The following is a 54,262-nucleotide window of genomic DNA, read 5'->3' as shown; positions in this document are numbered from 1 at the left end:
CAGGCCGGCGCGGCGCGCGTTCGGGGCGGGCAGCGGTTGCGCGGTCAGCAACACGCGGCGGTTGGCCCACTTGAAGGCGTTCTCCAGCAGGTTGCCAAGCAGTTCCTGCAGGTCACCCGGTTCGCCGTGGAAGCGCGCGGCAGGGTCGATGTCGAACTCGCACAGCACGCCCTTGGAGGCGTAGACCTTTTCCAGGCCACGCACGATTTCCTCGGCGTTGGACTCGATCGGCAGCGGTGCGGAGAACAGCTTGTGGCCCGATGACGCAGCACGTGCCAGCTGGTACGAAACCAGGTTGTTCATGCGCTGCAGCTGCACGTCCAGTTCCTCGCGCAGCGCGCCATCGCCGGCACCGCTGTCCATCTGCGTGCGCAGCACCGCAATGGGGGTCTTCAGGCTATGCGCGAGGTCGGCCAGGGTGTTGCGCTGGCGCTCGAGGTTCTCGCGCTCGCTTTCAATGAAGGCGTTGATGCTGTCGGTCAGCGGCTCCAGCTCGCGCGGGTGGCGCTCGCTCATGCGCTCGGTCTCGCCGCGCTGCACCTTGGTCAGCTCGGTGATCACCCGCCGCAGCGGGCGCAGGCTCCACTGCAGGATGACGGTCTGCAGCAGCAGCAGGATCAGGCCGATGCCGCCCAGGTAGAACCAGACACGGCCACGGAACACCCGCAGCTGCGCGCCCAGTGCGCGCGAGTCTTCCATCACGTAGATGGTGTACGGGAATTCGGTGGCCGGGTCGGCGTCGGCGTCCCACACCAGGCCCAGGCCATAGCGGTACACCGAGCCTTGGCTGCCGTCGATCTGGATCATCGGCAGCGGGCCTTCGAACACTTCCTGGCGCGGCGCCAGCAGGCCGCCGCCGACGGTGGGCAGCATCGGGCCTTCGGCGGACATCGAATTGCCCTTGCCGTGCGGCATCACCACCTGCAGGTACAGGCCGCTGCCGGGAACGTCGAAGCGCGAGTCCGGCGGCTGCTCGCGGATGTACAGCGAGCGGTCGCGGGTGAAGTCGATGCCGGCCGCGTAGGCGGTGGCGTAGTTCTTCAGGCGCTCGCGCAGGTTCGCCTTGGCCGTATCGGCAAAGGCGGCGTCAAGCGCGTAACCGGCCAGCGCCAGGAACGCGACCAGGCCCACGGACGCGGCAAGCATCTGGCGCGCCTGCAGGGAGCGCGGCCGCCAGCGTCGGAAGAACCACAGACGGCCGGACATCATGGTCTCGCCAGGCGGAGCCGGCTCAGCCCTCGTTGCGCGGGATCGCGAAACGGTAGCCGCGACCGCGCACGGTCTCGATCGGCTTCAGTTCGCCATCCGGGTCCAGCTTCTTGCGCAGGCGGCCGATGAACACTTCCAGCACGTTCGAGTCGCGGTCGAAGTCCTGCTGGTAGATGTGTTCGGTGAGGTCGGCCTTGGAGACCAGTTCACCGGCATGCATCATCAGGTACTCCAGCACCTTGTACTCGTAGCTGGTGAGGTCGACATTGCTGCCGGCCACGCTGACTGTCTGCGCTGCCAGGTCCAGGGCGACCGGGCCGCATTCCAGGGTTGGCTTGCTCCAGCCGGCTGCGCGGCGCAGCAGCGCGTTGACGCGGGCCAGCAGCTCTTCGACGTGGAACGGCTTGACCAGGTAATCGTCGGCGCCCTGCTTCAGGCCCTCGACCTTGTCCTGCCAGCTCGAACGCGCGGTCAGGATCAGCACCGGAAACTTCTTGCCTTCGTCACGCAGGGCCTTGATCAGCTCCATGCCCGACATCTTGGGCAGGCCGAGGTCGATGATGCCGACATCGAACGGAACTTCGCGCCCCATGTAGAGGCCTTCCTCGCCGTCCTGCGCAGCATCGACGGCAAAGCCTTCGCGCTTGAGCCGGGCTGCCAGGGTCTCACGCAGCGGGGCTTCGTCTTCGACCAGAAGGATACGCATGAACTCTCCCTAGTGTCCTGGGTGTGGCCCGGAGGCCTGTGGGGTACGGGTTGATAGCGACAACTATCCCTGTTCAGGGGTTATCGCCGCGTAGTGATGACATATCCGACCGCGGCGTGCGCGGCTGTGAACGCGACGGGGCGGGGTCGTCCATGTAGCGGACACGGCCCCGGTCGTCCATGTACTTCACCCGGTTGATGTCACGACCATCGAACGGCACGCGCTCGGCGCCGAGGATGTGGCCGCCGGTGGTGCGCTGCACGCGGCGCACGGCATCGGACAGCGAACGCTCGTCGCCACGGTTGCCACGCTCGCCCCGCTCCATCATCTCCGCCCGCCCCTGGTCGCCGCGCGGCGGCTGCTGCGCCAGCGCCGAAGACAGCGGCACAGCCGACAGCACCACGCAGGTGGCGAAGGCAATGCGGCGATGGAAGGGAGCGGAAGACATCGATGCGATCCTAGCCGAGCTCGGCGATTCGTTCAAAAGTCGTAAATCCGGGAGCCGGGTTCGGGACCCGGCGCTTTACAATTCCTTTGCAAATTCTTGGTTTGGGGCAGTGAATCCGGTCTGAACTTTTCCGGCCCCGCCCCTGCGTTGTTCAGCTAAGTGAACATTCGGGACGAATCGGCGCCCCTTGTCAAGCCAGGAGTGTGACCGCGCTCACGCCGCGGCACGATCCGCGTCGCGTTCGGTGACGGCCAGCGCCTGCTCGACCAGGGTCCAATCGGCGCCAGGGCGGTGTGCGCCCTCGCTCAGCACCTGGCGGAACGCGCGGCCACCGGGTTGGCCGTGGAACAGGCCGAGCAGGTGGCGGGTGATGTGCTTCAGCGCCAGGCCTTCGCCCAACCGTGCTTCCACATAGGGGCGCAGCGCGCGCAGCAGATCGCCACGGGCCTGCAGCGGGGCGCCGGTGTGCAGCGCCTCCAGCTGATGCAGCAGGTAAGGGTCGTGGTAAGCCGCGCGGCCCAGCATCACGCCGTCGACGTGCGCGGCCTGCGCCTGCACCGCCTCGATGCTGGCCAGGCCGCCGTTGATCACCACCGGCAGTGCCGGGCGCTCCTGCTTGAGGCGGTAGGCCCAGTCGTACTTCAGCGGCGGAACCTCGCGGTTCTCCTTCGGCGACAGGCCCTTGAGCCAGGCATTGCGCGCATGCACCACCACCATGCTGGCACCGGCGGCGACCTGGCGGTCGACGAAGGCGGCGAACACGTCGTAGTCGTTGTCCTCGTCCACGCCCAGGCGGCACTTCACCGTCACCGGGATGTCGACCGCGTCGACCATGGCCGCCACGCACTCGGCCACCAGCACCGGCTCACGCATCAGGCAGGCGCCAAAACGCCCGGCCTGCACGCGGTCGGATGGGCAGCCGCAGTTGAGGTTGACCTCGTCGTAACCCCACTCGGCGGCGATGCGCGCAGCCTGCGCCAGCAAGGCCGGATCGCTGCCGCCCAGCTGCAGCGCCAGCGGCTGTTCGCTGGCATCGAAGCCGAGCAGGCGCTCGCGATCGCCGTGGATGACCGCGTTGGCGTGCACCATTTCCGTGTACAGGCGTGCGCCCGGCGCCAGCACGCGATGGAACACGCGGCAATGGCGATCGGTCCAGTCCATCATCGGGGCAACGGACAGGCGAATTTCTTCAGTTTTCAACATTTTCATGCACTTACCACCGTAGATGGGTACACAGAAGCACCCGATTTTTCCTATTTTTTCCCGCTGATTCCCATTCATCTGTACCATCCGCGTACCAACAGGAACGTGGTACACCGGGAGCTGGTACACCGATGGCAACGCTGCAACCGCGCAACGGCCGCTGGCGCGCCATTGTGCGTCGAAAAGGTCATCCCACGCAGAGCAAGACCTTCCCCACCAAGACTGCCGCCAAGACCTGGGGCGACCGCATCGAGCGCGAACTCGCCGACTACGAGGCCAGAGGCGGTACCCCCGGAGAGAACCTGACCATCGAGCAGCTGATCAGCTGGCGGATCGAGGATCTGGCCTCGGTGAAAGCTGCAGGCGCGACCCAGACCGGAAACCTGACCCGACTCCGTGAAGGGCTGGGCAGCGTAGTGGCCAGGCACCTGACGGCCAACGATGTGATCGACCACGCCCGCCGTCGCGTTCAGGGCAACCACATGAACGCCAAGGGGCACATTATCCCCCCTTGTTCGGCTGCAACCATGAACGTCGAGCTGGGGTTCCTGTCTGAGCTGCTGAAGCTGGCCGGGCCAATGAAGGGCGTGAAGCTGGCAAGCGACCCGGTGGCCGAAGCCCGCCCCGTTCTACGACTGTTGAAGTTGGTCGGGAAGTCCAAGCAGCGTGACCGCCGCCCGACGGCCGAGGAGCTGCAGCGCCTGCACGCCCACTTCGCAGCCGCAGAATGGCGGGCCACTATTCCCATGAGTGATATCGTCACCTTCGCGATCCTCACGGCGAAGCGTGAAAGCGAAATCACCCGATTGCAGTGGTCAGACCTGGACGCAGCAAACCGCACCGCGATGCTGAGGGACGCGAAGCACCCCCGCGCGAAGATCGGCAATCACCGGACATTCCCTCTCTTGGGTGAGTGCTGGGAATTAGTCCAGCGCCAGCCGCGGATCGCCGGTGAAGACCGGATATTCCCCTTCAACTCGAAGTCTGTCGGCACGGCCTTTACTCGCGCCTGCAGCAAACTCGGGATACTGGACCTGTGCTTCCACGATCTGCGTCACGAAGCCACATCGCGGTTGTTCGAGCAGGGCTATGACATTCCCGAGGTCGCTGCGGTTACATTGCATCGTTCCTGGAATGAGCTGAAGCGCTACACGCAACTGCGCCCGGAGTCGCTGCATCGCGTTGTCGTTCAAAAGGAGGGGGACGAACATGAGTAGGGAACCAAGCAGAGCTACCCTTCTGACAGGCGCGGCTTGCCTTCTTGCTGGAGGACTTGCGGGATACTCGTTGTCCACGGCGGCATATCCCGTCGATTGGTCATCTACGGGCGCCATGATGCAGGGTTGGGCTGCGTTGCTCGCCGCTAGTGCTGCTGCATGGGGCGTCAACAAGTGGCAGCAGGAAATTCGGTTCAAGCGTAACGCCGAGGTCGCCGAGAAAATCATGGTTGCGGTGGAGGGGCTCGCCCGCGCGTTGGAACAGGCTCGAAGTAAACCTTTCGACTTTGAGCTGGACGAACGCGTTGCCGGCGGCGTGGTACTCACCCCCGTATCGTATGAGCTTCGGCACAAAGTGTTTTCACTCGCGCCCTATTCCGCCGAATTGGAAGCGATGCGGGACCGCGTCTCCGCGATCTTCGGCAAGAAGCACAGCGACGCGCTGGCGGTTCTGCTATCTGTCACCAGTACCGTTCACTGGTCGTTTGTGGAGTGCATTGGCACTACAACAGGTGTCGAGAACGGGCGGCTCGATGCTGAGGCGCTTCAGTTGTTGGTGCCGGCAGCCGAAACGCTGGTCCCGGTGACCAAGCGCGGACACGACCTATCGGCAGCTATCAACCAGAACCTGGACGCTGTAAGAAAGCTTTTCAAATCCTCGATCTGAGGCCAACCGTCGACGCCGCCTGCACAAGTTCTAGATAAGCTTTCGCCATGTGCGGCCGCTTCGTCCAACGCCCGGTTCTCGACTTCGGTCTGCCATCGCTGGTCGACCTCGCGCCGGCGCTGGCCGAGATCCCCGCCAGCTACAACTTGGCGCCCACACAACGGGCGTCGGTCGTCCTCGATCGAGGAACAGGCCGGCAGGTGTCCCGGCTCGCGTGGGGCCTGCTGCCGTCCTGGGCGAAGGCCAAGAGCCTGCAGGGATCTACCTTCAATGCGCGGATCGAGACGGTGGCCACCAAGAACGCCTTCCGAGCCGCCTTCAAGAGGCGTAGGTGCCTGGTCCCGATGGCCGGCTACTACGAGTGGTCGATCAGCGACGTGGACGGGAAGAAAGACCCATGGTTCATCCACGCCGACGGTCCCCTATGGGCTGCAGGACTGTGGGAGGACGCAAGCCCTTTGCTGGCCGACGACAACCTGGGCACCTTCACCATCATCACCGGCGACAGTAGCGGCGTGTCGGCCGATATCCACGACCGGATGCCTGTCTGGATCGACCCTGGCCAGCTCGATGCGTGGCTCACGGCCGAGCCGGACGACGCGATGGCCATGCTCCTCGCGTCCAAGGTGCCCGCAATGGAGGCGTATCGCGTCAGCCGAGCGGTGAACACCCCACGCAACAACACCGAGCAGCTCCTGCAGCCGGTCGCCTAAACCGACGCCGGCGTCCCCACTACTCCCAGCCAAATGGGGGTGGGATGTGTGCTCCGGCCAACCTGTTCGCCCTCACCGCCTCCCGGTATGCGGTGATCTTGGCCACGTCCTCTCGCAGGCGGGCCTCATGCCTGGCCACCCACATCTCGGCACCGGAGCGACCCTGCTCATAGCTGGTACACCAGCGGAACGGCCCGCCGGGGCCATGCCGGTGCCGGTCGAGACTGGCGATCCAGATCCCGTCGTTCACCCGTTGCATCAGTACGGCCACCCACACGCTGCTGCAGGCGATGACCGTGGGGGCATCGTCGGGGAGGCTGGCAGAGCGCGTTGTCCAGTAGAAGTCGGGGGGCAGCGGCATGGCGGGGAGGATACGGCTGACCGTCGCAAAGGCTGCGACAAGGGAGCGGGCTGCAGGCGTGCGCATGTGCGGCGGTGGGGATGCTGATGGCTCCTTTACGCGCGATAAGGTGCAATTTTTCAGGTGACCACGGGAAAGAGGTAATAAAGGTAACCACCCTAAAAGAGATCACCGATTCACCTTTAAAAACAATGATTTATATTGAATTTATCAAGGTAACAATAGGGTAACCTCTGAGTAATCCCATTACCTTCTTCAGAGGTAACATCGGCGGAAGAAAATTTCCTTATGAATCAATGACATTACTTTGTAGGGATCAAGAAATTACCTCATATCACCTCGAAAGGTAACCGCCACTTTTCCTTTTATATCAGTCACTTATAGGCGCTTTGGATACGCGTGTTACCTGGTTACCTCGTTCCCGTGGTCACCTGAAAAATTGACTCCGCCCGAAGGTGGACATAGGAGGCCACAGGGCGCCACGCAGCCCCCCCCTACCGCGCAGGGAACCGCAGGGCGGACCAGTGCCAGCGAAGCCCGGAGAACGCCATACAGGGCCGGGGCTGGGCCGCGCTGCAGGCAGTGCAGAAAAAGCACCCTATGAAGCGCGCAGGCGTGGCGGGGAGACGAGTGCGCTCGCGAGGGCCATAGCCACGGTTACGTACGCAATCTGACGAAATGGTACGGAGCGACCGACGCTGTACAATCTCGCCCCGCAATGACCATGTAGGTCGACCAAATCGCAAGGAATGCTAGATGGCAACCCAATCAGACATCGCGGAAGTAATCTCTCGGATCAATGATCGTTGGGCGATTCCGAAAGCCAGAAACGGGCATTTCGGCAATGTCTTGAAGTCGCTGACTATCAACAACGTCCGCGGTGTGACCGAGAAGATCGAGTTCACCTGGCCGGTCACGGCAATAGCCGGGACCAACGGCAGCGGAAAAACAACGTTGCTGCAACTCTGTTCCGCCGCCTACGTGAAGGAAACAGGCGGGCGTGTCTACAAGATCGGAGACTGGGTGCGCAACGCGCTCGGTGACGAGACGCCGGCGTTCGACGAAAAGTCCTCAGTGAGCTTCACGTTCTGGGATGATTCTCCGCAAGTCGAGATCCCTTATCAGAAGGCCCGCACTCGCTGGGGCTATCCGCGTACCAATCCGAAACGCAATGTGGCGTTTATTGGTATCGGCCTTTTCGCTCCCCGCATCGAACGCCGCGACCGCCTCCATGTTTATCGTGCGCAGGTCAAGGTAAAGGCGACCTCCTCCCTCCCAAAGGAGGTCGTGCAGGCAATCTCATCGATCCTCAATGCGGGATACACGGCTGGCTCAATTCACACTGTCGGACCGGCTTCCGATCAGTGGAGCGAGAACCTTCCTCAGCTGGTAAGGAATGGCAAGCGGTACGGCGAACACCACATGGGCGCCGGAGAGCAGAAGATTGTCGCGCTGATTCGACAATTGGAGGCCATTCCTGCCCGGTCGCTAATTCTTCTGGAAGAGCCGGAAATCACACTACATCCCGACGCCCAGCGAGGGTTGGCCTGGTACCTGATGAGCCTGTCGCATCGCAAGGGGCATCAGATCATCGTCTCTACTCATTCAGGCGAGCTTTTCGAGACGTTACCTCTTGATGGCCGACTGCTGATGATTAAAGCGAACGATGCTGTCACAGCTGTACCACGCGCTCCGTACATTGCGGCAGCACGCCAGTTGAATGGCGTGGTGAAGTCGAATCAAGATCTCATCTTGGTCGAGGATGCAGTTGCACAGGCGTTCTTGAGAGAACTGCTGCGCCAGAAGAACAAACAGCTGCTGGACAACTGCGCGATTGTCCCGGTAGGAAACACCGACGACGTCTACCGCCTCGTTCAGAGTTTCCGGCAGATGAAGGTGCGCGCAATTGGAGTGAGAGACCCAGACATCGGCGCTTCGCCATCCTCTGGACTGTTCTCACTGCCGGGAGACCTGGCGCCGGAATCTCTGCTTCTAACTGACGACAACATTGCTGCTACCGAAGATTACTTGAACGGCATCACGACTTGTTTCTCGAAGGCGCGGGTAGCAGGAATTGGGCATACGGGTAGTAGCTGGGCGAAGAAGGTATTCCCCTCCCTCGCCCATCAGATGGACCTATCCCGCGATGCTCTCGCAGATCGACTTACGATAAGTTGGCTCAGATCAAATAGTGCTGCCGCAAGCGCACTTGCCGGCGATATCGATGCGGCATTCCTTGCAGCGTAGGCGCTCTCAGCGACAGCGCACCTTTCCGCAGCTCAAGCCGAGGGACGCATGGGATGCCAGCAGCTTCTGCCGGCCAGTCATCATGCTGCCGCTCCCAGCTCGAACGGGTTGAAGCGGATCACCTCATCGCCCAGCCATTCATTGATCGCGGTCAGCCGCGTCTGCAGTGGTGACAGTTCCATCGCAGTCCACACGGTTGCCGCCTCGCGGATCGAGCCAAAGCCACCGCTGTTCTGCGGCACGATGCCCAACAGCTGCGGCGGCGTGCGCAGGGAGGCCAGCATGTCGTCACGGGTCACGCTCTTGATGCCGGTAAATTCATCCTTCGCCGCAACTTCGCTGACCGGAATCAGCTTCAGACCATCCTTGCTGCCGCCCGGCGAGTGCAGGAACAGGTTGCGGAAATTGCCCGGGCCGCGTGACTCGCGCAGCGCGTTCCGGATACCGTCCACATCGTCCTTCTCGGTCAGGGAGTCGGTCAGGTACAGGATGAACCCGGCATGCGAGCCGTTGTTGTAATACTTCCGGCGAAACAGCGTCGCCGATTCGTTCAGCAGGGCCGACTGAACAGCCGGCATCCATTCCGGCAGCCCATAAATTTCCTGGTCAACATCTGCCTCGCGGAGCTGGAACACATCGCCGCGAGCAAACTCATGCTCGATCTTGCCGGCGCGGATCTGGAAGAACTCGCCCGGTTCCACGCCTCGGCGCACGTACTTGGCCAGCGGCACCGCCAAGGAGTGATTGACGCCGGACATAGCGCGGCGGCGCTCGACATAGGCCATGCCGAAGGTGATGTAGTCCAATGCCAGCTGGGCGAACGCCTCACGGCTCAGCAGCTTGTGGGGCTTGAACGTGCTCACCAGCATGTTGCGCTTGAACGTCAGTCCGCTGTGCAGATAGGGGTTAGCGCGGGTGGTGCGGGACAGCCCATGCAGATCCACCGGCGGTTCGAAGTAGCGCCCGTTGCGCCAGCATTCGAGGTAGTCGAGGATGCCCCGAGAGTCGAGCACGGGCGTGGGGTCGCCGAAGGTGAACGCCTCAACGCCGGCAGGGGCGGTCACGGTAGTGCCCTGGTCGGGGTCAGTCATCAGCAAATCTCCATGGTGCTGCGCGCAGCGGTGCCGCCTTCCAGCGGTTCATTCTGCAGCGCGTGCATGAGTGCCCACGCCAGATCGGCGTGGCCTGTGGTGCGCGAACGCCCGGCCGTGTAGGTGACCTGGCGCCCGCTCGGGGTGATGGTTTTCTGGATCGCAAGCAGCGACTGCGTGAGGTCGGTCCAGCCCGCGTCGTATTCCAGACGCTCGTTCTTGATGACATCGAACGCCTTCAACACCAGCCGGGTCTTCACCTCGGGGGAGTAGTTGAAGATCGTCACGCCGGGGAAGAACTGGCGCACCAGCTGGGCCACGCCGGTGCCCATGCCGGTTGCGTCGATGCCGATATAGGTCACCCAATACCGCAGGGTGATCTGCTGAATGAAAGCGGCCTGTGCCGCGAAATCCATGCCCTTGAACTGGTGCCTTTCCAGCACGCGGAACTTGCCACCGGGCACCAGCGGCGGGGCCACCACCACGATGCCAGCGCTATCGCCTGTCTCGGCCGGGTCATACCCGATCCACACCGCGCGGTCGCCGTATGGGCGCATGGCAAGCGGTTTGAAGTCGTCCGCCCAATCCACCCAGCTATCGACCTGGCACGGCTGTAGCATCGTGAGCGGGAAGATGCTGGCGCTGTCGTCCACGAACTCGCACATCAGCAGATTGGCGAATTCCTCGGCGCTGTAGTCGCGGCGCAGCTCCTCGATATCGAACAGGTCGCAGCCCCGGCCAGCCGCATCGAGCACAGTCACGATCTGGCGCCACATGGCGTCTTCACAGCGACGCCCGCCCATCAGCCGCGCGTGGCTCACATCCATCTGGATGTGCTGGGACACCGAACGTCCCTTGTTGAAACGCTCGCCCGTCCAGAAGTCGAACGCCTCATGCGCCATGGTGGATGGCGTGCTGAAGTACGTCTTGCGCCACTTCTTGTGCATCGCCATGCCGCTGGCGACCTTGTTCAGCTGGTTAAAGCCATGGGTCCAGAAGAATTCGTCGAAGTAGAAATTGCCGTGGTAGCCCTGAGCGGTGCGGGCATTGGTGCCGAGGAAGAACAGCTCGGCACCGTTGGCCAGGGTGATCGGATCGCCAGTCAAATCACGGTCCAGCACCTCACGCACAAAGCCGCGCATGTAGCCCAGGAAGATATGGGCCTGACTCTTTGAAGCGCTGAGGAAAATCTGATTTCGACCGGTGGTCAGCGCATCAATCAGCGCCTCACGCGCAAAGTAGTAGGTAGCGCCAATCTGGCGGGATTTCAGGATCACCCGCGTGCGTTCGTTGCCCGCCCGGTACCAATCGCGCTGGTAGTCGAAACACCCATCCACAAACGCCGTTTGCAGGCGCTCGATCTCTTCCTCGCTGAACTCGTTCTTGCGCGCCTTCTTCTTCGGAGCCGCGTTGCGGTTGGCCACCGCCGGATTCAGATCGGCCTCATTCCCGCCCCCCTGGTAGCGCTGGATGCGGGCCTGACGCTCAAGCTGGCGATGCAGCAGGTCGATCTCTTTGAAGTCGCCGCCGGTCTTACCTTCCTTGTGAATCAGGATCGCCAAGCGTGCTTCCAGTGCGCCGCCAATGCGCTCCACGGCGTCGGCGCGGTCCCATTCGTCGCGCGCCTTCCAGCTATGGATCGTCTTCTCTTTCTCGCCAATCAGGCTGGCGATATCGCACACGCGCCAGCCCATCCAGTAAAGGAACTTGGCTTGGCGTCGTGGATCGACGTGGAGTTTTTCGGCTACGCTGGTCACGTGAACAGGTTGCCCGCCGCCACGCGCGCGCGACACGGAAAACCCACGTAATACAGGCGCTTACACGCTCCGCGCGTTGCTGCAATTTCGCCCTCATTCGACGATGGGTCATCGCATCGAGAACCGATGCGCACTGACACCAGCAGAGGGTGAAATGGCCGGTAAGACCGACAAAAAGAAGCTGCGTTCCAAGTTCTTCCGCGTCGCCGTCGAGGGCGCAACCACCGACGGCCGTGTGATCGAGCGTCAGCACATCACCGATATGGCGGCGTCCTACGATCCGCAACTGTACGGCGCCCGCATCTGGGTGGAGCACATGCGCAGCCTGATGCCGGATGGCCCGTTCAAGGCGTTCGGCGACGTCCTGGCGGTGAAGGCCGAGGAGGTCGAAGTGGGCGGCGTGAAGAAGCTGGCCCTGTTTGCCCAGATCGAACCGACCGACGCGCTGGTTGCGATGGTCAACAACGACAAGCAGAAGCTCTACACCAGCATCGAGATTGCGCCGAAGTTCGCCGACACCGGCAAGGCGTACCTGCAGGGCCTGGCGGTGACCGACACCCCGGCGAGCCTGGGCACGGAAATGCTGGCCTTCGCAGCACAGCATCCGGACAAGAACCCTCTCACCCATCGCAAGCAGGCGCCGGAGAACCTGTTTACCGAACTGGAAGAGACGGAAATCACCTTCGATGAGGTCGAGCAGCCGGCGCCGCGCGCCAGCAAGATGCAACTGCTGCTTTCGGGCATCGGCCTGCTGCCGAAGCCGGCACCGGAACCCGCACCGAAGGATGATCCTGCGGCCGATGCCTCCAAGTTCGCCGAACAGCTTCTGGCCACCTTCACCGCACAGGAAGACCGCATCGAGCAGCTGGCCGAGGAGAACCGCAGCCTGGCCACCAAGGTCCAGAACCTCACCGCGCAGGTGGCCAGTGTGCGCAAGACGCTCGATGACACCCCGCAGACGTTCAGCCAGCGGCCGCCGATCTCCGGCAGCGGCGGCAACGTCGGCGACGCCACCGACTGCTGATCCCCACCGGCCCCCTACTCACGGAGCAACGCAATGCGTACCGAAACCCGTACACAGTTCAACCAGTTCACCCGCCGCGTGGCGGAACTGAACAACATCGAATCTGCCGCCCTGTCGTTCTCGGTCGAGCCGAGCGTGCAGCAGACCATCGAGCAGCGCATTCAGGAGAGCAGCGCATTCCTGTCCGCCATCAACATGCCCGGCGTGATCGACCTCAAGGGCGAGAAGATCGGCGTTGGTGTGAGCGGCACCATTGCCGGCCGCACCGACACCAGTGGCGACGGCAAGCGCGAACCTGCGGATGTGACGGCACTCGACAAGACTGGCTACGAGTGCGTCCAGACCAACTACGACACCGCCATCCCCTACGCCCGCCTCGACGCATGGGCGCGTCAGAAGAACTTCCAGACGCTGCTGCGCGACGCGATCATCCAGCGCCAGGCACTCGACCGCATCATGGTGGGATTCAACGGTACCAGCGCTGCCGCTACCACCAGCCGCGCCACCAATCCGCTGTTGCAGGATGTGAACAAGGGCTGGCTGCAGAAGTACCGTGAGCACGCCGCCAAGCGCGTGATGAACAAGGGCAGGGCTGGCGGCAATGTCCTGATCGGCGGCGACAAGGCAACGCGTGATTACGCCAACCTCGACGCGCTGGTCATGGACCTGGTGTCCAACCTGATCGACCCGTGGCATCAGCAAGATCCGGCGTTGGTCGTCGTGCTCGGCCGCAACCTGGTGCATGACAAGTATTTCCCGATCATCAATCAGGACAACAAGCCCACCGAGCAGCTGGCCGCGGATCTGGTGCTGGGCACCAAGCGCATCGGTGGCCTGCAGCCGGTCGTTGTTCCCTTCATGCCGGCCGATGCTTTGCTGGTCACCTCCCTGGACAACCTCTCCCTCTATTGGCAGATCGACGGCCGTCGCCGCTACATCAAGGAAGAGCCGGAGAAGAACCGCATTGCGAACTTCGAGTCGTCCAACGACTGCTACGTGGTCGAAGACTATGGCCGTGGCGCCGTGGTCGAGAACATCAAGGTCGTTGAGCAGGATGAAGCTCCGCAGGTCGGGGGCTGAGGCCATGGCCGACAGTCCCGCGAAGCGGCACCTGCAGCGCGTTGAGGCCGAAGAAGCGGCCATGCGCGCGGCAGGCGGCAATCTGATGGAAGGCACACCGATCTATCAGCAGACGCTGCTGCAGCTGGCCACCGACCGCGCTCGACTGAAACAGATTCAGTCGGGCAAGGCTAAGGGCCAACTCAAGGCAGCGCTGTTGCCGACCTATGACGCCTACATCGAGGGCGTCCTCGCTGCCGATGCCGGTGGCCAGGATGACGTGGTGTCCACGCTGATGCTTTGGAACATCGACGCAGGCTTGTACGACCCAGCGCTGGACATCGCCGCCTACGTGCTGGCGCATGGCCTGACGATGCCCGACCGATTCGAGCGCACCGCCGGCTGTGTCGTCGCCGAGGAAATTGGCATCGCCGCGCTCAACGCGTTGAAGACGGGTGCCGCATTCGACCTGGGCGTGCTGAATCGGGCTGTCGAGGTGACCAAAGGCCACGACATGCCCGATCAGGTCCGCGCCCGCCTGCTGCTGGCCCGCGCTCGCTGCTTGCTGCCCCCCGGCAGCGAAGAGACACCGCCGAACGCAGAGGACGTTGGTCAGGCGGTCGAGGATCTGCGCGAAGCCATCCGTCTGCATGACGGCTGCGGCGGCAAGGAAGACCTCAAGCGCGCCGATCGCCTGATGAAGAAGTTCGAGACCAGCCAGTCCAACGGCTGACCTCACACCGAGCGTACCCCGCAACCCAGCCGGCTCGGGGCCGATCACCAAGACCTCTCTCCCTTGGTGTGACGCCCCGACCACCGGCGACCTACGAGGCCACCATGAGCAGCTTTGTTGCCAACGCATCACCCGCCGCCAAGCAACCCAACCTCACCGCCGGCACGTTCTGGCCGGAGATCGACGTGGTTGCGCTGCGTGAGGCGATCCGGGTCCCCGGCGACATACCGGCACCGCGTATGCGCAGCACCGTGGTGTCGGCCGTCATGGACGTAACGCGGGAACTGGAGGCGTGGCAGGCAGGCAAGGAAGCCGCCGGCTACGCCACCTTGGCCGACGTGCCAGCGCAGATGATCGACGGCAGCACCCGGCTGGTGCATCTGTTCCTGCGTGCGGTCGGTTGCGCCACCGCTGTCGAACTGCACGAACGCTACCGCTCCTACGACGCCACCGCACAGGGCAACCAGCGTGCGGAGGAACTCACCCCGACCATTGATGAGATCCGCCGCGATCTGCGCAACGCCATCTGCGACCTGCAGGGCTTGCCGCGCGTCACGGTGGAGCTGATCTGATGCGCGTCGTCTCGATGCAGGGCGACACGCTCGACGCGCTCTGCCACCGGCACCTGGGCACCACCGCCGGCATGGTCGAGAAGGCGCATGCACTGAACTACGGCATCAGCTTGCATGGGCCGGTCCTGCCCATCGGCACTGTCGTGGAGCTACCCGACGTACCCGCACCGTCCACCGGCGCCGCGATGCGCCCCCTTGTTCAGCTATGGGATTGAAGATGACCGAACCAACCTCTACCGGCAGCATGGCAGCACTGGCAACAGGGGTCGGCCTTGCGTCGATCCTGCCGGGGATCCAAACCGATGCGTTCCTGGGCGCGTTCGCCGGCGCCACCTTGTTCGTCGTGTCGGCCAAGAATCTGCCGATCTGGAAGCGCCTGGTGTATCTGGCCATCAGCGTCGTGGCCGGCTACCTGGGCGGTACCGAGGTGATGCAGCGCTTCGGCGTGGTGTCCACGGGCCTTGCCGCGTTCATCTGTGCCGCGGTCATCGTCACCCTGACCCTGAGCCTGATCGAGCGCAGCCGCTCGGCTGACGTGACCCGCCTGCCGCGTGGAGGCTCCGATGGCTGAGTTCCTGACCACCGCCACGCTGCTGTGCAGCCTGGCCATCTGCATCCGCCTGCTGACCTACCGCCCTGCCCCCGGCGCCAACCACCGCCCCGCCATCGCCTGGTGCGCATGGCTGCTGATCGCCGCCACCGGCGGCCTGGCGCTGCAGATCATGCTGCAGGGCGCGCGCGCCAGCGTCACCGTCTGGCAGCTGCTGCTACTGCTGGTCCTGCTGGTGGCCACCTATCGTTCGCGCGGCAACGTCGCGCACCTGTTCGGGAGCAACTGACGTGCTGACCGCCCCACTACTGGCGCAGATCATGCAATGCCCGCTCTCCCGCGCTCAGCGCTGGGTGGCGCCGTTCAATGCGGCGATGAAGCGCTTCGGGATCAACACCCCGGTGCGCGTCGCGTACTTCCTCGCACAGGTAGGCCATGAAAGCCTGAGCCTGTCGCGGGTGGAGGAATCGCTCAGCTACAGCCGCGAGCGCCTGCTCGAAGTGTTCGGCAAGTACGTCGAAGGCCCGGAGGCGGCTGCGTTCGTCCACCAGCCGGCGAAGCTGGGCAACCGCGTCTACGCCAACCGCAACGGCAACGGCAATGAGGCCAGCGGCGACGGCTACGCCTATCGCGGGCGTGGGCCGATGATGCACACCGGCCGTGGCAACTATCGCCACATCGGCCAGCTGATCGGCCAGCCGCTGGAAGAGATGCCCGGCCTGCTGATCGAGCCGGAAACCGGCGCCCTCGCAGCGGCGGCGTTCTGGCACGACAACCGGCTCAACGCCTACGCCGACCAGCGCGATGTGCTGAGCGTCAGCCGCGTGGTCAACCTGGGCAACGCCCGCAGCCGCGCCACACCGAACGGAATGGCCGACCGAACCTCACGCACCAACCGCGCCCTGGCCGCGCTGGGCGCACGCTGATGCTCTACCGTGCCCTTGCCATCGTGGCCCTGATCGCGGCCACCGCCGGCCTTTTCAGCTGCCAGCAGGTGCGGGTGAACCGCGCCACTGCCGCGCTGGACCGCGTCAACGCTGCCTTGGCCAGCGCCGATGCCGAAAAGAAGGATCTGGCCGGCAAGCTGGAACTGGCACAGGGCACCACCCGCGTCGTGACCGAGTACGTGGACCGCGTACAGGTGGTGCGCGAGCGCGGCGACACCATCACCAAAGAGGTTCCCGTCTATGTCACTCCGACCGCTGATGCCGCTTGCGCTGTGCCTGCTGGCTTCGTGCACATCCACGACGCCGCTGCGGCAGGCATCGCCCCCACCGGAACTGCCGGCGATCCTGATGCGCCCGCTGCCGGCGTTACGCTCTCTGCCGTCGCCGAAACCACCGCAGCCAACTACGGTCAGTACCACGCCGCCGCCGAGCAGGTGACGGCCCTGCAGCAGCTGGTCACCCAGCTGCACACCGCCCTGGCCGAGTGCGCGCGGCGATGAAGAAGCCCCAACTGCTCCGCCAGCACCTGGTCGCGGCAATGCCGTCGCTCGCCGCCGATCCGGAACGCCTGCTGGTGTTCGTGGATGACGGCGGGCTGGTGGCCAGCTTCCAGGCTGGTCTGTCCTTCCAGTACCGCTACACCCTCGAAATGATCCTGCGTGACTTCGCCGGGGCGCCCGAGGCCGTCATGGTGCCGCTGCTGCAGTGGCTGACGCGACACCAGCCCGACCTGCTGGCCAACCCAGACAACCGCGAAAAGCTGGCCTTCGAGGTGGACGTGCTGAGCGATACCGTGGTCGATCTGGCAATCCGTCTACCGCTGACCGAGCGCGTGCGCGTCGTGCAGGACGACGCTGGCGTGTTCCAGCTGCAGTACCTGCCCGAGCCGCGCGCCGAGTGGGAACACCGCCATACGCTCGCTGGTGGCCCGCTGACGGCCGACGGTGAAGTGCTGGGCACCCTGCCGGCGATTACCGAGTGAACGAGGATCTGCAGCGCCTGGAGGCTTGGGTGGCGCCGCTGCTGCAGCGGCTCAAGCCTGCAGAGCGCAGCCGCCTGGCCCGCAAGGTCGGCACCGCCGTGCGGCGCTCTCAGCAAAAGCGCATCGCTGGCCAGCAGAATCCCGACGGTTCCCCGTTTGCCGCACGACGCAACGCACCGCCTCACCGCGCCAAGGCTGGCCGCATCAAGCGCGGTGCCATGTTCGGCAAGATCCGGCAGGCCAAGCATCTACGCGTGCGGGGCAGTGCCAGTGAGGCGGCGGTGGGCTTCGCCGGCCGCGTCTCCCGCATCGCGCGAATCCACCAAGAAGGCCGCACCGATTCCGTCAGCAAGGGCGGCCCCCGCGTTACCTACGCGCGGCGCGTGCTGCTCGGTTTCACCCATGCCGACGAACAGCTGATACGCGAGCTGATCCTCGACCATCTGCACACGCTGTAGCGTAAGCGGCCGCGCTACACGCCGCATTCCTCGGCCTCGCGCGCGCGCGATGGGAATCTGGACCGGACCCATCAGCCGGTGCATCCGTGTCCTCATTTACCGCCATCGAAGTCGACAAGCTGCCGGCGCCGGACATCTTCGAGCAGCGCACGTTCGAGGCCATCTTGGCCGAACGTCTGGCCGAGTTCCGGCGCCTGTGCCCCGACTACACCGCCCTGGTCGAATCTGATCCGGTGATGAAACTGCTGCAGGCCAGCGCCTACCGCGAGCTGGTGCTGCGTGAGCAGTTCAACCAACGCGCACGCGGCCTGCTGCTGCCCTACTCCAACGGCGCCGACCTGGACAACCTCGCTGTGCCGTTTGGCGTGCAGCGCAAGCTGTTGAAGCCGGCAGATCCGAAGACCAACACCCCGGCCGAGTACGAGAACGACGCAGCCTTCCGGCGCCGCATCCAGCTGGCACCTGAAAGCCTGTCTGTCGCTGGCCCCGAAGGGGCCTACATTTTCCACACGCTATCCGCACATTCGGACGTGCTCGACGCCAGCGTCGCCAGCCCGTCGCCGGGCAAGGTGGTAGTCACGGTCCTGTCGCGGCAGGGCGACGGCACGCCGTCGGCGGCGCTGTTGAAGACCGTCGAATCCGCGCTGCTCAACGACAACGTGCGGCCCCTGACCGACTACGTGACCGTGGCCCCGGCCACCGTGAAGCCCTTCGAGATCCGGGCGCGGCTGGTGACCTTCAACGGTCCCGATAGTGCGCTGGTACTGGCCGAAGCCCGGCGCCGCGTGTCGCTGTTCCTGCAGCAGACCCAGCGCCTGGGCCGCGACGTGCCGCTGTCGGCGCTCTACTCGGCCCTGCACGTCGATGGCGTCCACCGTGTGCAGCTGCAGATGCCCACGGCGGATATGCCGGTGGACGCGCAGTCGGCGCCGTACTGCACCAGCGTTGTGATCGAGCACGGCGGCACCGATGCCTGACGCCACCTCCCTGCTGCCCCCCAACTCGACGCGGCTGGAACGCGCGGTAGAGCGCGCCGATGCGCAGCTGTCGGGCGTGCCCATGGTTCACGACACGCTCTGGAACCCGTGGAACTGCCCGGCCGAGTTCCTGCCGTTTCTCGCGTGGAGCGTGTCGGTGGATACCTGGGACAGCAACTGGCCGGAGCGCATCAAGCGTGCCCGCATCGCCAGTTCGTTCCAGATCCAGCGCCACAAAGGGACCGCCAAGAGCATCGCGGACCTGATCGCCAGCTTTGGCGGTCAGATGAAGATCCGCGAATGGTGGCAGATAGCCCCGCAGGGCGAACCGCACACGTTCAGCCTGTTTTTGACCATCAGCGGCGACGGCGGTCAGGAGTCGTCGGCCGAGTTCGTCCACCAGATCGTGGACGCGGTCAACCGCACAAAGCCCGTGCGCTCGCACTTCACTTTCACCCAAGGCATTCAGGCCGACAGCCAAGTCGGAACCGTCGCAGGTGCCCAAGCGGCGGTCTACCGCCGCCTGACGATGACCGGAGATTGACCCCCCATGCGCATGAAGATCACCAACGCCGGCCGCGCCAAGCTGGTCAACGGCACCAACACCGGCACCAACACGGTGCTGATTTCTCAGATCGGACTGACCTCTACCGGCTTCACCCCCACTGCGGCCATGACGCAGCTGCCCGGAGAGTTCAAGCGGATGACCAGCTTCGGCGGCGAGTCCGTTGCGGCTGACACGATCCACGTCACGCTGCAGGACAGCGGTACCGACAAGTACCCGCTACGTGGCTTCGGCCTGTATCTGGCCGACGGCACACTGTTTGCCGCCTACGGCCAGGCCGAGGCGATCATGGAGAAGGCGAGCATCTCCACGCTGCTGCTCTCGGCCGACGTGGTGTTCGCCGATATCGACACGGCGCAGATCAAGTTCGGCAGCACGCAGTTCCTGAATCCGCCGGCCACCGAAACGGTTGCCGGTGTGGTAGAGCTGGCGGACAGCCCCGAAACCATCCTGGGCATCGATGCCGTGCGCGCAGTCACCGCTCGCGGACTGAAAGGCGCCCTGGACGACCGCTTCGGCGCCAACGCACCGACGCCGTTCGTCAAGACGGTGCTGGCGCTGGCCACGGCCGCGGCTATCCGCGCCAGCCTCGAACTGAAAGGCGCCGCGCTGAAGGATATGGGCCACGGCAAGGGACTGGACGCCGACACGCTCGACGGCATGCACGCTGCCGACTTCCCGCAGGTCGGCGAGGTGCAGCCCTCGTACCTGATCCCACAGAACAACGCGCAGAAGCGATGGATCAAGCTGGGCACACTGCCGTGGTCTTCGACCAATGCCAGTGTTCTGATGATCGAAATCACCAACGGCAGCATCGGTGGCCGCAGGTTCGTTACTGACTTCGTGTCTGCATCTGCACGCGGGTACGGCACGGGGCTGACGGTACTAACACAGGCGCACGTAGATGCCATGGTCTACCAAGCACGGCTTGGTGCTACCGATGCCCTCAACAACCCTGCTCGGCTCGGACTGGTTCTGACACGCGATGCGGCGGGGGACTCCAGCGGCGTTGAGCTTTGGATGCTCCAGGGCGACTACAACCACGGCCACCGCGTTCGCCCGGTCAACATCACCAACACCACCTACCATGGTGTTGCCACCTTCCAGACCGTCGAACCGGCCGGGATCGTCTATGCAACGGTCGAGCCGGTAGCCACTGTCTCGGATGTGCGGCGCCTGGTGGATTCCACCGAGAACCGCTGGGGACGCCGCCAGACGTTCGCCCTGGGCGCATCGCTGGCTGATGATCAAACCCTCGACCTGGGGACCGCTGGGGGCGCGCTGCGCGGTAGTGCCGTTGGCAGCGTGGTGCTGTCTGCCGCCGCCGGTAGCGACGGTGGCTTCGTCTACCTGCGCCCCAATGGCTCCGCGAACCCAGCAGGGCAGCTGGCTGTCTACAAGAACGGCTTTACCGAGATGGCGAGCGCCCGGATCGGAACCGGATCTGGCGACGGGAAGGTGCTGTGCGAGCTGTACTCAGAGCGTCCTTGGCAGTTCAAACAAGGCGGGACCGAGGGACAGACCGGATTGGAGCTGCACGACATTACAGGTGGCAAGGAATTCCGCCTTACGAATGTGGCCAACCCCAACAAGATCGTGCTGAACCCGACCGGCAGCTGGGTCTATGCGGCGGAGTTCCGGGGCAAGCTGACTGGCAACGCGGACACCGCCAGCAGGCTTGCAGCGCCCCGCACGATCAACGGAACCGCATTCGACGGCTCCGCCAACATTGTGACCACGGCATGGGGCGCTTCCCGCAAGGTGACCATCGGGAACACCGCCAAGGATGTGAACGGCGGCGTGAACTTTGGATGGACTCTGAGCGAGATCGGCGCAGCTTCCGTTGAGGAAGTGGCTTCGCGCGTGGCCTATCTCACGCCGACCAGCAACGACGACAGCTGGGTGGACACGTGGAACGCGCTGCGCATCAACCGACAGGGCAACCCCTCGCCTACCACGATGCCGGCGCAGTACACCATTGCCTGGTCCCTGCCCAGCTATGACAACTCCCGTGGCCTTGCCCTGGCCGCCGACTACGGCGGTGGCAACCGGTTCTGGATGCGATCCCGTCGCGACACCGCGCCCGCTGACCAGCGCTGGAAGGCATGGGCGGAGCTGTGGACCGATGCGAACTTCAATCCTGGCGACAAGCTGGACCGGGCCGGCGGCACCATCACGGGCGCTCTGGTCGTCAGCCAGGGCGTGACGTTGCGATCCACGATTGGCCTTGACTACATCGGGGCGAAGTCTCGGCTGATGATCCGCGATTTTGCGGATAGCAGCGGCGTCACCATTGACGCGGTGACCCTGAGCAACAGCGCCTACGCTCCACTGCTTCTGGGTGGCAGTGAACTGCGGTTCAATGGCAAGCCTGTTTGGCATGGTGGCACCTTCGATCCTGTCACCAAGGCCAACCGCATCCCCGGCCAGGTCATCATGTTCGCCGGCAAGAGCGCCCCGGCTGGCACACTCCTGTGCAACGGCGCTGCCGTCTCCCGCACCACCTACGCGGACCTGTTCGCTGCCGTTGGCACCCTCTACGGCGCCGGCGACGGCAAGACCACTTTCAACCTGCCGGCTATGGGCGATGGCACCGTTGTAACCCATACCAACAGCGCCGACGCCGTTGGCGGCTTCACCGCCGGTGAGGTGATCCGCCACGCCCACACCGCTAGTTCGGCCAGTGCCGGCAACCACAGCCACACGATCAATGTTGGTGCCGGCGGCGCACACTCACACGGCGCAAGTGCAAGCGGTGTAGGCGATCACGCTCACGGCGCGTGGACTGACTCGCAGGGCCACCACGCGCATACCGGCGGTACGTCTGCGGTAGGCGATCACCAGCACTTGACCGCCTTCGCCGAAGCTGGCTTCGCTTACCCGTGGGGTGCTGACTACGGCCAGCACGCCGGCTCGCGCGGCAATGTCGACTACGACAACCCTTGGCCGAACACCAGCCCCGCTGGTGCTCACTCCCATAGCTTCACCACGGATGGCGCAGGTGGCCACGCCCACAACATCGGCATGAATGGCGCCGGCGCTCACTCGCACGATATTTCTATCGCGCAGGTTGGCGACCACGGCCACAGCGCTACAGCGGCTGACGGCGGCGCGCATACCCATGCGATCACGGTGGCCAACACCGGCGGCGACCGCAACCTGCCGGCGGGTCTGCGAATGATCTACTGCATCACCTACTGAGGACCGAAGCATGTCCAATGAACCCCGCTTTGCCCACGCCTTCGACCCGATCACCCGCGCATACATAGGCCCGGTGCGGCTGCAGCCCTCCCCGGACGGCGCCTGGTATCTCCCGGATCACACCGTTGACGTGGCACCCAAGCGAACTGCTGGCGAGTTCCAGGCACTGCGCCTTTCTGAGGACGGAAAGCGCTGGGATGTAGTGGCCGACTACCGCAATCGGATGCTGTGGGATACGCGCACTGCAATGCCAGTCCCCAACCGCCTCGCGCTCGGCGACAAGGTGCCCAAGGGCGTGACGCTGGCTGAGCCGTTCCGACTTGATGGCACCACCGCGCAGTGCAACGCGTGGGACGATGGACAGGGCCTTTGGGTGCTTCAGCCGGACTACAGCGGCCAACCGCTCTGGAACAAGGCGGACGGCACGTTCGCCGCACCGGTGCCGCGTGGCCAGTCGCTGCCGCCCTCGGTCACCGACCACGCGCCCCCGTCCAGCCGCAGCCTGCCCGTCACCTACGACGATACGTCGGGAACGTGGGTAGACGTAGTGCCCACTGCACCGGAGGATTCGCCGCCGGCTGATCTGAGCTGACGCGGTGATGATCGTAGCGGCGCGGCGCGCGCGCCCGCCGCTGTAGCGGCTCTATCTACCTGCCGCGCTACGTGCGCGCGCGAAGGGACGCCGGGAACATGGGGGCATGGATAGTGCGCTGCCCCAACAGATCAACAACCTGCTCCGCGACGGCGTGGTGACCGAGGTCGATCACGCCCGGCACATGTGCCGCGTGCAGACGGGCGAAGCGCACACCGACTTCCTCCCTTGGTTCAGTGCCGCCGCCGGCGAGCTGCGCACCTGGTCCCCGCCGAGCAGCGGCGAGCAGGTTGCACTGCTGTGTTGCGATGGCGACCTGGCCAACGCCATCGTGCTGCGCGGGCTGTACTGCGAGCAGTACCCGGCACCGTCGAACAACCCGAACGTGACGCTGATCAAGTTCAAGGATGGCGCCGTGGTCAGCTATGACCACGACGCACATGCCATGTCGGCCGTTCTGCCCGCCGGTGGGACCGTGGCCATCACCGCCGACGGCGGAACCACGATCACTGGCCCGGTGACCATCAAGGGTGCCACCAGCATCGAAGGCAAGGTGACCATCACCGGCAAAGCGGAGGTATCCGACGACGTGACCGCCGCCGGCATCAGCCTGACCAAGCACAAGCACGTCGGCGTGCAACCGGGCGGCGGCACCACCGGGGCGCCTGCATGATCGGCATGGACGGCCGCACAGGCGTGTTCAGCGACGACTTGGCGCACCTGCGCCAGTCCATCGCCGACATTCTGACCACCCCCATCGGCTCGCGCGTGCAGCGCCGTGAGTATGGCTCGCTGCTGCCCGAGCTGATCGACCAGCCGTTCAACGACGAAACCCGCCTGAGGCTGTTCGGCGCCACCGCCACCGCGCTGATGCGTTGGGAGCCGCGCATCAGCCTGACCCGTATCGACCTGGCTCACGGCGACGTGGCCGGCTCGTTCGTCCTCGACCTGCAGGGCCAGCTGGCCACACCGAGCGGCGCATCGCGCAACACCCGCCTTTCCGTACCACTCCGCTTCCACACCCCCTAATCGAAGGAGAAGCCCATGGCCGCCAGCGGCTACCACCACGGCGTTCGCGTCATCGAAATCAACGGCGGCGTCAGGCCGATCCGTACCGTATCCACCGCTGTGATCGGCGTCGTCTGCACGGGCGAGGATGCCGACAAGACCGCCTTCCCTCTGAACCGCCCTGTGCTGATTACCGACGTGCTGAGCGCAGTCGGCAAGGCAGGCAGCACCGGAACACTGCGCGCCACGCTGCAGGGCATCGCCGACCAAGGCAACCCGATTGTGGTGGTGGTACGTGTGGCCAGCGCCAGCAACGACACCGACACCACTGCCAACGTCATCGGCGGCGCCAATGGCGGCAGCTACACCGGCCTGCACGCGCTGCTGGTTGCGCAGGCACAGCTGGGCGTGCGTCCGCGCATCCTGGGCGCACCGGGGCTGGACACCCAGCCGGTGACCGCTGCCATGATCCCCATCGCCAAGAAGCTGCGCGCCATGATCTACGCCAGCTGCGCCGCTAGCGCGACGGTGTCGGAGGCCATCGCCTACCGCGAGCAGTTCGCCGCCCGTGAACTGATGCTGATCTACCCCGACTTCATGGCCTTCAACACCGTCACCGCCTCCACCGGCATGGCCTTCGCCGTCGCCCGTGCCCTGGGCGTGCGCGCCATGACCGACCAGCAGCAGGGCTGGCACAAGTCCATCTCGAACGTGCCGGTGGCTGGTGTGACCGGCATCAGCCGCGACGTGCATTGGGATCTGCAGGACCCCAACACCGACGCGGGCCTGCTCAATGCCGGCGACGTGACCACCCTCATCAACTCGAATGGCTACAAGTTCTGGGGTTCGCGCACCTGCAGCGCCGACCCGTTGTTCCAGTTCGAGACGGCCACCCGCACCGCGCAGATCCTCGCCGACACCATCGCCGAGGCGCAGGAAATCTACATCGACAAGCCGCTGCATCCGACGCTGGTCCGCGACCTGTTGGAGAGCATCAACGCGAAGTTCCGCGAGCTGGTCTATGCCGGTTACCTGATCGGCGCCAGCGCCTGGTACGACGCCGGCGCCAACGCTTCGGAGTCGCTGGCCAGCGGCCAGCTGGTGATCGACTTCGATTACACCCCGGTGCCGCCGCTGGAAAGCCTGCAGCTGAACCAGCGCATCACCGACCGCTACTTCGCCGACTTCCCGGCCCGCATCAGCGGCTGAGGCCGCATAAGGAACCCCTGCCATGGCACTGCCCAGCAAGCTGAAAAACCTCAACCTGTTCAACGATGGCATGAGCTACATCGGCCAGGTCACCGAGTTCAAGCTGCCCACCCTGACCCGCAAGATGGAGGAGTACCGCGCAGGCGGCATGCTCGGCCCCATCGACGTAGACCTGGGCCAGGAAAAGATCGAGGCCGAGTGGAAGTGCGGCGGCCTGATGCTCGACGTGCTGCGCCAGTACGGCGCCGTTTCGCACAACGCGGTGCAGCTGCGCTTCGCCGGCGGCTACCAGCGGGAGGACAGCGGCGAGGTGGATGCGGTCGAGATCGTCATCCGCGGCCGCCACACCGAGATCGACGCCGGCACCGGCAAGGTCGGCGACGACACAGAGTTCAGCGTCAAGACCTCGGCCAGCTACTACAAGCTGACCGTCAACGGCCGCACCGAGATCGAAATCGACCTGGTCGGCATGGTCTTCATGGTCAACGGCGTTGACCGCCAGTCTGCCCTGCGTCGCGCCATCGGCGCCTGATCCCGCCCCCCTGCCCGGCCGCTAAAGCGGCTGGGCCATTCCTGAGAGATATAGCGATGACCCGCAACACCACCCATGAAGCCGACACCGCCACCGACGCTGAAGCCACCGGCGCCAACGTGATCGTGCTGGAAACTCCCATCGAACGCGGCGAGCAGGTGATCCGCTCCGTTCGCCTGCGCAAGCCGACCGCCGGGGATCTGCGCGGCATCAAGCTGTTCGACCTGGCACAGATGGATGTGACCGCGCTGACCACGGTCCTGCCGCGCATCAGCCAGCCGATCCTGACCACCGCCGACGCCGGCAAGCTGGAACCGGCCGACCTGATCGAGATCGCCCGTGTCATCGGTGATTTTTTCGTGCCGAAGTCGGAGAGGGAGTCCCTGCCTGCGTAGAGGATCTGATGGCCGATATCGCGGTGATCTTCTCCTTCACCCTCACCGAGCTATCGGCCCTCTCCCTGTCTGAACTCATCCAGTGGCGCCAGCGCGCCCATGAACGAAGTGGAGCACAGCAGTGATACAGTCCGCCTATGGACACCATCCTTTTCCTCGCCCTCGCGGCGTTCCTGCTGTGTGCAGTTGGCGCTCTGCTGGTGTGGGCGTTCAGCGCTGCGTGCCGCTTCCTGGCCGCGCTGGTAGCCGATCCCACGGACACCACGGCGCCGTAGTACGCGCATCGGTTGTCGTCGCATGAGCGGCGGCAACCTTCGCCTGCAGGTGGTGCTGGAAGCGCTCGACCGCGCCAGCGCCCCGTTCAAGAAGGTCATGGCCGGCAGCAAAGGCCTGACCACCGCTCTGCAGGAACAACAGGCCAACCTGCGCCGCCTCAATGCCGCCCAGCGTGACGTTGCCGCCTACCGCCAGCAGCAGCAGGCCGTGCGCGCAACCGAGCAAAGCCACTTGGCTGCAACGCAGCGCGTCGCCGCTCTGGCCCGGCAGATCAAGGAGGCGGGCACACCTACCCGCAGGCTGAGCCGCGAGTTCAATCAGGCCCGCACCGTTGCAGGCCAGTTAAAGATCCAGCACCAGCAGCAGTCGGTCGAACTGCAGCGCCTGCGCGGTGGCTTGGATCGTGCCGGCATCAGCACGCGGCAGCTGGGCACGCATGAGCGCAAGCTGCGCGGCGAGATTGCCGCCGCCTCGGCGCAGATGGATGCCCAACGCACGCGCCTGGCCGCGCTCGATGCTGCGCAGGCCCGTAGCCGCAAGATCCACAGCGCCGGCATGAACGCTGCTGCACACGGCACCGGCGTGGCGCTGGCGGCGTTCGGTGCGCTGCGTGCGCAGACGCTGCCCATCGCGCAGGCCATGAGCTTCGAGTCGGCCATGGCCGACGTAAAGAAGGTGGTGGACTTCGACACGCCGGACGGCTTCGAGAAGATGGGCCGCGACATTGAGGAACTGTCGCGCCGCCTGCCGATGGTGCCCACCGATATCGCCAAGATCGTCGCCGCCGCCGGCCAGGCCGGCATCGCCAGCAACGAGCTGACCCGCTTCGCCGAGGACGCGGCGAAGATGGGCGTAGCCTTCGACACCACCGCCGAAGACGCCGGCCAGACGATGGCCACCTGGCGTACCGCATTCCGCATGGGTCAGGACGACGTTGTCGTGCTGGCCGACAAGATCAACTACCTGGGCAACACCGGCCCGGCCAGCGTCCAGAAGATCAGCGAGGTGGTGAACCGCATCGGTGCGCTGGGCGAGGTGGCCGGCCTCGGCAGCGGCCCGCTGGCGGCGCTGGGCGCCACGGTCGCCGGTATGGGCATCGAGTCGGAGGTCTCGGCCACCGGCATCAAGAACATGCTGCTCACGCTGTCATCTGGCGATGCGGCGACGAAGCGACAGGTGGAGTCGTTCGAGAAGCTGGGGCTGAAGGCTGGTGACTTGGCTCAGGCCATGCAGAAGGACGCCGGTGGCGCCATCCTCGACGTACTGGAAAAGCTGAAGAAGCTGCCCAAGGCCGAGCAGGCGGCGACGATGACGCAGCTGTTTGGCCGCGAGTCGATCGGTGCGATCGCACCTCTGCTGACCAACCTCGATCTGCTGAAAGATAACTTCGGCAAAGTCACTGATGCGCAGAAGTACGGCGGTTCGATGAATGCCGAATACGCCGCGCGCGTGGGGACGGCCGAGAATGGCTTGATCCTGCTCAAGAACAGCGCCACCGTGCTTTCCCAGCGCCTGGGCAAGACCCTGCTGCCGACGGTCAAGGAACTGGCCGCGCGCGTGGCCAAGGTTGCCGACCGGATGGCCGAATGGGTCACGAAGAACCCGCAGCTGGTGGCTACCATCGCCAAGCTGGCCATCGGCGGTACTGCCCTGGCCACCGCGCTCGGCGGCCTGCTGGTGGCCGGCGGCGTCGGTGCCATGGCGCTGACGCAGATCCACAAGGGCGTGATGCTGCTCAGCGGCGGCGGCATCGGCCGGCTGATCGGCCAGGTGCTGTCGCTGGGTGGCCGGGCGTTCCCGATGCTGCTCAATGTTGGCCGCATGCTGCTGCCTCTGCTGGGTGGTATCAGCCTGCCTGTGCTGGCCATCGGCGCCGCCGTGGCCGTTGTTGCCGCGCTGGTCTGGAAATACTGGGAGCCGATCAAGGCTTTCATGATCGGCGTGTGGCAGGGCGTGCTGGATGTGGTCAACCCGATCATGGCCGAGCTGATGACCGCGCTGGAACCGCTGGGGCCGGTGTGGGCGCAGGTGTCCGATGCCATGGGCAAAGCCTGGGCATGGGTGCAGAAGCTGTTCACCCCCTTCAAGGCCACCAGCGAGCAGCTGCAAGGCGCCACCACCGCCGGCCGTGGATTCGGCCAGGTGCTGGGTCAGGTGCTGACCGTCAACCTGCGCATGGCGGTCGCCGCCATCGGCTGGCTGGTGACGGCGTTCACCTTCATGCTGCCGATCATCAAGAACGCCGTGGGCGGCGCGTGGACCTACCTACAGGGTGCGTGGCAGCTGATCGTCGGCCTGTTCACCCTCAACGGTGACAAGATCCGGTCGGGTCTGTCCGCCATGTGGGAGGGTGCCAATCAGATCCTGCTCGGCTGGCCCGCGAAGATGATGCAGGCCGGCATCGACATGGTGCAGGGGCTGGTCAACGGCATCGTGTCCAAGGGCAGCGCCGCGATGGATGCCGTGGCCGGTATCGCCTCGGGCGTGATGGACCGTTTCAAGGGGCTGCTGGGCATCCACAGCCCGTCGCGTGTCTTCGCGCAGTTCGGTGACTTCACCATGCAGGGGCTGGCCGGCGGCATCGACCGCAGCCAGGGCGAGCCGCTACAGCAGGTGACCAGCGTCGGCGACCGCATCACTCAGGCCGGCGCCGGTATGGGCGAGCGCATGCAGCAGGCAGGCGTCGGGGGCGCCGGTGCGTCGGCCAGCCGCCTTGATGAACTGCGCGAGCGGCGCATTGCCCGCGCTGGCGCCAGCGCCGATACCGACCGCGCCACCGCAAGCCGTGACCGCCTACGTGCGGCGGTGGTCGGGGGCGAGCGCGTGGTGCAGATTGGCGCCGGCATGACCCAACGCATGCAGCCCACCGGTGGAAACGGCGTTACCGCGCCCTCCCGTCTGGACGAACTGCGCGAACGGCGCATCGCCCGGATGGCCGACAGCGCCGACACCGCACGCGCGACGGCCAGCCGCGACAAGCTGCGCCAAGCATCGGCCGGATTCGCGCTGGGCGCGGCTGCGCTGCCCGTCATGGCCGCTGCCGCCCCAGTGATGGCCCCGGCTGCTGCGCAAGCCGCTGCGGGCAGCACAGGCGCTTCCAGCTACACCATCCACATCAACGCGCCGGCTGGATCTGATGAGCAGAAGATCGCGGACCTGGTGCGGCAGACCGTTGAACAGATTGAGCGCGACAAGGCCACCCGACGCGGTGCCCGGCTCAGCGACTGAGGACCACCACCATGATGATGACCTGGGGCACGTTCGTGTTCTCCCTCTCAACTGCCGCCTACGGCGAACTGCAGCGCCAGATGACCTGGCGCCACGCCAGCAGCGAGCGCGTAGGCGCCCGCGCAGCCCGCCAGTACGTCGGGCCGGGCGATGACACCATCAGCCTGCAGGGCACCATCGCTGGCGAGCTGGTGAGCGACCTGCAGGTGCTGGACAAGCTGCGCGAGCTGGGCGACCAGGGCAAACCGCAGGCGCTGGTGGAGGGTACAGGGCGCGTCTACGGCGCCTACCTGCTGACCAGCCTCAACGAGACACGGCGCGAACTGTTCAACGACGGCACACCGCGCCTGATCGACTTCCAGATGCAGCTGGAACGTGACGACGACAGCGCCAGCGAGGCCATCGCATGAGGGCGACCCCATACCCGATTCCCGCATGGCGGGTGGTGCTGGACGGCAAGGATCTGACCGACCGGCTGGCACCGCGCCTGCTGGATCTGTCCCTGACCGAGAGCCGTGGCGATGAAGCCGACCAGGTAGACCTGCGGGTGCATGACCATGACGGCATGCTGGCGCTGCCGCGCCGTGGGGTCACCCTGCAGGTGGCCATCGGCTATGAAGGTAGCGGGCTGTTCGACAAGGGCACCTTCAAGGTGGACGACGTAGAACACAGCGGCTCACCCGACATCATCACGATTCGGGCGCGTTCGGCCGACCTGACAGGAGCGGTTCGTCGCCGGCGCGAGCGTAGCTGGCACGACACCACCCTGGGCGACATTCTCGGTGCCATCGCCGGCGAGCATTCGCTCCGTGCGTCGGTAGCCGCGGATCTGGCCAGCGTGCCCATTCCACACCTCGACCAAGCCAACGAGAGCGATATCAACCTGCTGACGCGGCTCGGCAAGCGCTTCGACGCGGTGGCCACGGTCAAGGCCGGAACGCTGATCTTTGCCCCCATCGGTGCAGGAACCACGGCCAGCGGCCAGCCGCTGCCCGGCGTGCGGATCACACGGGCATCCGGTGACCAGCACCGCTACAGCGTCGCCGACCGCGAGAAGTTCACTGGCGTTCGTGCCTACTGGGGCGACCGGCGCGCAGCGCGGCGCACGGGCGTGCTGGTGGGCACGTCCGATAACGAGAAGAAGCTGCAGGCGACCTACGCCACCGCGCAGGAAGCGCGGCAGCACGCAGAGGCGGAGTTCAAGCGGCTGGACCGGGGCACCGCGCAGCTGAGCTATCGGCTGGCCGACGGCCGTGCGGATATCTACCCGGAGCAGACGGTAACTGTCAGCGGCTTCAAGCCAGAGATTGATGGCACCGACTGGTTGGTGGCCAAGGCCACTCACACCATCGACGGCAGCGGGGGCTTCGTCACCTCACTGGAGCTGGAGCGTGGTGGTGGATAGCTCGTTCTAACCCCAGGACGGGGAAACTTGCGCGCGTCCTTCGCTCTGTTAGGAGTAGCGATCGGAGTAGTAGTTGTTCCACAGAGCATCCTGCACGGAGGCTGCGATGCAATTGGAACTACTTTTCGCGATCAGCTTCTCGGCCAGTTCCAAGGGAACTAGGAAGCGATATGCGTCATTGGGTTCGATGGTGACTGGACAGCCGGTATCAAGGCCGGCAAGGATCGGCGACCAGCTGACCCAACCTAGGTAACGAGAGAAGTCTCTGTAACGAAGTGCTTGCCAAACTCGCTGCCGCATTGTTCTCTTCCGGCGCTCATACAGAAGCGAGATGGCTATGAGCCGTACAGGATGCGCGGATTTGTTGCGTACGATTACGCATACACCTGAAGCTGTTCCTTCAATGCCGTACAGCAAGTCAACCTTCACGCTCGGCCTGGCTCGGGCAACTGTCCATAGAAAGGTCAGGCTTGAGAGCACGGCGCCGTACACCGCCAGAATCTCGGTAATTTTCATTGCTTAGATCCTATTGATATGTCGCCCATGGCCTGACGAATGAAGCGAGCAGCGAGAGGTTTCAGGTAACGTGTGAGCACACCTACAACGAATAACAGTGCCGCGTGTGTAAGCGATGTACCGCAGGAATCGATGACCGCTGCCTGCGGGCTAGTGGCCTGCCAGATCGCAAGCGCCATCAACGCGGTGGACAAAGGTCGCCCCGTTTCCGACGGCGCCCTCTCTGTTTCAGCCGGAGCGGAGCGATGATGCGCCGCATGTGGGCACTGCATCTGCACGTCACCCGTAAACACCTGGCCGATGACAGCCCCTTCAAACACGGTATGACCACTGCACACGCACGCTGCCACACCACAGTTCACCGTTTCACCGCAACTCATAGTCCATTACACCGTATTGCGCGCCCCCAGCGGGCGCATCTTGCGGTGTGGTTAACGGCCTAAGTGGAGCAAGGCGTGAGCGTTATCGGCTGGGTTTCTTTGATCCTTTAGATGCCTTGACAACAACCTTTTGCCCGCGCAGATCCACATCACCGCTGATCTGCTGGCCGATGCTGGTGTTCTCGAACGAGGTCCGGGGCGCAGTCGCTACCGCCGGTGCATTGCTACCAAGCGCGGCTAGCGCCGCCGCACGTGCTGAAGGCGACGCTTTGCGCCACGCGTCGAGCAGATCCGCATCGGCCTCGGCAAGGCGATCGCGCCGGCCGACCAGGACATAGGTCACATCAACGCCGAGTTCGTCGGCAGCGACGAAGTACGCTCCACCGGGCAGGTGTGCATCTTGCTCGAACAGGATCTGCGTGCGCTTGGCAACACCGCAGGCCAGTCCCATGGCCTCCTGGGTCATGCCCAGACGCTTCCGTTCTTCTTTCAGGCGAATACCTACAGACACGCAATTTCCCCCTTGACAGGTGCAGTTAACTTCACCACCATTCCGCTTAGAAATACACAGCGGAAACGGAATGAACGCCCAACGACGTACCACTGCGCTACGCACTGCCGAACAAGCCCGGCAGTGGCTCATCGACAACGGTCTGTCCGTAACCGCCTTCGCGGAGAAGCACGGACTGGACCGAAACGCCGTGAACAACGCTCTGCGCAGCACCAGCAAGTGCCGGATCGGCAAGACGCACGATGCTGCTGTCGCTCTCGGCATGAAAGCCGCCCCTGATTCTCACACAGATTCGCCTGTTTCCACCCGCGTTCGCACGGCCAAGAGCAGCACCGGCAAAGCCCCGGTTAACACGAAGGTCGCCAAGAAGGCAAAGAAGGCACGGGGTAAGGCATGAGCGCCGCAGTCGGACAGCGCGCTGTGTTCTGCTGCCCCGCCTGCAATGCTCGGCTGGTAAAGCGCACCAGTGCGTTGCAACACCCGTTCCTGCGTACTGACGCCTACGTCTGCCCGAACCCGATGTGCGGCGCTACCTACACCGGCAGTTCGGAATTGACCAATGTGGCAAGCCCCAGCGGCCTCCCCAGCGCCCCTGCCTGCGAACTGCCGCCGACGCCGTGGTATCAGCGAACGATGTTGCAGACGCGCTGGAAGCAGGACCAAGGCGAGCTGCAAACAGACTGGATCGACGCAATCGAATCCTGTCCGCCCGACGGCGATCAGCCCTCGGTCTGATCCAACTTTTCCCCTTCCACAACCAATGACCTGGCGCCATCCAGCGCCAGCAAGGGAGTGCTGCGCCTGTGATGCGCCACAAGACCCAATTTGACGGCTGGTCCTCGGCAATGGAGCCGAGCTTTGTCACCTCTCCAACGCGTGTCGAGTACGTGTCGTATGCGCAGAAGCAGCGCGACGCCGCCAAGCTTCACGACTTGGTGAAAGTCCATATCGCACGTGGCGGCGCCTATGAGGTGCTGCCTTCGCACACCGCTGCTCAGGTGTCCGCATGAACCTGTCCACAGCTGCAACTGATTCGCACATTTCTACTCAGATTTACTTGACTTCCTCACGGACGGGGCGCACTGTTTGCCGCACGGAGCGTAAGAACTCCAAGTCAGCGGTATCCGCGCCCGAGAGCATCGCGGTTTTTTTGCGCCTGCAATTCGTGCGCGCCGACGTTTTCCTGCGTCGGGAGGGCGGCAGCCATACAACACCCGCAAGGGGAAAACTGCCCGCCGGTCTGACTCCGGTTCTTACCCTCCCGACACCCTCGGTGCGACGCGTAAGAACGTCTCGCCGAGATTTCAATCTCAAGTCAGGAGACGTCCCCGTGTCCCACGGAGCCCCTTCCACGCCCGGCAACCCTGCCGCGCGTCAGCTTTCGCTCGCCTTCGGCCTGATCGCCGACACCCTCGAATGGCCCCACGATGCGTATCAGGCGTTCATTGCCCGCCTGCTCGCTATCGGCGTGTGCCCGCTCGCGATCACCCTGGGCGACGTACTCGCCGCCTACAACGCCACCTGTGACGCCGACGGCCGCGCGCCGGGCACCGACGACAAGGCGGTGCACTGATGGCGCCTCCTTCCAACGTCACCATTCCAGAGCCTTGCCTGCGGCCGGTCATCGTGCTGGAAACGCAGATCCCTGGCTTCGGCCTGCGCGCATCCTTCGACCAGCACAAGATTCTGTTTCTGGCCTTGATACACATCGAGTCGGACACCGCAGCGACCTTCACCGCGCAGCACTCACGCAACGTGATGCGAGCCGCTACCGGGGGAATCCAGATCGGAACCGTCGTCTACCTGCTCGCCAAGGGTGAGGCCGAGCGCTTCTTCCAGTGGCTGCGCACAGGCGAGAGCTACCCCGGCGGGGTGAACTGATGGCCCGCAACAAAGGGCATACGCCTGTGCTGCCCGGTCCGGTGGATCGCGGCGATCAGGTCATCAGCCTTGCCGACTACCTGCGCCTATGCCGTATCGCCGCAGCTGCCGAACTGCTGGCCAAACTGCCCAGCGAGGCCGCGAAAATGCTGGAGATCGAGGCCGATCACACCTCAGCCGTAGCTCAATACATGGCCGAAGACCTCACCGCGATCCTCGGCCGGTCCCGCCCCGCTGTCGAGTAACACCACCCCCGATCCCGGCAGCGCGCCAACGCCGCCGGGGTTGGTCAGGAGAGAACCATGCAAAACCACCGCACCGCCGCTCTCGCGGCGAACGAAGGCTGAGCCGCATGCAAGAAGAAATCCGCCAACAGGTACTGTCGCGCGTACAGCGCGACTATGGCCTCAAGCACCGCAGCGGCACCCCGTACATGCGCGGGGGCAAGTGCCCCCACTGCGGCAAGAAGGAGCTATACACCAGCTACGAGAAGCCTTGGGTTCTGCGCTGCGGCCGACAGGCCAAGTGCGGCCAAGAGGTGCGCGTGCGCGACCTCTACGACGACCTGTTCGATGACTACTCCAAGGCCAACCCGCAGACGCCGCAGGCGCCGCATGCAGCAGCCGATGCGTACCTGGCCACCGCCCGCGGATTCAGCGTCAAGCCGTTGAAGGGTCTCTACACCCAAGAGGACTACTACGACCGCGCAAAGCGCCAGGGCACGGCCACGGTCCGCTTCCCCTTGGTGAAGGGAGGCTGGTGGGAACGTCTGATCGACCGCCCCCACCGGTTCGGCAAGATGAAGGCCCGTTTTGCGCCGGGAGAGAGCTACGCGGGGGTGTGGTGGGGCGCGGCCGCTCAGGACCAACTGCGCACCGCCCGCGAAGTCTGGATCGTGGAGGGCATCTTCGACGCCATTGCCCTCCTGCAGCGCGGCATCTGCGCCGTTGCGGCCATGTCGAGCAACGCCTATCCAGAGCAATCCCTCAAGGAACTGAAAGCCGCGCGACCGGGCGATCTGCCGGTGCTGGTGTGGGGATTGGACAACGAGCCGGGCGCCCGCGCCTACACCGTCAAGCACGCGCGCCGGGCGGAGAAGCTGGGCTATCGGTGCATGGCTGCACAGATCGAGCAGGTAGGCGACAAGAAAACCGACTGGAACGATCTGCACTTGCGCGCACAGGCGGCAGAGGACGGCGACGCACAGTGGCAGGCTGACCTCGACCTGGCACGCCACAACGGCGCCGTGCTGATGGCGCGCACGGCAGTGGATAAGGGGCTGGTCATCTATCAGCGTGAGCAGAAGACCGAGTTCCACATCGAGTTCGCCTCGCGCCTGTTCTGGTTCGAGTTCGACGCGGTGCGCTTCGACAAGATGATGCGGGAGAAAAACCCCGATGATGAAGAGGGAGCGGTCAGCGAAGAGACCGAAGCCAAGATCCGGCGCGCCTGTGCGTCGGTGCAGCAGATCGCCAACTGCTACCCCGAAGCCCTCTACTTCCAACGCCACGAAGCTACCGACGAAAGCTGGTACTACTTCCGTGTTGACTTCCCCCACGACGCACCGTCGGTCAAAGGCACCTTCACCGGCGCTCAGGTGGCCAGCGCTACCGAGTTCAAGAAGCGAATCATCAGCCTTGCGCAGGGCGCCGTGTTCAGCGGCAGCGGCCAGCAGCTGGACCGGATGATGGAAGACCAGCTGTTCAACATCAAAAAGGTCGATACGGTCGATTTCGTCGGCTACAGCCCTGACCACAAGGCGTACATCTTCCCCGACCTGGCCGTGCGTGCCGGCGAGGTGACCCTCGCTAATGCCGAGGACTATTTCGAGTTCAACAAGCTGCGCATCAAAACCACACAGAGGTCTATCCGCATGGACATTCAACGCGATCACGAAAACTACTCCACCGACTGGCTCGGCTGGCTCTGGACGTGCTTCGGCACGCACGGCATTGTTGCGCTCACGTTCTGGTTTGGCTCGCTGTACGCCAATCAGATCCGCAGCAGTCACAAGTCCTTCCCGTTCTTGGAAGCCACGGGCGAGGCCGGCGCAGGCAAGACCACGCTGCTCAACTTCCTGTGGAAGCTGCTGGCCCGTGCGGACCATGAAGGCTTCGACCCTGCGAAGTCCACGAAGGCCGGTCGCGCCCGTGCCATGGGGCAGATTTCCGGCATGCCCATCGTGCTGCTGGAAGCCGACCGCAGCGACAGCGGCGATAAGGCACACGCCAAGTCGTTCGAGTGGGACGAACTGAAGGACTACTACGGCGGCGGCACCCTGGCCACGCGCGGCGTGCGCAACGGCGGCAACGAAACCTACGAACCGCCGTTCCAAGGAACCATCGTCATCAGCCAGAATGCGCCGGTCGATGGCAGCGAGGCCATCCTGACGCGCATCGTCAAGCTGCACTTCAAGAAGCCGACCGCAACGACCGAGAGCCGGCAGGCCGCCGACAACCTCAATGCACTTCCCGTCGAGAAGCTGAGCTACTTCCTGCTCGCAGCGCTCAAGGCGGAAACCGCCGTGATGGAGAAGTTCGCCGAGCGCGTGCGCTTCTACGAAGCCAGGTTGCGCGAGGAAAAGGAGCTGCGTGTCGAACGCATCATCAAGAACCATGCGCAGATGCTCGCACTGCTCGATGCACTGCGGCTGGTGGTGAACCTGCCCGAGAACATGGTGCGTGATACGCGGGACGCCCTGGTCAAGATGGCCACCGAACGTCAGGACGCCATCGGCGCCGATCACCGCATCGTCTCCGAATTCTGGGATGCGTTCGAGTACATCGAGATGCAAGCCAGTGGCGACAGGCGCAGCGTGCTGAACCATTCGCGCGAAGAAAGCCGTATCGCCATCAACCTCAACGAGTTCATTCAGAAGGCCGGCTACTTCGGTCAGCAGGTGCCCGACATTGGCGACCTGCGCCGGCTGCTGGTCGAGTCGAAGCGCCACAAGTTCATCAGCGCCAATACAGCCGTGAACAGCGCGATTCGTTCCACCCAAACGACCAGCACAACCGTGAAGTGCTGGGTGTTCCAGAAGTAAGACCCGCAGCAAAACCAAAGGCCCGGCGGGGAGTGCGCCAACACCGCCCCCAAGGCCATCCACCAACGAAGTTCAGGAGAGAACCATGCAACAGATGACAGGCAAAGCCATGACCACCCTCGCAAAGTCGCTGGATTCCAGCACCGGACCCGGAGCGGAGGCTATCACGGGTGTGCGTAACCGTGTGAATGCTGGTAACTGCGGCGAATCCGAAGCCAGCGCAACCATCACCCTGCACGTCACCCACAACCGCGTGATCGCCACGGCGATGCTGAACATGGGATCGGCCAAGGTCGCGCAGTGCGTGTTCGAGCGCCGGAAAGGGAGCAGGAAGGGCTGGGAACTGGTGAAGGGGACCGACTTCAACGACGAAACCAGCTGGATCTCGCCGGAGCTTGCCGACCTGGCCAGCCGCGTGCCCTTCCCCTACGAGGTGGCCAACATGCTACCCGGCAAGCGGGCTACGGCCGCTGCCGTAGCGCAGGCGGCGCAGGAGGTGGCCAATGGCTGATTTCGTCGCCCTGTTGGCCATGTGCGTGCTGCTGCCGGTCGCCGGCGCCACCACGCTCAAGATGTGGCAGACGCGCCCGCCTCGGCGCCGTCATAGCGGCTTGGCCGTGGGCCAGATCCCGCAGCCGCTGCGCCGCCGTGCCCCCATGGCCGTGCGCCGGGGGGTGGCCCATGTCTGAACGGATGAGCCATGACCCCGGCAGGCACTGCCCGGACTGCGGCCAGAACGGCGTCCTCGACTTCTCGAACGTTCCCGCTTCGGTGCGGACATACACCCGTGACGACGGCAACTATGCGGACCACAACGGCCCCTCCCGCGACTACGAGTGCCGCGACTGCGGTGCTTCATTCACCCTCACCGGTTGGGAGGAATCCCGTGGTTGATATCGACACCGCCCGCCGGTTCCTCGCCGATGAGTTCGAGAGCGCCGGCCTACCTCACGTCGCCGGGGGCATCCTGGCCGGCACCAGCCCGTTTGGCCAGGGCGCGTACATCACCGCTGTTGCAGCCGCGCTGGCAGCGCCCTGTGCGGCCTGCGGCTGCGCGAAGGAGGCCACCCATGGGTAAGCGCCAGATGATTGCGGTGTGGTTCTCCTGCGGCGCCGCGAGCGCCGTAGCGGCGAAGCTGACGCTGGACCGCTACGCCTCGACCCATGAGGTCCGCATCGTGAACAACCCCGTGGCCAACGAAGATCCCGACAACCTGCGCTTTGCCCGCGATGTGGCGGCATGGCTGGGGGTGGAGGTCGAGACGGCCATCAATTCCAAGTTTCCCACCTGCGACGCCGTGGACGTGTGGGAGAAGGAGCGTTACATGGCCGGTGTCGCCGGTGCCCCCTGCACCCGCGCACTCAAGAAGCGGGCACGCCAGGAATGGGAGCTGATCCACAAGCCTGACTTCCACGTCCTCGGCTTCACTGTGGAAGAGCGCGCACGCCATGACCGGTTCGTTCGCGGCGAGCGCGAGAACGTGCTGCCGGTGCTGATCGACGCGGGCTTGAGCAAGCCGGACTGCGCCGCTTTGCTGCTGTCCGCCGGCATTGCGTTGCCGGCCGTCTATCTGCGCGGCTACCCCAATGCAAACTGCATTGGCTGTGTGAAGTCGCAGTCGCCGACCTACTGGAACCACGTGCGTCAGCACGACCCGAAGGTGTTCGCCGAGCGCGCCGAGCAGTCGCGCCGGCTGGGCGCTCGGCTGGTAAAGGTGAAGGGCCAGCGGATATTCCTCGACCAGCTGCAGATCACCGACAAGGGCGGCTCCATGAAGTCGCTGAACTTCGATTGCGGGATCTTCTGCGAAGAACCTCCGCATCACATCGTTTCCAGCCGCAGGGAGGCTCAGGCATGAAGGTTGCCGACTTGTTCGCCGGTGCCGGCGGGTTCACAGAGGGCGCAGAGCAGGCGGGATGCGAGGTGGTGTGGGCAGCCAATCATTGGCCAGCCGCCGTAGCCACACACGCGGCGAACCATCCTCGCGCCAAGCACGTCTGCCAAGACTTGCAGCAGGCCGATTGGACCCAGATGCCCCATTGCGACCTCCTGCTGGCCTCGCCCGCGTGCCAAGGACACACCCCTGCGCGCGGCAAGGAGCGTCCGCACCATGACGCCACTCGCTCGACCGCATGGGCCGTCGTCTCTGCGCTGGAGTGCAACTCGCCCGAGGCCGCGTTGGTGGAGAACGTTCCCGCCTTCCTAAAGTGGAAGCTGTTCCCCGCCTGGTGTGCAGCGGTGCATGCCCTAGGCTATGCGATCAGTCCGCACTTGGTGGACGCTGCTGACTTCGGCGTTCCGCAGCATCGCGTGCGCGTCTTGGTCCTGCTGACCAAGAGCAAGCATCCCTTGGAACTGAAGCTCCCAAAGCTGCCTCATGTACCCGCCAGCAGCTTCATTGACTTCAACGCCGGCACATGGTCCCCGATTGAGCGCCCCGGCCGTGCCGCCGCCACGATTGCCCGTGTACGTGCTGGACGTGCCGCTTTCGGCGAGCGATTCGTGGCGCCCTACTTCGGCACCGGCTCTGGCCTGACCGGCCGATCACTGGATCGGCCCATCGGTACGATCACCACGCGTGACCGTTGGGCGGTGATTAGCGGGGACCACATGCGCATGGTTTCGGTGGATGAAGCAAAGATCGCCATGGGCTTTCCCGAGCGCTACTTGCTGCCCTCGAACAAGAAGGACGGGATGCAAATGATGGGCAACGCAGTTTGCCCACCCAAGGCTTGCCAGTTCATTCAAGCATTGAGGGCCGCCGCATGACGCAGCAGCAGAAGACTCCGCCCCGCCCGCTGCCGGCGTGCCCGTCCGGCCACCCGGCCCGCTACATCCTTGACGGACGACGGCTGGAAGCACGCGGCGGTCATTTCATTGAATGCCGCTGCAGCCGCACGGCGAAATGCCCCACGTTCGACCTGGCCTGGGCGCACTGGCACAAGCAGCACGGACTCCAAGCGGCGGTCCCATCCTGCCCTGCCGCCGGCAGCAACGTGGTGCAGCTGGGGCTGCGGTGGGCGGGTGGTGACGCATGACTCCGCACGGATTCGGTACGTTCTGGCTGCTCTACGGCCAGTTCGGAGCAACGATGACCATCGAACAGCTGCGGACTACCTATTTCCCCACCGCGAAGCTCAAGACGATGGCCAACAAGCACACGGCGGGCCTGCTGCCACCACGGGTTGGCGACGTATACGACACGCGCGACGTTGCCAGTTGGTGGGATGACCAACGAAACACCCGCGCAGCCTAGAAACGACAAGGGCCGCCCAATGGGCGGCCCTTTGCGTTCGGCCGGACGGCTGCCGCTCGTCAAGTTTCCGATTCACTAAATAGGTGTGCAAGTCCCCAACCATAGGAGAAACGACATGCACATCCAAATCGGCGGTACCCACGTCACGAACAACTTCAACATCAGCAACAGCGACCATGTCGCCGTGAGCCTGCCTAGCACCAGCCCACCCCCGCAGCGCCCACCGACGTCGCCGAATTGGGCAGTGCTAGCGGTCCAGGCGACCATCGCCATCGCAGGAGCCGCTAAGGCACTTGCCCCGTTCCTAGGGCTGGTGGGCGGCTGAGCCGCCCCGCCCCTTCGGGGGCGCTACGGCCGAGCTGCCGCACCAATGGTGTACCACCCCGCCCTAAAGCCTTGTCCTGCTTAGCTGTCGCTCCGATCCATCATCGGGGCAACGGACAGGCGCAGGGAATCGGCGTAACGGGCGGTGGCGGACGTCATCGGGGTGTTGATCGTGGAAACTGGCATTGCCAGTGAGATCAATAGTTTACACCGGGTGGCTGAATGGCAGCGGGTGGCGCCGGGATACCGCTTCGGCGCCCCGGCCCGAGGGCCGTCCGCACGCCGGGCGGCGCCCACCCGCAATGACGGGCAACCGGTCACAGTTGTCGCGATTCGTTGACGACGACGAAATATTGACGCCGTTATAGTCCAGCGCTCGCAATGGATTGGACGTGTGGAGCAGATGATGCAGCACAAGCGTTTGAGCAGGACCCTGGCCACCGCGCTGGCCGTCGCCACCCTGGCCATCGGAACGGCAACCGCAGCACCGGCGGCCACCGGGCTGAGCCCGACCTTCACCACCTGCCGTGACAAGGCGCAGGGTGCGGTCGAGCAGGCCGCCTGCCTGACCTCGGAAAGCGCGCGCCAGGACCAGCGCCTGAACCAGGCCTACCGCCAGTTGCAGGCAAAGCTGAGTGGCGCGAAGAAGACCAAGCTGGTGAATGCCCAGCGCGCGTGGCTGCAGTCGCGCAGCCGCGATGGTGAACTGGATACCGCGCTCTACGACGATTCGCAGCCCGGCAACCTGCAGGGCGAGCTGAACGATGTGATGCGCCTGAGCGCGCGCGCCGACCAGCTGCAGAAGTATCTCCAGCTGCTGGACTGACCCATGAGGGGCAGACCCTCTGACTGCACAAGGATGTAAGACATGCCAACCAACATCGATACCCACGATCTCGATGCCACCTCCGGCGCCGTGTATTTCGCCGTCGGCCGTGGCACCGAAGGTGGCCCCGCCTCCTACCATCTGGCCATCGCCGGCATCACCCAGGGCGTGACCGAACCGCACTGGGGCACGGTGAACAAAGTCGCGCAGAACAGCGGTTACAGCCTGGGCGCGATCCAGGTCGACTTCGGCCAGCGTGGCGAATGGGCACTGGGCGCCATCGACGGCCACGCACTGAAGGCGGGTGAGACGACCTATGTCGACGCCGTGATCGATCAGGCCAGCAGCTATGCCAAGGCGCACAACCTGCCCTTCACCCAGGACCACGCCGACCTGCGCCGCGACCTGCTCAGCCACGGCAATGGCCTGAGCGGGCGCAGCTCGATCCAGTTCATCGATACCAGCACACGCGACAGCATCAACGCCTGGGCCGGTTCGGCCGAGGGCAAGCAGTGGATCCACGCCAACATCGACTACCCGCAGGTGCGCAACGCCACCCGGATCGGCATGACGATGGTGGACGCGCACGGCAGCGGCATCGCCGAGGAAAACCGCTTCGAAGCGATCAGCCTGATCGCCAAGACCGCCAACCAGTTGCCCAGCCAGCTGCCCAAGCTGCAGAAGGTGCTGGAAGAAGGCGGTGACTACGAGGCGCTGCGCGCCAAGGCCGGGCAGATCCGCGAAACCTACCAGTACTTCGATGCGCCCAAGGCCGGCGACATCGCCGTGCGCTATGAGGACGCGTATGCCAACAACAAGGACGCAATGGACCGCGCCCATGCCAAGGTCAGCAGCCGCGACTACTCGCCTGCCGGTGAGCACAACGACGCCGATATCCAGGTGGCGCTGGGCCAGATCGGCGCACCGCGCCAGCAGGCCGGTTCGCAGACGTTGAAGGAAGGGTCCAGCGGCCGTGACGTGCTGAAGCTGGAAAGCAACCTGGTCACGCTGGGCCATGCCAGTGCTGACGGCCAGCAGACGCTGAATCCGGACCGGCGCTTCGATGCCACTACCCGCAAGGCGGTGGAAGACTTCCAGCGCGCACACAATCTGGACCCGGTGGACGGCAAGGCCGGCCCGGCCACGCTGGCCGCGATCGACCGCGACGCGCGCGAACTGCAGGGCAACCTGGCCGCGCTGGGGCTGACCGATGCCAAGGGCCAGGCCATCGGCAGCGACGGCTATCTGGGCGGCGGCAGCCGCCACGCGATCAACACCTTCCAGCAGCAGCATGGCCTGCCTGCGACTGGCATCGCCGATGCGGAAACCCGCCAGGCGCTGGCCAATGAAGTGCGGCAGCGTGCGCAGGGACAGGGCAACACCCCGGAACAGCAGGCAGCGGCCGAGCCAGCGCGCGAGACGGTGTACCCGATGTCCGACCCGCGCAGCCCACAGAACTGGCTGTACACCGAAACCCTGGTGCAGGTGAAGTTCGCCGAGGAAGCGCGTGGCCTGCCCTCCGGCGAGCACAGCGAGAAGCTGGCCGCTGCGCTTACCGTGGAAGCTGCGCGCGCCGGCCTGAACCGGGTTGATCGCGTTGAGCTGAACCAGGATGGCTCGATGGCGCGCGCGGTGCAGGCCAATGCACTGCACGACGAAAGCGCGTTGAACCGCAATACCGCGCCGGTATCAACCGCTGACGCGATGCGCCAGAGCGTGCAGGAGAACAGCGAGCGGGCGTTGCAGGTGAGCGATCAGCAGCGCGAGCAGCAGAAGATCGACCAGCAGACCCAGCAGCACGGGCCGCGGGCCATGATGGCGTGAGGGATGCAGGCCCACGGGCCTGCTGTCGTCATTCGCGCGCTCCCACTGGTCCGCCTGAGGCAGACCAGTGGGGTCGAGCACGGTGCGTCGATGATCGTCGCGGATGCCAATTGAACCATGTATCCTTATGGATACTGTGGATGAATGGCGATTCTCCAGGCAACAGAAACATTCACGCGATGGCTGCGCGGACTCAACGACAGCAGGGCCCGCGGCGTGATCGTGGAGCGCCTGCAGCGCGTCGCCCGCGGTCTCGAGGGAGATGTTCGATCAGTGGGTCATGGCGTGAGCGAACTGCGAATCAACCATGGGCCGGGATATCGCGTGTATTTCACGCGTCGCGGGAGATCCATCGTCGTGCTCCTGCACGGTGGCGACAAGTCGAGCCAGCGTCGCGATATCGAAAAAGCGGTCAGGCTCGCGGAGCTGCTGTAGCCACCATTTGATTCCATGCCGTTCCCAGGACTCTCCCCATGAGCAAGCTGAAGACGATTCCCTTCGACCCCGCCGACTATCTGGCTGATGACGTCGCAATCGCCACCTATCTGAGCGAGGCGTTGGCAGCAGGTGATGCGGGCCACTTCCAGGAGGCGCTCGGAACAGTGGCGCGCGCCCGCGGCATGGGCGGCGTTGCCGAGGTGTCCGGTCTTGGACGCGAGAGCCTGTACAAGGCGCTGCGCCCCGGAGCACACCCACGCTTCGATACCGTGCAACGTGTGCTGTCAGCGCTTGGGGTGCACCTGATCGTGCAGGCCGGCAAGGCCTGACCGCGACCGCTTCATTCGCCGGGCGTGGCCCGGCGCTACCCGGGCCAGGTGACCGCTTCAGTGCCCGCCGCCGCGCGCTTCCACCTGCTCGATCAATGTCTGGCAGGCCGCATTGAGGCCCACCATCGTCACCTCCGCACCATGCGCGGCCAGCTTTTCCTGCGCGCGTTCCAAGGCGGCCACGGCAGTCAGGTCCCACAGGTGGTCATCATCGATTCGAGCGGGCCGACCACGGCCAGCGTGGCCGACACCGGCAACAGGATGCGCAGCGTTTCCCAGGATGCCGGCGATGAAGGCAATGGAGAACGCGGGTTGACGCCGGCGATGAGCGAGAGGGCGATAGCCTCGGGAATCAGCGGCAGGACGACGACGATGCCGGGCAGCAGAAGGCAGCGGAGCATGGCGCCGCTCTACAATCGGGTCATGCCTACCGATCGCCCGCAGTTCTTCGACCCCGCCACCGAACAGGGCGTGCTGCGCCTGTCGATCGCCGCTTCGCTGCTGCTGGCCGCGGCGGCGGTGGTGTTCGGCCTGCTCGCCAATTCGTCATTGATCATCTTCGACGGCATCTACGGCCTGATCGACGTGGTGATGACCTGGCTGTCGCTGCTGGTGGCACGGCTGATCGCGCTGTCCACACAGACCGACGCCCTGCAATCGCGGCTCAACCAGCGCTTCACCATGGGCTTCTGGCACCTGGAACCGATCGTGCTGGGGGTCAGCGGCACGCTGATGATCGGTGCGGCACTGTATGCCCTGGTCAATGCGGTGGATGCACTGATGTCCGGGGGCCGCCACATTGCGCTGGGCCCGGCCATCGCCTTTGCCGGGCTGTCGATCGTGGGCGAAGGCGCACTGGCGTGGTTCATCCTGCGCGCCAACCGCCGCATCGGCTCGGAGTTCATCGCGCTGGATGCAAAGAACTGGGTGATCGCGGCCAGCATGTCGGCCTGCTACCTGCTGGCCTTCCTCGGCGGCGTGCTGGTGCAGGGCACCTCGTGGGCCTGGGTCGGGCCGTACATCGACCCGGCCATCCTCGCCTTCGTCTGCGTGCTGGTGATGATCGCCCCGCTCGGCACCGTACGCCGGGCGCTGGCCGGCATCCTGCTGGTGACGCCGCCGGAACTGCAGGCCCACGTGGATGCGGTGGCGCGCGGCATCGTCGCCAGGCATGGCTTCGTCGAGCACCGCAGCTACGTGGCGCAGGTGGGGCGTGGCGAGCAGATCGAGTTGTTCTTCGTGGTGCGCGAGGACGACCCGCCGCGGCCGCTGGTGGAATGGGACCAGCTGCGTGATGAGATCGGCGATGCACTGGGCGAGGCTTCGCCGGACCGCTGGCTGACCATCATGTTCACCACCGACCGCGAATGGACGATCTAGGCCCGCAGGACGATCAATCAAGTTTTTCGTACGCATTGCAACCCAACGTACGCGGAAACCGGGCAAAGTAGGCTCCAACGCAACACCCACCCACCGACCAGGAGCATCCCGATGTCCATCGAAAAGGTTCTGTACACCGCCCAGGCCACCTCCACCGGCGGCCGTGAAGGCCGTTCCGTGTCCTCCGACAACGTGCTGGACATCCAGCTGTCGACCCCGCGCGAGCTGGGCGGCGCCGGCGGCCCGGGCACCAACCCGGAGCAGCTGTTCGCCGCGGGCTACTCGGCCTGCTTCCTGGGCGCGCTGAAGTTCGTGGCCGGCCAGGCCAAGGTCGCGCTGCCGGCCGACACCACCGTCACCGGCAAGGTCGGCATCGGCCAGATCCCGACCGGCTTCGGCATCGAAGCCGAGCTGACCATCAACGTGCCGGGCGTGCCGCGCGAGCAGGTGGAAGAACTGGTGCAGAAGGCGCACATCGTCTGCCCGTACTCCAATGCCACCCGCGGCAACATCGACGTGACGTTGATCGTTGCCTGATGCAACGCGGGGTCGGCCGGGGTCGGATCCCTTTGCCAACGGCAAAGGGCTCTGACCCCAGCACAGGATCTCAGGGGTCAGAGCCTTTTCGCGTTGCGAAAGGGATCCGACCCAAAAAAAAAATGGGCGGATGCCGGTCGAAACCGGGCGTCCGCCCATCCCACCTCGGATGGGCCCCGGCACGCGACCGGGGACGCATTCGCTTGCGTAGCGCCGAGCCCATGCTCTGCTGATCCGTCCGACGCTGAGACATCCGGCGGAAAAGCAGCCGAGCATGGGCTCGGCTCTACAGAATCCGGGGGGCGCCATCCATACGGAGGAAAGGCGCGCCGCAGACCGGTTACTTCTCGCTCGTGATGAGCTGCACGACGCTGGAGAAATCCAGCTTGCCGCGGCCGGCCTGGTGGTTCATCGAGTACAGGTTGCGGGCCACTTCGCCCAGCGGAATCGAGGCGCCGACACTCATCGCCGCTTCCACCGCCAGACCCATGTCCTTCAGCATCAGGTCACTGCCGAAACCGCCGCTGTAGCCGCGCGAGGCCGGCGCATTCTCCAGCACGCCCGGCCACGGGTTGCACACTTCGGTGGCCCAGCTGCGGCCCGTGCTGACCGCCATCATCTGCGACAGCACCTTCGGGTCCAGCCCGTGCGCCACGCCGAGCGCAATGGCTTCACCGGTCACCGCCATGATCACGCCCAGTGCCATGTTGTTGCACAGCTTGGCGACCTGACCGGCGCCGCTGGCGCCCACGTGGAAGATGTTCTTGCCCATCGCCTGCAGCACCGGGCGCGCGCGTTCCAGCGCGTCCTCTTCACCACCGACGATGAAGGTCAATGTGCCGGCCTGGGCACCGGCGGTACCGCCGGACACCGGCGCGTCGATCATCTGCAGGCCGCGCGCGGCGGCGGCTTCAGAAACCTTGCGTGCGCTGGCCGGGGCGATGGTGCTGCAGTCGATGACCAGTGCACCGGCGGGAATCGCGGCGAGAATGCCGTCGTCGCCCAGGTACACGCCTTCGACGTGGCGGCTGGCCGGCAGCATCGAGATCACCACTTCGGCATCGGCCAGGGTTTCGCGTGCCGACGCGGCCGCGCTGGCACCGGCGTCGACGGCGGCCTGCACTGCGGCCGGGACCAGATCGAACACGCGCACGGTGTGGCCGTTCTTGACCAGATTGGCGGCCATCGGGCCACCCATGTTGCCCAACCCAATGAATGCAATGCGGCTCATGCCAGGCTCCTTTCAGCGACGGGGGTGCCCAGGTCGGCCAGCGGATGCGCGGCATCGGCCCAGGGCGAAGCGAAGAACGTATCGGCCCACGCGGTGTCGGCCTCGGCCAGGCTGGCCGGGTTCCACTGCGGGTTGCGGTCCTTGTCGATCAGCAGCGCGCGGATGCCTTCGGCGAAATCGCCGTGGGCGGCGCAATGCAGCGCGGTGATGTACTCCAGACGATAGACACTGGCCAGATCCTGGCCGGCGCTGCGGCGCTGCAGTTCAAAGGCCAGCCGCGCCGAGCCCGGCGCACCAGCAGCGAGGGTCTTCTGTGCCGCCTGCAGCCAGGCATCGTCGGTCTGCAGGCCACTGATGCGATCGATGATGGCGGCAAGGTCATCGCCCTCGCACAGCCCGTCGACCTGCGCGGCATTGGCCAGCAGCGGACCGGTGGCGGCATCGCTGGCGTGGGACTGCAGCAGATGGCTGAGGCGTTCGTGGTTGTGTGCGGCATCGCCCGACCAGGCCACCTGCAGCAGCGCATCGAACACCGCGCTGCGGCGTTCTTCAGCCACGTGCACATCGGCCAGACCGGCATAGATGGCATCACCCGGGTTGAGCAGGGCGCCGGTCAGGGCCAGGAACAGGCCGCCCTTGCCGGGCACGCGCGGCAGCAGCCAGCTGCCACCGACATCGGGGAACAGGCCGACGGTGATTTCCGGGAAGGCCAGCTTGGAGCGCTCGCTGACCACGCGATGGCTGGCGCCGGACATCAGGCCGATGCCGCCGCCCATCACGATGCCGTGGCCCCAGCACAGGATCGGCTTGGCGTAGGTGTGGATGAGGTAATCGACGCGGTATTCGACGTCGAAGAACTCGGCCGCGTAGTCGTTCTCGCGGATGTCGCTGCGGCCGGCCTCGCGGAAGGCGACCATGCTCTGGTACAGGCTGTGCAGGTCGCCGCCGGCGCAGAACGCCTTTTCGCCAGCACCCTGCAGCACCACCATGGCGATGCCGCCGTCGTCGGCCCAGGCGTTCAACTGCTTCAGCAGCAGGTGCGCCATCGGCAGCGAGAAACCATTGAGCGTACGCGGCGCGTTGAGCGTGGCGATGCCGATGCGGGTGCCGTTGCCGGCCACGCGCTCTTCGAACAGCACCGGAGCGTCGTCGGCAGCGGTGTCGGTGCTCATGCGTTCTTCCACTGCGCGGTGCGCTTTTCCAGGAAGGCAGTCACGCCCTCGACCTGGTCGGCGGTGTCGAACAGGTCGACGAAGGCTTCGCGCTCGGCCACCAGCGCCGAGGCGTGGGTGCCGGTGCGGGTGGACTGCACCAGGGTCTTGCAGGCGGCGATGCTGGTCGGGCTCTGCTTGCCGGCCTTCTTCGCCCATTCCAGCGCCAGTGCCTTGGATTCGCCCTTGCCAACCTTTTCTTCGGCCAAGCCAATGCGCAGTGCGGTCTCGGCGTTGATGCGCTCGCCCAGCAGGATCATGCGCTTGGCCCATCCCTCGCCCACCAGGCGCGGCAGGTTCTGGGTGCCACCGGCGCACGGCAACAGGCCGACGGTGGCCTCCGGCAGCGCGACTTGGGCGTGGTCTTCGATGATGCGCAGGTCGCAGGCCAGCGCGCATTCCAGGCCACCGCCCATGGCGTAGCCGTTGATCGCGGCGATCGACACACCACGGAAACCGGACAGCGCTTCGAAGGCTTCACCGAAACGGCGCGCGGCTTCACGTGCAGCGGCCTTGTCGCCGGAGGCGAACTGGTTGAGGTCGGCGCCGGCAGAGAAGAACTTCTCGCCGTCACCGGTGATCACCAGCGCGTAGATCCCGCGGTCTGCGTTGAGCGCGCCCACCAGGTCGCGCAGCGCCGACAGGCTGTGCACGGTCCAGGTATGTGCCGGCGGGTTGTTCAGGGTGACCACGGCGGTGTGGCCGTCGGCCTCGACCTTCAGGCCCACGTGCTCCTGGGTACGCCAATCCTTCATCGCAGTTCCTCTTCGGTGTTGAGCAGGTGACGGGCAACGATCACCCGCATGATCTCGTTGGTGCCTTCCAGGATCTGGTGCACGCGACAGTCACGCAGCAGGCGCTCGATCGGGTATTCGCGGATGTAGCCGTAGCCACCATGGATCTGCAGCGCTTCGTTGCAGACGTTGAAACCGGCATCGGTGGCGAAGCGCTTGGCCATCGCGCACCAGACATTGGCATCGCTGGCACCGGCATCGAGCTTGCGCGCGGCGGTGTGCACCATCTGCCGGGCGGCCACCAGCTGGGTGACCATGTCGGCCAGCTTGAACTGCAGCGCCTGGAACTCGGCCAGCGCCTTGCCGAACTGGCGGCGCTCGCCCATATAGCGGCGTGCGGCATCCAGCGCGCCCTGCGCGGCACCCAGCGAGCAGGCGGCGATGTTGATGCGGCCGCCGTCCAGCCCCTTCATCGCCAGCTTGAAGCCGCCACCTTCCTCTCCCAGAAGGTGGCTGACCGGCACGCGGACGTTTTCGAAGGTGATGCCACGGGTGGGCTGGCTGTTCCAGCCCATCTTCTCTTCCTTGCGGCCGAAGCTGATGCCCGGCAGGTCCGACGGCACTGCAATGGCGCTGACGCCACCTGCACCGACACCGCCGGTACGCGCCATCACCACCAGCAGCTCGGTGGCACCAGCGCCGGAAATGAAGGCCTTGGAGCCGTTCAGCACGAAGTGATCACCATCGCGCACCGCCGTGGTCTTCAGCGAGGCCGCATCGGAACCGGCACCCGGCTCGGTCAGGCAGTACGAGGCCAGCTTGATGCCCGAGGACAGGTCGGTGCCCCACGCATCGCGCAGTGCCGGCTGGCCCCACTTGGACACCATCCACGAGGCCATGTTGTGGATGCTGATGTAGGCCGCGGTCGACGGATCGACGTTGGCGAGCTCCTCGATGACGACGGCGGCGTCCAGTCGGCTCAGGCCGCTGCCGCCCACTTCCGGGTCCATGTACAGACCGCAGAAGCCCAGTTCACCGGCCTTGGCGATCGCCTCGCGCGGAAAGATGCCCTCCGCATCCCATCGCGCGGCGTGCGGTGCCAGTTCGGCCTGTGCGAAGTCGCGCGCGGCCTCGCGGTACGCCTGCTGCGCTTCTTCCAGTTCCGTCGTCATCGAGTGGCTCATGGCTGCTCCTGCCGTTACTTCAGGCTGATCGTGGTGTTGACGCCGTGGCTGAGCGTCTCGTCATCGAACCAGCGCGCGGTGACCGTCTTGGTCTGGGTGTAGAACAGCACCACCTGCTTGCCGTACGGGCCCAGGTCGCCCAGCTTGGAGGCGCGCGAACCGGTGAACGAGAACAGCGGCACCGGCACCGGGATGGGCACGTTGATGCCGACCTGGCCGACGTCGATGTCTTCCTGGAACTTGCGGGCGGCCGCGCCGGACTGGGTGAACAGCGCGGTGCCGTTGCCGTTCGGGTTGCTGTTGACCATCGCGATGGCGTCTTCCAGCGTCTCTGCTTCGAGGATGACCAGCACCGGCCCGAAGATTTCTTCCTGGTAGATGCGCATGTCGGTGGTGACACCGGCAAAGATGGTCGGGCCGACGAAGTTACCCTTCTCGAAGCCATCGACCTGCGGCTTGCGGCCGTCGAGCACCAGCTGGGCGCCCTGCTCCACGCCCGAGGCGATCAGGCCTTCCACGCGCTCGCGGGCGCTGCAGGAAATGACCGGGCCGACATCGGTACCGGCGACGGTGCCGCCGCTGACCTTCAGGGTCTTGGCCTTGGCCACCAGGTCCTGCACCCAGTTGCGTGCTTCACCGACCAGCACCAGGGTGGAGGCGGCCATGCAACGCTGGCCAGCGGCACCGAACGCAGCACCGACCATCGCGTTGAGGGTCTGTTCCTTGTTGGCGTCCGGCAGCACCACGGCGTGGTTCTTGGCGCCCATCATGCACTGCACGCGCTTGCCGGCCAGCGAGGCGCGGTTGTAGACATGGGTGCCGACGCGGGTGGAACCGACGAACGACACGGCCTTGATGTCCGGATGGTCGCAGATCGCGTTGACCACTTCTTCGCCGCCATGCACCACGTTCAGCACGCCCTTCGGAATGCCGGCTTCCAGCGCCAGTTCAACCAGGCGCATGGTGACCATCGGGTCCTGCTCGGACGGCTTGAGGATGAAGGTGTTGCCGGTGGCGATCGCCATCGGGAACATCCACAGCGGGATCATCGCCGGGAAGTTGAACGGGGTGATGCCGGCGCACACGCCCAGCGGCTGCATGATCGTGTAGGTATCCACGCCATTGGCCACGTTGTTGGCCAGCTCGCCCAACTGCAGGTTGCCGATGGCAGCGGCATGCTCGACCACTTCCAGGCCGCGGAACACATCGCCTTCGGCGTCCGGCAGGGTCTTGCCCTGCTCGGCGGTGAGGATGTGGGCCAGCTCGCTCATGTTCTCGCGGATCAGCTGCTGGTACTTCAGGAAGATGCGCGCGCGGGTGCCGATCGGGGTCTTGCGCCAGGTCTTGAAGGCTTCCTTGGCGGCGGCGACGGCGGCGTCCACTTCGCCGGTGGTGGCGAACGGCACCTTGGCCAGCACGTCCTGGGTGGCCGGATTGATCACGTCCTGCCAGTGGGAGGTGGCCGATTCGATGAACTGGCCATCGATCAGCATGCGGATACGGGGCGCTGCAACAGTCATGACGACAATCCCACGGGCTCGAAAGATGCTTGGCATTATTCACAGCACCCACCTCGATTTCCGGGCTGAATCCGCTTAATCTGGCCAACACGCCAGACGATTCATGTTAATTCTGTGAATTATTCAGCCACCCAGCGACAACTTGGCCTGCGCCTGCTGCGGCTGCGCGAGCAGCGCGGCTACAGCCAGGCCGACCTGGCACGAGCGCTGGGGTTGTCGGCCAGCTACCTGAACCAGATCGAGCGCAACAAGCGCCCGCTGACGCCGGCGGTGCAGAAGAAGCTGGGTGAGGTGTTGGGCGACGTTTCGTCACTGTTCGACGAGGATGAACCCGCTGCCCTGCAGGAGGCGCTGGGCGAGACCTTGCGCGACCTGGGCCTGGCGGAGGTGAGCGCGACCGAACTGCGCGCACTGGCCGGCAACCTGCCGCAGGTCAGCCGCGCCCTGCTGGACCTGCACCGCCGCCACCTGGCTCTGCGCGAACATGCCGCTGCCCTGGAATTCCAGCTGGGCGAGCCGGGTGCCGGCAGCACCCTGCCCGCCGGTGACCAGGTGCGCGAGTTCTTCAACCGCATGCACAACCACATCCCCGAGCTGGACGAACTGGCCGAGCGCCTGTTCGCCGAGTGGGGGTTGTCGCCCGGGCACGTGGCGCCGCGCCTGCGCCAGCTGCTGGCCGATCGCCACGGGGTGCTGGTGGAAGTGGCCGCGCTGCAGGCCGGGCGCGAGAAGCGCCAGTACGACGCCGGTACCCGCCGGCTGTGGCTGCCGGACTACCTGGAGCCGGGCCAGCAGGCGTTCCAGATGGCCGCCGAACTGGCCCTGCACGGCTACCTGCCACAGATCGATGCGGTGGTGGCGCGTGCCGGTTTCAGCGATGACGCGCGCATCGCGCAGGCGCGTATCGGTCTTTCAAACTACTTCGCCGGTGCGCTGGTGATGCCGTACCTGCGCTTCCTGCGCGCCGCCGAGGCCAGCAGCTACGACATCGAACTGCTGGCGCACCAGTTCGGCGTCGGCTTCGAAGCGGTCTGCCACCGGCTGAGCACGCTGGCGCGGCGCAGCGCGCCTGGCCTGCCGTTCTTCTTCATCCGCGTGGACCGCGCCGGCAATGTGTCCAAGCGCCACTCGGCCACCGACTTCCACTTCTCGCAGGTGGGCGGCTCGTGCCCGCTGTGGATCGTCTACGAGGCGTTCAACCAGCCCGGGCGCATCCTCACCCAGACTGCGCGCATGCCCGATGGCCGCCGACATTTCTGGCTGGCACGGCAGGTCAGCAGCGGGCCGGTCGGGCATGGGCAGCCACGCAAGACGTTTGCGGTGGCACTGGGCTGCGATCTTCAGCATGCCGAACGGCTGGTGTACTCGCTGGGGCTGGACGTGCAGAGCCCGGGCAATTCGGTGTCGATCGGGCCGGGCTGCCGGGTGTGCCCGCGCGAGGACTGCATGCAGCGTGCGTTCGCGCAGTTGCCGGGGCGGTAGGGTTGGTTCGGCAGGGCTGCGCCCTGCACCTGCTTCAATCCAAGGCAACAGCAAAAGCAACAGCGGGCTTTCCGTGGGATGGCGGGGTGGGGGGGGGGGGGGGGGGGGGGGGGGGCGGCCCCCCCGCGGGGGGGGGGGGGGGGGGGGGCGCCCGGCCCCCCCCCCCCCCCCCCCCCCCCCCCCCCCCCCCCCCCCCACCCCCCCCCGCACCCAAAACAACAAAAAGAGTGCGCTTGATGGGTTGTTTCTTAAATAAATAAAAACCCACACCAAAAATAACATATTTTAATTTTTTTTTTCGCTCCATATATAAAAAACACTA

Annotated in this window: 63 protein-coding genes and 1 pseudogene (1 of these 64 cut by a window edge); 49 read left to right on the top strand and 15 right to left on the bottom strand. The window is 65.1% G+C overall.

Features of this window, described 5'->3' with window-relative positions:
* The 4 genes from QRO91_RS07040 to dusA form a co-directional block, all read right to left on the bottom strand.
* Positions 1–1,206 carry the 5' portion of a sensor histidine kinase gene (locus QRO91_RS07040; RefSeq protein ID WP_032953760.1) on the bottom strand. 219 nt of this gene lie to the left of the window's left edge, so 1,206 of the gene's 1,425 nt are visible here — the first part of the coding sequence; its start codon is at positions 1,204–1,206; the stop codon falls past the left edge of the window.
* 25 nt (positions 1,207–1,231) lie between these two features.
* Entirely contained in the window at positions 1,232–1,915 is a 684-nt protein-coding gene (locus QRO91_RS07035; RefSeq protein ID WP_004136763.1) for a response regulator transcription factor, read from the bottom strand.
* Positions 1,916–1,988: 73 nt separating this feature from the next.
* A complete protein-coding gene (locus QRO91_RS07030) occupies positions 1,989–2,363 on the bottom strand; it encodes a hypothetical protein (RefSeq protein ID WP_049431386.1) in 375 nt (124 codons plus the stop codon).
* A gap of 213 nt (positions 2,364–2,576) precedes the next feature.
* A complete protein-coding gene (gene dusA / locus QRO91_RS07025; protein WP_285310352.1) occupies positions 2,577–3,572 on the bottom strand; it encodes a tRNA dihydrouridine(20/20a) synthase DusA in 996 nt (331 codons plus the stop codon).
* 125 nt (positions 3,573–3,697) lie between these two features.
* Here dusA and QRO91_RS07020 point away from each other — a divergent pair, with 125 nt between their 5' ends.
* The 4 genes from QRO91_RS07020 (at position 3,698) to QRO91_RS07005 (ending at position 8,771) form a co-directional block, all read left to right on the top strand.
* Entirely contained in the window at positions 3,698–4,783 is a 1,086-nt protein-coding gene (locus tag QRO91_RS07020) for a site-specific integrase (RefSeq protein WP_197602948.1), read from the top strand.
* Between the two features lie 118 nt (positions 4,784–4,901).
* Positions 4,902–5,450 carry a hypothetical protein gene (locus QRO91_RS07015; protein WP_285310351.1) on the top strand — a complete coding sequence of 183 codons (549 nt, stop codon included), beginning with the start codon at positions 4,902–4,904 and terminating at the stop codon, positions 5,448–5,450.
* Positions 5,451–5,497: 47 nt separating this feature from the next.
* Positions 5,498–6,163 carry an SOS response-associated peptidase gene (locus QRO91_RS07010; RefSeq protein ID WP_197602945.1) on the top strand — a complete coding sequence of 222 codons (666 nt, stop codon included), beginning with the start codon at positions 5,498–5,500 and terminating at the stop codon, positions 6,161–6,163.
* A gap of 1,117 nt (positions 6,164–7,280) precedes the next feature.
* Positions 7,281–8,771 (top strand): ATP-dependent endonuclease, encoded by a 1,491-nt coding sequence (locus QRO91_RS07005; RefSeq protein WP_285310350.1) that lies wholly within the window; start codon positions 7,281–7,283, stop codon positions 8,769–8,771.
* 80 nt (positions 8,772–8,851) lie between these two features.
* Here QRO91_RS07005 and QRO91_RS07000 read toward each other — a convergent pair whose 3' ends face one another.
* Together QRO91_RS07000 and QRO91_RS06995 are read right to left on the bottom strand one after the other, a co-directional pair.
* Positions 8,852–9,862 (bottom strand): phage portal protein, encoded by a 1,011-nt coding sequence (locus tag QRO91_RS07000; protein ID WP_111189571.1) that lies wholly within the window; start codon positions 9,860–9,862, stop codon positions 8,852–8,854.
* The gene (locus QRO91_RS06995; protein ID WP_285310349.1) at positions 9,862–11,619 is read right to left on the bottom strand and encodes a terminase ATPase subunit family protein; all 1,758 of its coding nucleotides are present in this window, start codon (positions 11,617–11,619) and stop codon (positions 9,862–9,864) included. Before QRO91_RS06995 ends, QRO91_RS07000 begins: the two co-directional genes overlap by 1 nt.
* 154 nt (positions 11,620–11,773) lie before the next feature.
* Here QRO91_RS06995 and QRO91_RS06990 point away from each other — a divergent pair, with 154 nt between their 5' ends.
* From QRO91_RS06990 to QRO91_RS06870, 25 genes are all read left to right on the top strand, one after another.
* Entirely contained in the window at positions 11,774–12,643 is an 870-nt protein-coding gene (locus tag QRO91_RS06990; RefSeq protein WP_285310348.1) for a GPO family capsid scaffolding protein, read from the top strand.
* 33 nt (positions 12,644–12,676) lie between these two features.
* On the top strand, positions 12,677–13,723 hold the full coding sequence (locus tag QRO91_RS06985) for a phage major capsid protein, P2 family (RefSeq protein ID WP_099540195.1): 1,047 nt from the start codon (positions 12,677–12,679) through the stop codon (positions 13,721–13,723).
* A 4-nt stretch (positions 13,724–13,727) separates the two neighbouring features.
* Entirely contained in the window at positions 13,728–14,435 is a 708-nt protein-coding gene (gene gpM, locus QRO91_RS06980) for a phage terminase small subunit (protein WP_285310347.1), read from the top strand.
* A gap of 104 nt (positions 14,436–14,539) precedes the next feature.
* The gene (locus tag QRO91_RS06975) at positions 14,540–15,007 is read left to right on the top strand and encodes a head completion/stabilization protein (protein WP_285310346.1); all 468 of its coding nucleotides are present in this window, start codon (positions 14,540–14,542) and stop codon (positions 15,005–15,007) included.
* Positions 15,007–15,222 carry a tail protein X gene (locus tag QRO91_RS06970; protein ID WP_033833604.1) on the top strand — a complete coding sequence of 72 codons (216 nt, stop codon included), beginning with the start codon at positions 15,007–15,009 and terminating at the stop codon, positions 15,220–15,222. The genes QRO91_RS06975 and QRO91_RS06970 overlap by 1 nt, the downstream gene beginning before the upstream one ends.
* A 2-nt stretch (positions 15,223–15,224) precedes the next feature.
* The gene (locus QRO91_RS06965) at positions 15,225–15,578 is read left to right on the top strand and encodes a putative holin (protein WP_010481669.1); all 354 of its coding nucleotides are present in this window, start codon (positions 15,225–15,227) and stop codon (positions 15,576–15,578) included.
* Complete coding sequence (locus tag QRO91_RS06960; protein WP_285310345.1) at positions 15,571–15,846, top strand: phage holin family protein; 276 nt, start codon at positions 15,571–15,573, stop codon at positions 15,844–15,846. Before QRO91_RS06965 ends, QRO91_RS06960 begins: the two co-directional genes overlap by 8 nt.
* A gap of 1 nt (position 15,847) precedes the next feature.
* Positions 15,848–16,483 carry a glycoside hydrolase family 19 protein gene (locus QRO91_RS06955; protein WP_404830237.1) on the top strand — a complete coding sequence of 212 codons (636 nt, stop codon included), beginning with the start codon at positions 15,848–15,850 and terminating at the stop codon, positions 16,481–16,483.
* Entirely contained in the window at positions 16,483–17,004 is a 522-nt protein-coding gene (locus QRO91_RS06950) for a hypothetical protein (protein WP_285310344.1), read from the top strand. Before QRO91_RS06955 ends, QRO91_RS06950 begins: the two co-directional genes overlap by 1 nt.
* A complete protein-coding gene (locus tag QRO91_RS06945) occupies positions 17,001–17,486 on the top strand; it encodes a phage tail protein (protein ID WP_285310343.1) in 486 nt (161 codons plus the stop codon). Before QRO91_RS06950 ends, QRO91_RS06945 begins: the two co-directional genes overlap by 4 nt.
* Positions 17,483–17,944, top strand: a complete 462-nt coding sequence (locus QRO91_RS06940) for a phage virion morphogenesis protein (RefSeq protein WP_285310342.1) — start codon at positions 17,483–17,485, stop codon at positions 17,942–17,944. The genes QRO91_RS06945 and QRO91_RS06940 overlap by 4 nt, the downstream gene beginning before the upstream one ends.
* An 86-nt stretch (positions 17,945–18,030) precedes the next feature.
* Positions 18,031–18,921: a baseplate J/gp47 family protein gene (locus tag QRO91_RS06935; RefSeq protein ID WP_285310341.1), complete on the top strand. Its 891-nt coding sequence runs from the start codon at positions 18,031–18,033 to the stop codon at positions 18,919–18,921.
* Positions 18,914–19,465, top strand: coding sequence for a phage tail protein I (locus QRO91_RS06930; protein WP_285310340.1), 552 nt, complete (start codon positions 18,914–18,916; stop codon positions 19,463–19,465). Before QRO91_RS06935 ends, QRO91_RS06930 begins: the two co-directional genes overlap by 8 nt.
* Positions 19,466–19,471: 6 nt before the next feature.
* Positions 19,472–22,687 carry a phage tail protein gene (locus tag QRO91_RS06925; protein WP_285310339.1) on the top strand — a complete coding sequence of 1,072 codons (3,216 nt, stop codon included), beginning with the start codon at positions 19,472–19,474 and terminating at the stop codon, positions 22,685–22,687.
* 10 nt (positions 22,688–22,697) lie between these two features.
* Positions 22,698–23,279, top strand: a complete 582-nt coding sequence (locus QRO91_RS06920; RefSeq protein ID WP_285310338.1) for a hypothetical protein — start codon at positions 22,698–22,700, stop codon at positions 23,277–23,279.
* Between the two features lie 106 nt (positions 23,280–23,385).
* Positions 23,386–23,952 carry a phage baseplate assembly protein V gene (locus tag QRO91_RS06915; RefSeq protein ID WP_285310337.1) on the top strand — a complete coding sequence of 189 codons (567 nt, stop codon included), beginning with the start codon at positions 23,386–23,388 and terminating at the stop codon, positions 23,950–23,952.
* Positions 23,949–24,308: a GPW/gp25 family protein gene (locus QRO91_RS06910; RefSeq protein ID WP_100553323.1), complete on the top strand. Its 360-nt coding sequence runs from the start codon at positions 23,949–23,951 to the stop codon at positions 24,306–24,308. Before QRO91_RS06915 ends, QRO91_RS06910 begins: the two co-directional genes overlap by 4 nt.
* 15 nt (positions 24,309–24,323) lie before the next feature.
* Entirely contained in the window at positions 24,324–25,496 is a 1,173-nt protein-coding gene (locus tag QRO91_RS06905) for a phage tail sheath protein (protein ID WP_033833493.1), read from the top strand.
* A 22-nt stretch (positions 25,497–25,518) separates the two neighbouring features.
* Complete coding sequence (locus QRO91_RS06900) at positions 25,519–26,028, top strand: phage major tail tube protein (RefSeq protein WP_010481646.1); 510 nt, start codon at positions 25,519–25,521, stop codon at positions 26,026–26,028.
* 56 nt (positions 26,029–26,084) lie between these two features.
* Complete coding sequence (locus tag QRO91_RS06895; RefSeq protein WP_204298293.1) at positions 26,085–26,423, top strand: phage tail assembly protein; 339 nt, start codon at positions 26,085–26,087, stop codon at positions 26,421–26,423.
* A gap of 8 nt (positions 26,424–26,431) precedes the next feature.
* Positions 26,432–26,548: a GpE family phage tail protein gene (locus QRO91_RS06890; protein WP_010481644.1), complete on the top strand. Its 117-nt coding sequence runs from the start codon at positions 26,432–26,434 to the stop codon at positions 26,546–26,548.
* Between the two features lie 12 nt (positions 26,549–26,560).
* A complete protein-coding gene (locus QRO91_RS06885; RefSeq protein ID WP_197602925.1) occupies positions 26,561–26,698 on the top strand; it encodes a hypothetical protein in 138 nt (45 codons plus the stop codon).
* Positions 26,699–26,720: 22 nt separating this feature from the next.
* Entirely contained in the window at positions 26,721–29,927 is a 3,207-nt protein-coding gene (locus tag QRO91_RS06880) for a phage tail tape measure protein (protein WP_285310336.1), read from the top strand.
* 11 nt (positions 29,928–29,938) lie between these two features.
* On the top strand, positions 29,939–30,337 hold the full coding sequence (locus QRO91_RS06875; protein WP_285310335.1) for a phage tail protein: 399 nt from the start codon (positions 29,939–29,941) through the stop codon (positions 30,335–30,337).
* A complete protein-coding gene (locus QRO91_RS06870; RefSeq protein ID WP_285310334.1) occupies positions 30,334–31,332 on the top strand; it encodes a phage late control D family protein in 999 nt (332 codons plus the stop codon). The genes QRO91_RS06875 and QRO91_RS06870 overlap by 4 nt, the downstream gene beginning before the upstream one ends.
* A 48-nt stretch (positions 31,333–31,380) precedes the next feature.
* Here QRO91_RS06870 and QRO91_RS06865 read toward each other — a convergent pair whose 3' ends face one another.
* Both QRO91_RS06865 and QRO91_RS06860 read right to left on the bottom strand, forming a co-directional pair.
* Entirely contained in the window at positions 31,381–31,848 is a 468-nt protein-coding gene (locus tag QRO91_RS06865) for a hypothetical protein (protein WP_285310333.1), read from the bottom strand.
* A 462-nt stretch (positions 31,849–32,310) separates the two neighbouring features.
* The gene (locus QRO91_RS06860; RefSeq protein WP_285310332.1) at positions 32,311–32,694 is read right to left on the bottom strand and encodes an XRE family transcriptional regulator; all 384 of its coding nucleotides are present in this window, start codon (positions 32,692–32,694) and stop codon (positions 32,311–32,313) included.
* A gap of 115 nt (positions 32,695–32,809) precedes the next feature.
* On the opposite strand from QRO91_RS06860, the gene QRO91_RS06855 reads away from it, so the two are divergent.
* The 17 genes from QRO91_RS06855 (at position 32,810) to QRO91_RS06775 (ending at position 44,661) form a co-directional block, all read left to right on the top strand.
* A complete protein-coding gene (locus QRO91_RS06855; protein ID WP_285310331.1) occupies positions 32,810–33,136 on the top strand; it encodes a DNA-binding protein in 327 nt (108 codons plus the stop codon).
* Positions 33,133–33,474: an ogr/Delta-like zinc finger family protein gene (locus QRO91_RS06850; protein WP_285310330.1), complete on the top strand. Its 342-nt coding sequence runs from the start codon at positions 33,133–33,135 to the stop codon at positions 33,472–33,474. The genes QRO91_RS06855 and QRO91_RS06850 overlap by 4 nt, the downstream gene beginning before the upstream one ends.
* 71 nt (positions 33,475–33,545) lie before the next feature.
* Positions 33,546–33,749: a hypothetical protein gene (locus QRO91_RS06845; RefSeq protein WP_285310329.1), complete on the top strand. Its 204-nt coding sequence runs from the start codon at positions 33,546–33,548 to the stop codon at positions 33,747–33,749.
* 320 nt (positions 33,750–34,069) lie between these two features.
* Positions 34,070–34,312 (top strand): hypothetical protein, encoded by a 243-nt coding sequence (locus QRO91_RS06840; protein WP_049449414.1) that lies wholly within the window; start codon positions 34,070–34,072, stop codon positions 34,310–34,312.
* On the top strand, positions 34,312–34,620 hold the full coding sequence (locus QRO91_RS06835) for a hypothetical protein (RefSeq protein ID WP_285310328.1): 309 nt from the start codon (positions 34,312–34,314) through the stop codon (positions 34,618–34,620). Before QRO91_RS06840 ends, QRO91_RS06835 begins: the two co-directional genes overlap by 1 nt.
* Positions 34,620–34,865 carry a hypothetical protein gene (locus QRO91_RS06830; RefSeq protein WP_285310327.1) on the top strand — a complete coding sequence of 82 codons (246 nt, stop codon included), beginning with the start codon at positions 34,620–34,622 and terminating at the stop codon, positions 34,863–34,865. The genes QRO91_RS06835 and QRO91_RS06830 overlap by 1 nt, the downstream gene beginning before the upstream one ends.
* A 107-nt stretch (positions 34,866–34,972) precedes the next feature.
* On the top strand, positions 34,973–37,663 hold the full coding sequence (locus QRO91_RS06825) for a toprim domain-containing protein (protein WP_285310326.1): 2,691 nt from the start codon (positions 34,973–34,975) through the stop codon (positions 37,661–37,663).
* A gap of 109 nt (positions 37,664–37,772) precedes the next feature.
* The gene (locus QRO91_RS06820; protein ID WP_285310325.1) at positions 37,773–38,174 is read left to right on the top strand and encodes a hypothetical protein; all 402 of its coding nucleotides are present in this window, start codon (positions 37,773–37,775) and stop codon (positions 38,172–38,174) included.
* Entirely contained in the window at positions 38,167–38,352 is a 186-nt protein-coding gene (locus tag QRO91_RS06815) for a hypothetical protein (protein WP_285310324.1), read from the top strand. Before QRO91_RS06820 ends, QRO91_RS06815 begins: the two co-directional genes overlap by 8 nt.
* Before the next feature lie 197 nt (positions 38,353–38,549).
* Positions 38,550–38,741: a hypothetical protein gene (locus tag QRO91_RS06810; RefSeq protein WP_285310323.1), complete on the top strand. Its 192-nt coding sequence runs from the start codon at positions 38,550–38,552 to the stop codon at positions 38,739–38,741.
* Positions 38,734–39,522 (top strand): hypothetical protein, encoded by a 789-nt coding sequence (locus tag QRO91_RS06805; RefSeq protein ID WP_285310322.1) that lies wholly within the window; start codon positions 38,734–38,736, stop codon positions 39,520–39,522. The genes QRO91_RS06810 and QRO91_RS06805 overlap by 8 nt, the downstream gene beginning before the upstream one ends.
* Positions 39,519–40,433, top strand: coding sequence for a DNA cytosine methyltransferase (locus tag QRO91_RS06800; protein ID WP_285310321.1), 915 nt, complete (start codon positions 39,519–39,521; stop codon positions 40,431–40,433). The genes QRO91_RS06805 and QRO91_RS06800 overlap by 4 nt, the downstream gene beginning before the upstream one ends.
* Before the next feature lie 265 nt (positions 40,434–40,698).
* Positions 40,699–40,920, top strand: a complete 222-nt coding sequence (locus QRO91_RS06795; protein WP_285310320.1) for a hypothetical protein — start codon at positions 40,699–40,701, stop codon at positions 40,918–40,920.
* Positions 40,921–41,650: 730 nt separating this feature from the next.
* Positions 41,651–42,070: a lysozyme inhibitor LprI family protein gene (locus tag QRO91_RS06790; RefSeq protein ID WP_239503727.1), complete on the top strand. Its 420-nt coding sequence runs from the start codon at positions 41,651–41,653 to the stop codon at positions 42,068–42,070.
* A 42-nt stretch (positions 42,071–42,112) separates the two neighbouring features.
* The gene (locus tag QRO91_RS06785) at positions 42,113–43,894 is read left to right on the top strand and encodes a peptidoglycan-binding protein (RefSeq protein ID WP_049431376.1); all 1,782 of its coding nucleotides are present in this window, start codon (positions 42,113–42,115) and stop codon (positions 43,892–43,894) included.
* Between the two features lie 144 nt (positions 43,895–44,038).
* A complete protein-coding gene (locus tag QRO91_RS06780; protein ID WP_049431373.1) occupies positions 44,039–44,329 on the top strand; it encodes a type II toxin-antitoxin system RelE/ParE family toxin in 291 nt (96 codons plus the stop codon).
* 38 nt (positions 44,330–44,367) lie between these two features.
* On the top strand, positions 44,368–44,661 hold the full coding sequence (locus QRO91_RS06775; protein ID WP_049431370.1) for an addiction module antidote protein: 294 nt from the start codon (positions 44,368–44,370) through the stop codon (positions 44,659–44,661).
* A gap of 57 nt (positions 44,662–44,718) precedes the next feature.
* Here QRO91_RS06775 and QRO91_RS06770 read toward each other — a convergent pair.
* Positions 44,719–44,886 (bottom strand): annotated as a pseudogene (locus tag QRO91_RS06770) (sodium-independent anion transporter); the annotation flags it as partial.
* Entirely contained in the window at positions 44,850–45,062 is a 213-nt protein-coding gene (locus QRO91_RS06765; protein WP_049431367.1) for a hypothetical protein, read from the bottom strand. The gene QRO91_RS06765 and the pseudogene QRO91_RS06770, both read right to left, overlap by 37 nt.
* Here QRO91_RS06765 and QRO91_RS06760 point away from each other — a divergent pair.
* Together QRO91_RS06760 and QRO91_RS06755 are read left to right on the top strand one after the other, a co-directional pair.
* Complete coding sequence (locus QRO91_RS06760) at positions 45,061–46,041, top strand: cation diffusion facilitator family transporter (RefSeq protein ID WP_049431365.1); 981 nt, start codon at positions 45,061–45,063, stop codon at positions 46,039–46,041. The genes QRO91_RS06765 and QRO91_RS06760 overlap by 2 nt on opposite strands.
* A 111-nt stretch (positions 46,042–46,152) precedes the next feature.
* Positions 46,153–46,578, top strand: coding sequence for an organic hydroperoxide resistance protein (locus tag QRO91_RS06755; RefSeq protein WP_004153735.1), 426 nt, complete (start codon positions 46,153–46,155; stop codon positions 46,576–46,578).
* Between the two features lie 340 nt (positions 46,579–46,918).
* Here the strand turns inward: QRO91_RS06755 and mmsB are convergent, their stop codons facing one another.
* Genes mmsB through QRO91_RS06730 form a run of 5 tightly spaced genes read right to left on the bottom strand, consistent with a single transcriptional unit; the run spans position 46,919 to position 52,458 of the window.
* On the bottom strand, positions 46,919–47,809 hold the full coding sequence (gene mmsB, locus QRO91_RS06750; RefSeq protein ID WP_004136647.1) for a 3-hydroxyisobutyrate dehydrogenase: 891 nt from the start codon (positions 47,807–47,809) through the stop codon (positions 46,919–46,921).
* Entirely contained in the window at positions 47,806–48,981 is a 1,176-nt protein-coding gene (locus QRO91_RS06745; RefSeq protein ID WP_049431361.1) for an enoyl-CoA hydratase/isomerase family protein, read from the bottom strand. The genes mmsB and QRO91_RS06745 overlap by 4 nt, the downstream gene beginning before the upstream one ends.
* Positions 48,978–49,775 (bottom strand): enoyl-CoA hydratase, encoded by a 798-nt coding sequence (locus tag QRO91_RS06740; RefSeq protein ID WP_197619896.1) that lies wholly within the window; start codon positions 49,773–49,775, stop codon positions 48,978–48,980. The genes QRO91_RS06745 and QRO91_RS06740 overlap by 4 nt, the downstream gene beginning before the upstream one ends.
* Complete coding sequence (locus QRO91_RS06735; protein ID WP_049431356.1) at positions 49,772–50,938, bottom strand: acyl-CoA dehydrogenase family protein; 1,167 nt, start codon at positions 50,936–50,938, stop codon at positions 49,772–49,774. The genes QRO91_RS06740 and QRO91_RS06735 overlap by 4 nt, the downstream gene beginning before the upstream one ends.
* A 14-nt stretch (positions 50,939–50,952) precedes the next feature.
* Positions 50,953–52,458 (bottom strand): CoA-acylating methylmalonate-semialdehyde dehydrogenase, encoded by a 1,506-nt coding sequence (locus QRO91_RS06730; protein WP_049431353.1) that lies wholly within the window; start codon positions 52,456–52,458, stop codon positions 50,953–50,955.
* A gap of 114 nt (positions 52,459–52,572) precedes the next feature.
* On the opposite strand from QRO91_RS06730, the gene QRO91_RS06725 reads away from it, so the two are divergent.
* Complete coding sequence (locus QRO91_RS06725) at positions 52,573–53,940, top strand: short-chain fatty acyl-CoA regulator family protein (RefSeq protein ID WP_049431349.1); 1,368 nt, start codon at positions 52,573–52,575, stop codon at positions 53,938–53,940.
* Positions 53,941–54,262: the final 322 nt, after the last annotated feature.

Origin of the sequence: Stenotrophomonas maltophilia group sp. Smal32, assembly GCF_030237085.1 — a bacterium.
In the GTDB taxonomy this organism is placed as follows: domain Bacteria; phylum Pseudomonadota; class Gammaproteobacteria; order Xanthomonadales; family Xanthomonadaceae; genus Stenotrophomonas; species Stenotrophomonas maltophilia_Q.
The sequence above is the reverse complement of the archived record's forward strand: the minus strand, read 5'-3'. Positions and strand labels throughout refer to the sequence as shown.

What these genes read in the sequence shown, in the direction of transcription:
- QRO91_RS07035 (WP_004136763.1), bottom strand. Translation starts at nt 1,915, where the DNA reads ATGCGTATCCTTCTGGTCGAAGACGAAGCCCCGCTGCGTGAGACCCTG.
- QRO91_RS07030 (WP_049431386.1), bottom strand. Translation starts at nt 2,363, where the DNA reads ATGTCTTCCGCTCCCTTCCATCGCCGCATTGCCTTCGCCACCTGCGTG.
- dusA (WP_285310352.1), bottom strand. Translation starts at nt 3,572, where the DNA reads ATGAAAATGTTGAAAACTGAAGAAATTCGCCTGTCCGTTGCCCCGATG.
- QRO91_RS07020 (WP_197602948.1), top strand. Translation starts at nt 3,698, where the DNA reads ATGGCAACGCTGCAACCGCGCAACGGCCGCTGGCGCGCCATTGTGCGT.
- QRO91_RS07015 (WP_285310351.1), top strand. Translation starts at nt 4,902, where the DNA reads ATGCAGGGTTGGGCTGCGTTGCTCGCCGCTAGTGCTGCTGCATGGGGC.
- QRO91_RS07010 (WP_197602945.1), top strand. Translation starts at nt 5,498, where the DNA reads ATGTGCGGCCGCTTCGTCCAACGCCCGGTTCTCGACTTCGGTCTGCCA.
- QRO91_RS07005 (WP_285310350.1), top strand. Translation starts at nt 7,281, where the DNA reads ATGGCAACCCAATCAGACATCGCGGAAGTAATCTCTCGGATCAATGAT.
- QRO91_RS07000 (WP_111189571.1), bottom strand. Translation starts at nt 9,862, where the DNA reads ATGACTGACCCCGACCAGGGCACTACCGTGACCGCCCCTGCCGGCGTT.
- QRO91_RS06990 (WP_285310348.1), top strand. Translation starts at nt 11,774, where the DNA reads ATGGCCGGTAAGACCGACAAAAAGAAGCTGCGTTCCAAGTTCTTCCGC.
- QRO91_RS06985 (WP_099540195.1), top strand. Translation starts at nt 12,677, where the DNA reads ATGCGTACCGAAACCCGTACACAGTTCAACCAGTTCACCCGCCGCGTG.
- gpM (WP_285310347.1), top strand. Translation starts at nt 13,728, where the DNA reads ATGGCCGACAGTCCCGCGAAGCGGCACCTGCAGCGCGTTGAGGCCGAA.
- QRO91_RS06975 (WP_285310346.1), top strand. Translation starts at nt 14,540, where the DNA reads ATGAGCAGCTTTGTTGCCAACGCATCACCCGCCGCCAAGCAACCCAAC.
- QRO91_RS06970 (WP_033833604.1), top strand. Translation starts at nt 15,007, where the DNA reads ATGCGCGTCGTCTCGATGCAGGGCGACACGCTCGACGCGCTCTGCCAC.
- QRO91_RS06965 (WP_010481669.1), top strand. Translation starts at nt 15,225, where the DNA reads ATGACCGAACCAACCTCTACCGGCAGCATGGCAGCACTGGCAACAGGG.
- QRO91_RS06960 (WP_285310345.1), top strand. Translation starts at nt 15,571, where the DNA reads ATGGCTGAGTTCCTGACCACCGCCACGCTGCTGTGCAGCCTGGCCATC.
- QRO91_RS06950 (WP_285310344.1), top strand. Translation starts at nt 16,483, where the DNA reads ATGCTCTACCGTGCCCTTGCCATCGTGGCCCTGATCGCGGCCACCGCC.
- QRO91_RS06945 (WP_285310343.1), top strand. Translation starts at nt 17,001, where the DNA reads ATGAAGAAGCCCCAACTGCTCCGCCAGCACCTGGTCGCGGCAATGCCG.
- QRO91_RS06930 (WP_285310340.1), top strand. Translation starts at nt 18,914, where the DNA reads ATGCCTGACGCCACCTCCCTGCTGCCCCCCAACTCGACGCGGCTGGAA.
- QRO91_RS06925 (WP_285310339.1), top strand. Translation starts at nt 19,472, where the DNA reads ATGCGCATGAAGATCACCAACGCCGGCCGCGCCAAGCTGGTCAACGGC.
- QRO91_RS06920 (WP_285310338.1), top strand. Translation starts at nt 22,698, where the DNA reads ATGTCCAATGAACCCCGCTTTGCCCACGCCTTCGACCCGATCACCCGC.
- QRO91_RS06915 (WP_285310337.1), top strand. Translation starts at nt 23,386, where the DNA reads ATGGATAGTGCGCTGCCCCAACAGATCAACAACCTGCTCCGCGACGGC.
- QRO91_RS06910 (WP_100553323.1), top strand. Translation starts at nt 23,949, where the DNA reads ATGATCGGCATGGACGGCCGCACAGGCGTGTTCAGCGACGACTTGGCG.
- QRO91_RS06905 (WP_033833493.1), top strand. Translation starts at nt 24,324, where the DNA reads ATGGCCGCCAGCGGCTACCACCACGGCGTTCGCGTCATCGAAATCAAC.
- QRO91_RS06900 (WP_010481646.1), top strand. Translation starts at nt 25,519, where the DNA reads ATGGCACTGCCCAGCAAGCTGAAAAACCTCAACCTGTTCAACGATGGC.
- QRO91_RS06895 (WP_204298293.1), top strand. Translation starts at nt 26,085, where the DNA reads ATGACCCGCAACACCACCCATGAAGCCGACACCGCCACCGACGCTGAA.
- QRO91_RS06890 (WP_010481644.1), top strand. Translation starts at nt 26,432, where the DNA reads ATGGCCGATATCGCGGTGATCTTCTCCTTCACCCTCACCGAGCTATCG.
- QRO91_RS06885 (WP_197602925.1), top strand. Translation starts at nt 26,561, where the DNA reads ATGGACACCATCCTTTTCCTCGCCCTCGCGGCGTTCCTGCTGTGTGCA.
- QRO91_RS06880 (WP_285310336.1), top strand. Translation starts at nt 26,721, where the DNA reads ATGAGCGGCGGCAACCTTCGCCTGCAGGTGGTGCTGGAAGCGCTCGAC.
- QRO91_RS06875 (WP_285310335.1), top strand. Translation starts at nt 29,939, where the DNA reads ATGATGATGACCTGGGGCACGTTCGTGTTCTCCCTCTCAACTGCCGCC.
- QRO91_RS06870 (WP_285310334.1), top strand. Translation starts at nt 30,334, where the DNA reads ATGAGGGCGACCCCATACCCGATTCCCGCATGGCGGGTGGTGCTGGAC.
- QRO91_RS06865 (WP_285310333.1), bottom strand. Translation starts at nt 31,848, where the DNA reads ATGAAAATTACCGAGATTCTGGCGGTGTACGGCGCCGTGCTCTCAAGC.
- QRO91_RS06860 (WP_285310332.1), bottom strand. Translation starts at nt 32,694, where the DNA reads ATGACCCAGGAGGCCATGGGACTGGCCTGCGGTGTTGCCAAGCGCACG.
- QRO91_RS06855 (WP_285310331.1), top strand. Translation starts at nt 32,810, where the DNA reads ATGAACGCCCAACGACGTACCACTGCGCTACGCACTGCCGAACAAGCC.
- QRO91_RS06850 (WP_285310330.1), top strand. Translation starts at nt 33,133, where the DNA reads ATGAGCGCCGCAGTCGGACAGCGCGCTGTGTTCTGCTGCCCCGCCTGC.
- QRO91_RS06845 (WP_285310329.1), top strand. Translation starts at nt 33,546, where the DNA reads ATGCGCCACAAGACCCAATTTGACGGCTGGTCCTCGGCAATGGAGCCG.
- QRO91_RS06835 (WP_285310328.1), top strand. Translation starts at nt 34,312, where the DNA reads ATGGCGCCTCCTTCCAACGTCACCATTCCAGAGCCTTGCCTGCGGCCG.
- QRO91_RS06830 (WP_285310327.1), top strand. Translation starts at nt 34,620, where the DNA reads ATGGCCCGCAACAAAGGGCATACGCCTGTGCTGCCCGGTCCGGTGGAT.
- QRO91_RS06825 (WP_285310326.1), top strand. Translation starts at nt 34,973, where the DNA reads ATGCAAGAAGAAATCCGCCAACAGGTACTGTCGCGCGTACAGCGCGAC.
- QRO91_RS06820 (WP_285310325.1), top strand. Translation starts at nt 37,773, where the DNA reads ATGACCACCCTCGCAAAGTCGCTGGATTCCAGCACCGGACCCGGAGCG.
- QRO91_RS06815 (WP_285310324.1), top strand. Translation starts at nt 38,167, where the DNA reads ATGGCTGATTTCGTCGCCCTGTTGGCCATGTGCGTGCTGCTGCCGGTC.
- QRO91_RS06805 (WP_285310322.1), top strand. Translation starts at nt 38,734, where the DNA reads ATGGGTAAGCGCCAGATGATTGCGGTGTGGTTCTCCTGCGGCGCCGCG.
- QRO91_RS06800 (WP_285310321.1), top strand. Translation starts at nt 39,519, where the DNA reads ATGAAGGTTGCCGACTTGTTCGCCGGTGCCGGCGGGTTCACAGAGGGC.
- QRO91_RS06795 (WP_285310320.1), top strand. Translation starts at nt 40,699, where the DNA reads ATGACTCCGCACGGATTCGGTACGTTCTGGCTGCTCTACGGCCAGTTC.
- QRO91_RS06790 (WP_239503727.1), top strand. Translation starts at nt 41,651, where the DNA reads ATGCAGCACAAGCGTTTGAGCAGGACCCTGGCCACCGCGCTGGCCGTC.
- QRO91_RS06785 (WP_049431376.1), top strand. Translation starts at nt 42,113, where the DNA reads ATGCCAACCAACATCGATACCCACGATCTCGATGCCACCTCCGGCGCC.
- QRO91_RS06780 (WP_049431373.1), top strand. Translation starts at nt 44,039, where the DNA reads ATGGCGATTCTCCAGGCAACAGAAACATTCACGCGATGGCTGCGCGGA.
- QRO91_RS06775 (WP_049431370.1), top strand. Translation starts at nt 44,368, where the DNA reads ATGAGCAAGCTGAAGACGATTCCCTTCGACCCCGCCGACTATCTGGCT.
- QRO91_RS06760 (WP_049431365.1), top strand. Translation starts at nt 45,061, where the DNA reads ATGGCGCCGCTCTACAATCGGGTCATGCCTACCGATCGCCCGCAGTTC.
- QRO91_RS06765 (WP_049431367.1), bottom strand. Translation starts at nt 45,062, where the DNA reads ATGCTCCGCTGCCTTCTGCTGCCCGGCATCGTCGTCGTCCTGCCGCTG.
- QRO91_RS06755 (WP_004153735.1), top strand. Translation starts at nt 46,153, where the DNA reads ATGTCCATCGAAAAGGTTCTGTACACCGCCCAGGCCACCTCCACCGGC.
- mmsB (WP_004136647.1), bottom strand. Translation starts at nt 47,809, where the DNA reads ATGAGCCGCATTGCATTCATTGGGTTGGGCAACATGGGTGGCCCGATG.
- QRO91_RS06745 (WP_049431361.1), bottom strand. Translation starts at nt 48,981, where the DNA reads ATGAGCACCGACACCGCTGCCGACGACGCTCCGGTGCTGTTCGAAGAG.
- QRO91_RS06740 (WP_197619896.1), bottom strand. Translation starts at nt 49,775, where the DNA reads ATGAAGGATTGGCGTACCCAGGAGCACGTGGGCCTGAAGGTCGAGGCC.
- QRO91_RS06735 (WP_049431356.1), bottom strand. Translation starts at nt 50,938, where the DNA reads ATGAGCCACTCGATGACGACGGAACTGGAAGAAGCGCAGCAGGCGTAC.
- QRO91_RS06730 (WP_049431353.1), bottom strand. Translation starts at nt 52,458, where the DNA reads ATGACTGTTGCAGCGCCCCGTATCCGCATGCTGATCGATGGCCAGTTC.